This window comes from Lysinibacillus sp. NPDC097195 (assembly GCF_044762075.1).
GTDB lineage: Bacteria > Bacillota > Bacilli > Bacillales_A > Planococcaceae > Lysinibacillus.
Genome location: NZ_JBIWDP010000005.1, coordinates 115344 through 172880, shown reverse-complemented (window position 1 = coordinate 172880; position 57537 = coordinate 115344). Strand labels below are relative to the sequence as shown.

The window sequence follows — 57537 nt, the reverse complement described above, 5'->3', positions numbered from 1 at the left end:
CATCTTGCGTAGAATACTCAAACATTCGATATGTATTTTGTTCAAAAACAGTAATAACCCACATTATAAAAATCTCCTTTAAATAGCAATTTGTATTATAACAGTTGTTGTTTTATTTGTTATTGTTATATATCAGTTATGCATTTTATTGTACACCGATTTTTTAAAAAATAAAGGGCTGAATGAAAGGTTTCACATTTCGTTCAAAAATTGACGCTTCGTTTATCAAAGTTATTTAAGAATAAAAAAGTTAGGGGATAGATTTATCCAAACGAGTTATTAAATATGGTTTTGCTGTTTGATTAATTATTTTTCAACATAATATTTCACATGGCATAAGTAAAATCAGGCAGTCGTTTAGTAGTATAATTCAGTGGCTTTCGTAAATAGTAAGATGAGCTGTAATATGCAATAAAACATGGGAGGTGATACTGTGATACGTAAAAATGTATTGTTTTTGACGGCTTGCATTTTATTCATTTCAATAGGTTTTATAGGAATGACTACCTCTGCAGAAAAAGGGCGAAGTGAATATGAGGAGACCGGTGAAGTAGTGTGGGATATTAATACAAAAGATAAAATTGTTGCGTTAACTTTTGATGATGGCCCACATCCTAAATACACCTCAATGATTCTCGATGTTTTAGCTAAGTATGAAGCAAAGGGTACCTTTTTTATTATTGGTCAAAATGCAGAAAAGTATCCAGATGTTGTTTCGCGGACTTATAATGAGGGACATGAATTAGCCAACCATACTTACACTCACCCGTTTAAAGTTTCAATCCCTAAATTGCAGGAGGAACTACAGCAGACAAACCAAATGATTACAAACATTACTGGTTATTCGCCTGTACTATTTCGACCTGTAGGTGGTAATTACAACGAAAAGATGATTAATACGGTTGTAAAAGATGGTTATAAAGTAGTCATGTGGTCTTGGCATCAAGACACACAAGATTGGAAAGAACCAGGCACAGGTAAAATCGTGCAGAAGGTTCTCGGTGGAACAAAACCAGGGGATGTTATTTTATTTCATGACGGAGGCGGCAACCGCACTCAAACAATTAAAGCCCTAGAAGAAATCATACCAACCTTAAAAAAACAGGGCTATACATTTGTAACGGTATCGGAATTAATTGAACGCAAACAGCAACAAGAGAAAATTCAATAAAAAATAAGCCATTTCAAATAATGAAATGGCTTATTTTTCTCTATAAGAAAAGGATATTCTAGGTATTTATAGATTAGAAAAATAATAAAGGTGCTAATGCAATACCGGCAATTGCCCCAAATGCGAAACCAATGCCAAGTCCAGCGCCAAATCCTGGTCTAAAGCCCCAACCCCAAAATCCTAAGCCATATCCTCTATTTTGTCTATCAGGTAGAATCCATACCTGGTTTCTATCCACTCTAGTTATTTCTCCAACATGAACATTGCCAGATGTATCAGTAATTCTTACACGTTTACCGTGATATTTACAGCAAAGATTATAACAATCAGCTGGATTCACAGAATCTCCTCCTTTCTACGTTCTTACAAGTTAATATATGCCGCTGCATACAATTATCACTAGCCGATTGTCTATTGGAAACATAAGCTATCGCAAGGGGGTGCATGTATGTCGGTGATATCAACTGATGATTGGCTACATGAGTTTAAAACTAGTCAAAAATTAATGCGTAGTAGAGATTTGGAAGATTTACAATGTACGATTCTTTGTAGCCGATTACTAGAACATTTTCTAGGTGGAACGCCACAACTAATACAGTATGAATTGCAGCAACAAGGACTTTTTCGAGCCCATGAAAAAATTAATATGAAGAAATTACAAGAGCACCATACTTGGAACATTGTTCAAGAGGAATTTTTATATTTACAGAAGAAGTGGAGCGGCCCTGATATACCAATTTATATTTTCCCGCTAACACAGGAACAAAATTTAACGAATAAGAATGGCGTAGCATATCCAGATGCCTTGTTTTTATTAATAGGTGAGCTTGAAAAGCAAGAGCTCAAAGCATTATTTGCACATGAGTACAATCATGTTTGTCGATTGCAATACTTAAATAAATCGTTAAAGGAAGTAACACTATTAGATTCAATTATTTTAGAGGGTTTAGCGGAATGTGCTGTAGAGGAGATTTACGGAGCTAAATGGTTGGCTCCTTGGTTGAACAATTATTCTTTTAAAAAAATGTTGACTATATGGCGGTCACATTTTTTGCCTAACATCAATGTTAAAGGTTTAGACAATCATATTGAATTTTTATATGGTGGCAAACTTCCTCCTTGGATCGGATATTGCATTGGCTATGAAATCGTTAAGAGCTATATACAACATCATTCGTCCACTAACGTTCTTATACAAAGTTCGAAAAACATTCTTAAAGGTTCTACATTTTCGCTCTAAAAAACCAGTTGTCGATGCTGCATTGACAACTGGTTATGGACCATTAGATTGAAATTATATCGATGGCTATAGCGATGCCAAGTAAAACAATGCTTAACCCCCACATCCAAAAGAAAGAGTATCTTAAATGTTTCCCCATTTCTAAGCCTGATAAGCCTAAAGCTAACCAGACAGCAGGTGCAAGTGGTGACACAAATGTACCTACGATATTACCAATAATCATAGCGTAAGCGGTTGATAGCGAATCGATATCGAAAGATAAGCCAATCTGTTCAACTACCGGAAATAAAGCGAAATAATAAGCATCCGTACTTAGTAACAAATCAAATGGTACGCCTAAAATACCGATAATAATGTGTAAATAGGATGACAGTGCAGAAGGTAAAATATGTACGGCATTATTGGCAATAGCCGTTAACATCCCTGTACCATTAAGTATGCCCAAAAATAATCCAGCGGCTATAATAATGGACGCCATCGTTAAAGCACTAGGGGCGTGTGTCCGCACACGTTCCATTTGTTCTTTAGGTGTACGATAGTTAATGGGCAGTGCAACAGCAACACCAATTAAAAAGGCTAATGCTGCGGGGACAATACCAGCAACTAAAATCCCGATTACTACAATAGTAATTATCGCATTGACCCATAATAATTTTGGTCGACGTAAATTGGTGTCTACTTCCGATGACACAACACCTTGCGTGACACTATAATCATCATACGTAACAACCAGTGTGCCGTATTGTTTCAAAATGCGTTTCTTTTCTCGAAAACCTAAGTATAACGCCAACACAACCATTAGAATGACGCCGATTATTTGAATAATGATTAACGGATGCCATAGTTCAGTAACGTCCATCTCCAATACTGAGGCGACACGACCTAAAGGACCTCCCCAAGGTACCATATTGATCACGGCTGCAGCTCCTGCGATTAATAAGAGCAATAGGTACGGATTCATGCGTAACCGTAAATATAAAGGTAATAATGCAGGAATCGTAATTAGAAACGTGGAAGCGCCAGAACCATCTAGTTGAGCTACTACCGCAATGAGTACTGTTATCACTGCAACGACAACGACATTGCCTTTTGAAAGCGCAATCATTTTATTGATTAGTGGTTCGAATAAACCAACATCCTGCATAATGCCAAAGAAAATAATAGCAAAGATAAACATCACCGCTACGTGCATCACAGAGTTTAGTCCAGTACTGAAAAATTCGCCCAATTCATTGAAATCAAAACCAGCAATGAAAGCGGCTATTATTGGTGGAATAACCATTGCTACCAGCGGTGAGACACGACCACTTATTAGTAGCGCAACAATAATCATAATTGTAAAAAAGCCAATAATACTTAGACTCAAAAAAGCCCCTCCCTTTTATTGAGTATTTCGACTATTAAAAAGTAGCACGGTGCTTAAGGGAAGGGAATAATATGGTCATATGTTAAATAAGAGTTATACTATTTATTTTGTTCATAAGTTCCATCATAAATATACTTTCTTTCAGGTCTGCCGATTGTGCCGTAAATAGGTTTTATGCACAAAAAGTTTTCGCTAACGAGGTGTTCTAAATAGCGACGAGCGGTCGAACGGCTAGAACCAATTAGCTCACTTAATTGTGAAGCTGTCAGTTCTTGGATCTGTTGGTTTTCAAAAATACGTTTTACAATTTGTAATGTATGCAAATCGATGCCTTTGACGTGGCTGTCTTCAGTCATAGCCGATTCAATATAAAATATTGAATCAAGATCCTGTTGCGTGATGTTTGTGCGGTTATGAAATGATAGTGATTCATTTAAATACTTTTTAAATGCTTGTTGCAGTCGTTGTTGCTCGAAAGGTTTAATTAAGTAATCTACTATCCCTAAATCAACTACGTCTTTTATTAAGTTCCTTTCCGTTGCGGCAGAAACAACAATAATTTTTATGGCAGGATAGTGATAACGTATATGGCGAACTAGTGAGCAGCCTTCAACATCGGGAATATACAAATCCGTTAAAATGATTGCCGGTAAGTTAGAGGATTGTTGTAGTTTTTCGATGGTTTCTTGACCTGTACGGATACTTTCTGTCACGGTAAATCCGCCAATCTTCTGTATATAATCAGCGTGAATGTTTGCTACTCTAAAGTCATCTTCAATAATCCATACGCTCGTTGTCATATAAAATGGCCTCCTTTGGAACAATAATTAAAAAACAAGCCCCACATAAATCACCACAATCTATTAATAACTCACCATTAATCTTGGCGAGGGCTTTTTTGCTTATCGTTAAACCATATCCACGATCTAAGCCCTGTTTAGTTGAAACTCCCGTTGAAAAAATTGCTCCATACATGTTGGGCTCAATACCGGGTCCATTATCTTGGATTTCCAATAAGTAATGATTTTTATAGTCGTTGATGGACAGTTGAATTACTTTATCGGAGGTTGACCAATTTTTCAAAGCTTCAATAGCGTTTTGAAGGACATTCCCAAGTGCTGTTAGGATAGCATCTTCCTGCAGTTTCGATAATTGAATAGTTGAGGAAATTTCCTTTAGCTCAAGTTTTATGCCCAGTTCAGCTGCTTCGGCTATTTTTCCTTGAATTAAAGCTCGTAGTAGAGGAGGTGTTATATCACTGTTTAAAAAAGCTTGATTTTTAAGTTGTATATTGCGCTCTTTTTGAATAAATTCAATGGCTTCATTGTATTGTTTAGAAAATAATAAACCTAAAATAATATGCAGTTTATTGGCAAATTCGTGTGTATAAGCTCGTTGCATATTGGCGTATTGCTTTACTTGTTTTAACTCATCAAATATTTTTTGTATATCTACTTTCTTTCTAAATGTATAGAGCGATCCTATTTTTCTTTTCTTTTCAACTAATGGTGCTTTATTTAAGATAATAAGATGGTCTTCGAGAGCTAGTTCTAAGTTATGAATGTGTTCTTCTTCAACGATTTTAGGGCTAAATATATGCTCGACTGTTTTACCTAACCAAGCTGAAATGGTTTGATTGTGCGTACTATCTAGTATATCGTAGGCACTTTTATTAATTGTCGTTATGTAATTTAAATGATCAACAGCCAATATACCTTCGTCGGTAGTTTCTAAAATGACTTTGTTTTGCTGATATAACTTCGCGATTTGGATAGGTTCCATATTAAATAATAATTTTTTAATATAAAGGGAGATTATAATTGCACCTAGTATCCCTATTAAGAGAATGAACAATGTGTATTGTAGCCATTTATATAGATGACCCTTTATAGTTGTATCAATGTGTGCAGTTAAATAACCGACAGAAACAACGCCGATAATATTATCATCTAAAATAATAGGAGCTTTACCTCGAATAGATTCTCCTAATGAACCTATTGTTTTTGAGATATAGGCTTGTCGATCAAGTAATGCAGCGTCATTGTCACCGCCAACCATTTTATGTCCAATTTTATTTACGCAAGGATGTGAATAACGCACACCTTCCACATTGCCAACAACAATGAATGCTGCGTTAATGTCTTGTCTTAACGGTTCGACAATTTGCTGAATTGTTTCACTAGGCTGTTCATGCGCTAAGGCAGCAATAATTTCATCCATTGATGCGACTGTTTTAGCAATATTTAATGCTTCCTCACCTATTTGTTTTTCTGTTGTATCCCGGATATGTTGTTGCAAAAGATACATAAACAGTCCGCATATGACAAGAATTAGAATAGTCATTAAAAGAATCATTTTAACTGTTAGAGACTGGAATAAACTTTTCATACTTCACCTCTATATAGTTAGCTTTATTTATTCTTCGAATGTTATTAAATTTATGAAATAGTCTATCATAAATTTTCGACATTAAAGAAGGGACAAGCAAGGTTGAATGAAAGGAGAGATGGCAATGTCAGATAAAGTGAAGAACGTGTTGCCACCTGTAGTTGATGCAGCAACAAAGGTGCTTATCGTCGGCTCGATGCCAGGAAAGCTATCTTTAGAGAAGCAACAATATTATGGCAATCCTCGCAATCACTTTTGGTCGATTATAGGGCAAATTTTAAAGCAAGAGATACCAATAAATTATGAGCAGCGTATAGCGTTGTTAAAGGAAAATTGCATCGGTTTGTGGGATACAATTGAATCGTGTGAACGAAAAGGAAGTTTAGATGCCGCCATTCGTAATGAAAAACCGAATGATTTCCAAGCACTGTTTACCAAGTACCCTAATATTGAACTGGTGCTCTTTAATGGCGGTAAAGCTTTGGAAGTATTTAAAAAGCATATTGGCTTAGCGGAGTTAGAGGGGCGTACATATTACAAGATGCCTTCGACTAGCCCGATCCCTGGCAAAAACATTAAATCTTTTGATGAAAAGCTAGCGGATTGGCGTGTGATGCAACGATATTTAGTATAGGGGAATTTTTAGGTCTTTTGCTGAGTAGGCAATGGCTCAACCGGCTTTTGCCCCTTTACATATATTGAATTATGTAAAAGGGGGAGTATGTATTGAATATAAATCCAAATAATGATTTTGGGGATAACTTTAGATTGCCTGGGCCACCTAATTTTTCTCCACCAACGAATGTCGGACCGCCTAATTTTGGTTTTCCACCAAATATGGGGCAACCGCCAGGCTTTGGCCCACCACCAAATATGGGGCAACCGCCAGGCTTTGGCCCACCACCAAATATGGGGCAACCACCAGGCTTTGGCCCACCGCCAAATATGGGGCGACCACCAGGCTTTGGCCCACCACCAAATATGGGGCAACCACCAGGCTTTGGCCCACCGCCGAATATGGGGCAACCACCAGGCTTTGGCCCACCGCCGAATATAGGGCAACCACCTGCTGGACAAATGCCAATGAGTGCACCACCAAGTTTTTCGCCAGCTATGCCTGCTTGGCACGGAGGCTCTAACGGTATTCAAAGATGTTTATTTAGGAATACATTTATCTGGACGACAAGTGGCAGAAGTTTTTGGTTTTTCCCGACGGTTATCGGGAGGGAATTTATTGCAGGATTCCGCTGGAGTAATCGATCTGGCTGGCGTTTCAGTACAATTATGCGAGAAAACATTCTTGCATTCGAATGTTTTAGATAAGAAGTTTTTATTACGAGGGATTCGTCGACTTAACTCGATGAATCCTTTGTTATGTTAAAGGAAATGATTTACAGCGGTTAATTATAAATATTCAGTTTTTAAGCAATTAGTGTTACAATGATGATAACTAAAGATGAAGGGACGATGGGTGGCTAATGATTAACTAATCTTATTTTGTGCACATGAAATGTATATTTCAATGAACTAAAAATAGGATTAGTCTGCCCATTTTCCATAAAGTGCAATGATAGTAGGTGTAAGTGCCTGCTATTGTTAAACGCATACTCAAAATGCCATTTGAATGTCATTTATTGGTCTTTTTTGTGTATGATATTTTCGCGACTAATCCTTCCAAAACTATTGGAGGGATTTTTTTGTCCCTCTATATCGAGAGGAATGGATAACTATGAAAGAACTTATAAAAATGAAAAATGTTCAGTATGAAGTAAATGACATTCAGATTTTTGACAATGTGACGGCTACGGTAAAACAAGGCGAAGTCATTGGAATTATCGGCAAAAATGGAGCAGGAAAGTCAACATTATTACAGCTACTTCAAGGCATACTAACACCAACGGCAGGACAAATACTAGCGATACAGCAGTTACAAATGGCTTATGTGGAACAAGAACAAGCAACGATAGACAATTGGGAAATAAGTGCGGAGGAAGCAGATTTACTTGCTAAATGGCATGTGCCAACTACAGATTTTTCAGCTTTAAGTGGCGGTGAGAAGCTGAAAAGACGACTAGCAAGAGGTTTTTCGCAGCATGCACAGCTATTATTATTGGATGAACCGACCAACCATTTAGATGAAGTAAGTACAGCGCTATTGATTACCCAAGTGAAAAAATATGATGGGACACTTATTGTTGTATCCCATGACCGTTATTTTTTGGACGAAGTTGCCACGAAAATATGGTCATTAGAAGATGGTAAACTGCATGAGCATAATGGACATTATACAAGTTATATGGCGGCAAGAGAGCAACAAAGGATAGCACAGCAACGTGCCTATGATAAACAGCAAAAAAATATTGAGCGTATTGAAGGGCAAATGAAGGAGCTGTCGTCTTGGTCGCAAAAAGCCCATGCGCAATCGACGAAGCAAGAGAGTTTTAAGGAATTTTATCGAGTAAAAGCTAAACGAATGGATGCTCAAGTAAAATCAAAGAAAAAACGTTTGGAAAAGGAGCTAGCAAAAAATAAGGTGGAGCAACTGAAGCAAGAAGAGGAAGTTCGATTTTCTGTAGAGACCAACCAGCGGGTAGGTAAACGTTTTTTAGAGTGTAAACGTGTAACAAAATCTTTTGAGCAACGTCTGCTCTTTAAAGAGCTCACGATGACGATAAAATTCGGTGAAAAGATTGCCATTACAGGCCCAAATGGTAGTGGGAAAACTACTTTATTAAAGGTGCTGATCGGACAAGAACAAGCGGATGGGGAGATTTGGATTTCGCCTGCGGCCAATATAGGCTATTTAACGCAGGATGTCTTTGATTTGCCGCTGGACCTTACACCAGAGCAATATTTTTACAGGGAGACTTTTGAGGAGAGAGGTCAAGTCCGCAATGTTATGAAACATTTAGGGTTTACGGCGAACCATTGGACAGCACCTATTGGCAATATGAGTATGGGAGAACGTGTGAAATGTAAGCTTATGGCTTATATACTAGAAGAAAAAAATGTTCTAATTTTAGATGAGCCAACAAACCATCTTGATTTACCGTCAAGAGAGCAATTGGAGAAAACATTGGAGCTGTATACAGGTACATTGCTCGTCGTATCTCATGATCGCTATTTTTTAGAAAAAACGACGGATATCGTTTGGGAGCTGAAAAATAAAGGCATTGAGAAAAAATGGAGAGAGAGTGCACCGCCACAAGTCAATGATACAAGTGCACTTCGCTTAAAGCTGGAAAATGAAAGACAAGAAATACTCGGCAAACTGAGTTTTTTAACTGCCAAAGATAAGGATTATGCGATGCTTGACCGCAAATTTAACGACTTAACGAAGCAAATTAATGAACTCCGCTAGTTTGACGTTTAAGAGAGAGCAGAGTGGGGAAAATAAACTAGATTCAGCACAAGTACTTGATGCTTCTATTTAAGTTTTGCGAGCAGAGGCAAAAGGCATAATAGCAACTAGAGAGGTGTTTAAATGAAAAAATTAATTTTTACAAGTGTACTAATGGTGAGTATGCTTGCCGCATGTTCTGAAAAAGATACGAATACAGTAGAACCAGACCAACCACAGCAAGAACAGCAATCCAACGAACAGCAAGGTACTGAAAACCAAGACGGTGCATCTGGCACAACACAGGAAGACACAGTATCATCTGTCACACAGGCCGAAGCATTGAACACGATAAAAGAACAGCTTGGAACAGACTTAGCGATTGATTTGCCAAATAATCTTCCTTTATCGAAGGGAGCTTTTTTAACAGCAACGACGACAGCAACAGACAAACAAGCAGAAATTTTATTTTTAGAAAGTAAAGACTATATAGCTGTCAACGATGCAAAGCTGAAAAATGCTTCTGCTGCAACAACGATTGCCAAACTTACTGTAAAGCTATATGACAGTATAGATGAGGCAAGCAAACAGGTAGCCTATGAAGACTACAGTAAAAATGGCGGGCAGCAAGTAGCAATTGGCCACAACCTTACTGGCTATCAGGATGCTGGTGCTGGTTCGTTATGGACTGGATGGAATGAGGGCAGATGGGCATTAGCAACCCGTACCAGAACAGATAATTCAGCCGCTGGAGTAGACTTAGCGAAACAAGCAGTAGAGTATTTAGAATCCCATACGCTGCCGATTCCCCATGAAAACGGCATGGTGCATTTAGACGTTTATCAATCAGGAAACTTAATTGTATGGCAGGACGGAAAACTTGTTTATACACTGGATTCGATAAAAGATCCGATGCAGGCATTAGCCATTGCTGCTGCTTTTAATCAATAATGACAATACCCTGAGCGCAATCGCACTCAGGGTGTTTTATGTCTATAGAAACGCCCTGCCCTTTAACATAGCCGTTAGCCTTTTACTGATCAAAAATTGCTTGGAATAATCGAGTCACGCCTTCTTGAATGTCCTCTTTTTTTAAATGCCCAAACCCTAAAATAATCTGATTGTTATGATTGCCCTTAATAATGGCATGTTCTTCTACCGGATATACCTTTACACCAAATTGCTCAATTTTTTCAAGCATTGCATTTGAAAAGTTGATATTTTGTAGTTCTACTACGAGGTGTAGCCCAGTGGAATAGCCTAAAATCTTTATATTATTTGAAAAGGTTGTCTGTAAGCAATCGATAAGGAAATCTCTATTGTTCTTATAATACTTCTTCATTTTTGCAATATGTCGTTCTAAATATCCGTCTTTAATAAAACGAGCAAGAATTAACTGATCTATTGAAGGCGTATGTAAATCTGAAAACCACTTAAGCTGACGGCATTTTTCAACAAGGTCTATCGGGAGAACCAAATAACCAATTCTTAATGCTGGTGAGAGAATTTTACTAAAAGATCCAACGTAGAGAACATAATTAGGGTCTAATCCTTGTAAGGAACTAATGGGAGGCCCTTCATATCTAAATTCGCTATCATAATCATCTTCCACCAAATAACATTTTTTTTGCCTTACATAATTTATTAACTGGATTCTACGGTGGATTGGCAAAGCCCCCCCTAACGGAAACTGATGGGAAGGGGTTATAAAAATAAATTTAGGCTGTTGATCTTGCGGTAATAAGGAGGTCATCATCCCGGATTGATCGACAGGTATCGAATAAATAGAAGCTCCTGAAGATGTAAATATAGTTTGAATATCCTTTGTAATGGGGTCTTCCATAATAGCCATGTCATTTGCAGATAAAAGTAATCTAGCGACAATTGTTAATGCTTGTGTAGCACCGGATGTTATGACAATTTGATCAGGATGACATTCTACACCCCGTGTTCGTAATAAATAATTGGCTAATACATCCCTTAATTCGAATCGACCTTCGGGTAGGTCGTAACCAAAATGGATAGGTTGCGTATCATTCCAAATATGATGAGATAATTTCGCCCATGTTTTACGCGGAAATAAATCTAACGCGGGTATGCCTGAACGAAAATCAATTTTCGGTTCTTCTATTTTTTCTTCTGTTCTTTTTTTAGAAGGTACTTTGCTAGATTGTGTTAATAATGCACCATCGACAACAAATGTACCAGAACCTCTATAAGATACTAAAAATCCTTCGGCCACCAGTTGCTCATAAGCCTCTAATATTACATTTCTAGAAACATTTAATTCAGAACAGAGTTTACGTGTGGATGCCAATCTTTCACCACCTTGTAAAGTTCCATTTAAAATTTTTTCACGAATCTGTTGATATACCTGTTTATTTAAAGGTATATCCAACGCTCTATTGATTTGTATCCACAGCATGTTTATCTTTCTCCTTCTTATAATTGGTACCTTTAAAAAGTGTTTCAAGTGGTTCTATTTTTACCAATATTACCATGATAAAGTAATTTTAAATAATGAATAGGAGATGGAAAAATGAAAAAGCCAGAGCAATTAGTTATTCAAGCATTGAAGTCGGCCGCTAGAAATCATCAAATGAAAGAGAGGTTTCTGCAATCAAATGAACTTTATCCACTATTATTGAAGGCTGCAAGACGGTATGTGGCAGGGGAAGAAAGAACAGAAGCCATTGCCGTAGCACAGCAAATGGTTACTAAAGAGTATCAGTTTTCATTGGAGTTTATAGGAGAAAATACTGTCGATCTTGAGGAGTGCCAAAATGCTACAAAAGAATTCATGGTGTTAATTGAGGATTTGGGTAACTTATCTCTGAAGCAAACCGTATCATTTGATTTATCTCATATTGGCTTGTCTATAAGCAAAGAAGTCGCCTATAACCACTTACTTCAACTTGTTCAGCAGGCAAATAAGTTTGACATTCTACTAATGATTAGTATGGAAGAATCATTAAAGACAGACGATATTCTTACTATTTATAAAAAGATAGCAGCACAGTACGATAATATCGGCATCACATTACAAGCTCATTTATATCGTACTGAGTTGGATATAGAAGAGCTTGTTCAATACCCTGGAACAATAAGAATTGTAAAAGGTGCATTTCAAGAACCAAGTACCATCGCTTTTGAGAGATCAGAGGAATTGAATAGTCGCTATCTTCAATATGTGGATCAATTAATCAAATCAAATCATGCTATTTCCATAGCTACGCATGATGAATCCATTATACAGGTAATGGAACAACGACAGTATTTTCAGCGAGCGAATGTAGCAATTGAAATGCTGTATGGTGTTCGACCCGATTTACTTCAGCGTTTAAAAGGAAAAGGATACAACTGTAAAGTGTATTTGCCGTATGGTCAGGATTGGTATTTATATTTATGTCATCGCCTTGCTGAAAACTCAGAGAATGTATATTTAGCAGTAACGGACATATTAAATACAGTATTAGTAGATAGTAGTAATGGTTATTGAGGAATCGAATCATTCCTATTTTTAATATATCCTATGCTAACTAGTTGGATATGCTTCAATTTTAGTCGCACGTTATTATCTTTCAAGACAGCCAACATTTAAAAAAAATGTATTGAAATGCAAAGTAGTTAGCTAATATTAAATAATAAGAGGAGGAATGATAATGGACTATCAACATGCTTTAACTCGTTATATCGCAGCAACAAATACGCATGACTTTAACAATGTCAAAGCATTATTACATCCACAGGCGGTTTATTGGTTTACGGATCAAACATGCACAACGATAGAAGAGATAGAGGCTTATTTTAATCATGCTTGGCATGTTATAAAAGATGAGCTGTATCGGGCGACAAATGTTCAGTGGCTTACGGCTGATGCCACCTCCGCTACATGTATTTATACATACCATTACGAAGGTTATCATAATGGCACATTTATATCAGGTAGCGGGAGAGCAACAAATATTTTTACAGTAGTAAATAATGAGTGGAAGCTTATTCATGAGCATTTAAGTAACTAACGTTTCTTTATAAGATTTTTATCATAACTTGAATAAGCAGCAATGACATAATAGCAATTAGCAGTCGTTTGGCAATTTTTAAAGGCACTTTTGGCAAGACGATGAGTCCGAGCTGTGAACCAATTATAGAGCCTACTGCCATCGCAATGGCATAGTGCCATTGGATAAAGCCTGTTTGATAGAATACAAGAAATGCACCTGTACAGCTTCCGAATATGAGCACTCTCGTTAGCTGTACAGCCTTTATGTACGAGGCATGATTGCGGATATAATATAAAATGCTGAACGTGGAAGACCCTGGACCAAAGCCACCATCATAAGCAGCAATAAGAAATGGTTGTAATAGCCCTTTGATAGCAAGGCTCTGTTGGTCTTCGGCTTGAATCGTCCAGTCGGTCTTTTTCAACGTCATCAGCAATGCAAAAAGTAGAAGAATACAGGCAATACCGTTCATTACTGCTTCAGACATAGAGGCTGTTAACAGGGCGCCGCAAATACCGCCTATAATTGCTATGGCAATATTTTTTAACATGGCAGTTAGGTGAAGCTCCCGATGGTGAATAAGATAAAAAACACTGGACAGCGCCGCAATACCGGAGGAAAACTTATTCGTCGCGATACTCGTTTGAATAGGAATCCCGACAAGCATCATAGCTGGCAGTGTAATAAGCCCACCCCCTCCCGCTAGTGTACCGATAAAGGAAGCGACAACACCAATAATAACGAGCGTTAGTGAAATCTTCGTGAAAATCGATGCTAAAAAAATAACAAGCGACAACAGCACAATGAAAGATTTTTTCATAGGTAGCCCTTAGCCATTAACTTCTTAATCTAGCTTTGCCGCATAAATGCGAGAGCTTTCTCCCCAGGGATGATACCCTGTACCGATATGTGAAAAACCATAGCGTTCATACAAACCGATATGATCGGTACAAAGATAAAGCTGTGAAAACCCATGGCGCTTTGCATCCTTTTTAGCTTGCTCTAATAGCATTGCGCTATAAGCATGCCCACGATGGCTTTCCTCAATGTACACCGCACAAACCCAAGGATATAAATCCATTCGACTAATAAAATCATTCGTTACTAAACCAGCACAGCCAATGATGTCATCATTATTCATTAGTAAATACCACTGCGGTAGCGGTGCCTGCGCATCAATACAATGGGCAATGCAATCTTCATAAACCATCATACTGTCCTCACTTGCCCACTTACTTTGAATATAACGGGTTGCCGATTTTGCATAGCTCGGCTCCTCGCGTACAGAAATAATTTTCATACACTCACCCCTTTGAAAAAATAAATACATACGGTTATTATTGTAATAAATGGAAGCGGCGATAAGCAATAGTAAACATAGGGGGATAGAATATGAAACAACAAATTTATCAGTGGGGGCAAACCCAACAGACAACCTTAGTTTTTTTCCATGGTCTTGGTAGTACTGGTTTAGCTTTTGGTGAATTAGCAAACTACTTATCAACGTATCATATTGTATCCTTTGATTTGCCTGGACATGGCTATGCACCGGCATTAACGGAAGAAACAGCATATCTTCCATCAAATGTTATTGTATTGTTAGAGAAGCTAATTTCGCAGCAACTAGGTAACAAAAATTTTTACCTAATTGGGCATTCTTTCGGAGCAGACTTGGCATTACATTACGCAGCTACATTCCCAGAGCAAATAAAAGGGATTATTTTATTGGATGGGGGCTATTTAAGTTCACAAGATTTGGGCATGACATTAGAAACAGAGTTACAAAATATTGCTAATTTCTGCAATGATGTGAGGTTCCCGTCATGGGATGCATTTTTGCAATCAGAAAAAGAGGAGCTTTCTCGCTGGTCACCTCAACTCGAAGCAGCATCTCGGGCACAAGTTAGAGAAATGAATGGCGAAATTAGACTTGCCATTTCAACTTTTACGGCACAATCATTGATTAAAGGTCTTGATGCTGACCCATTTGGTACCAAACTTAATCGTGTAGAGTGTCCAATCTTATTGTTAAGTGCCACCAAACCTGTGGAACTCGAGGATGTAAGAAGTAAAAGTATTAAAGTCTTCCAAACAAAACTAAAACATGTTCACGTTGATCCAGTTCCGAACGCAGGACATGATATTTTCCGCGATGCACCTGAGCAAGTAGCAGAAAAATTAAAAGATTGGCTTGAATATAACAATGGATAAGAGGCTATGGAAGATGAACATTAGAACTGCCAACATACACGATATAAAAGCGTTATCTTTATTAATGGAGCATCTTGGCTATCCAACGACAGAAGAGCAAATGACAGTTAGATTTCAAGCGCTTGCAGCACATCCAAGTTATCATACATTAGTTGCTGAAATGGACGGACATGTAGTGGGGATGGCGGGATTGTGCCACAGCTTATTTTATGAGCATGATGGTTGCTATGTACGAATTCAAGCCTTTGTCGTAGATGATCATTACCGTAGAAAAGGTATTGGACAGAAGCTATTGGAAGCGATAGAATGCTGGGCAGTGGAACAAGGTGCTTCGGCAATTGTTTTAAACAGCGGTAATCGAGAAGAACGAAATGCAGCTCACCAATTCTACAAACAACATGGCTTTGAAGGAAAAAGTACAGGTTTTAGTAAGCAATTAAATAGGGGTTTAATGACATGAAACTACTGACAGAAAGAGATTTAGTCACTTTAATTGAGTCTGATACTTGGATGATGGACATTTTACGCTGTGTCGAGCAACTACAATTACCGGACAGCTGGGTATGTGCTGGCTTTATTCGTGCTAAGGTTTGGGATTATTTGCATGATTATAAAGAGAGAACCCCATTAGGTGATATCGATGTTATTTACTTTGATAAGCACAATACATTAGAACAACTAGAAAAGCACTATGAGCAGCGTTTAGTACAACTCTTACCCAATGAACCGTGGTCTGTAAAAAATCAAGCTAGAATGCATGTTATAAACGATAGTGAGCCTTATCAATCTTCTATCGATGGCATTGCACATTTTCCTGAAATACCGACAGCAATTGGTGTCAGGCTGACACAAGGTGTACTGGAAATTGCAGCGCCTTATGGTATACAACAATTGCTTAACGGCATCGTTGCGCCTACACCTTATTTTGATGAACATACTCCATTGCATAATATGTATCAACAGAGATTGTCTGCTAAACAGTGGCGACATAATTGGCCGAAACTAACATTCATCACTTCGCAATAGCTAAAGGAGCTGGCAGATTTGCATTCAGAAAAGCAGCAAATACTTATGCATTATGAAAAATCCATACGGTGGCTAGAGCGACTCTCGGCTGTAACGGACAAGCAGTGGCGTATGCCGATACAGCAAGGGAAATGGACAGTGGCAGAGGTTATTGGGCATTTAATTCCTTGGGATGACTTTGTTATAAACGAACGCATACCATTGCTATTTACAGACGGGCCTTTACCTAAGGGACCGGATGTACAACAGATGAATGCTGCTGCTGCGATGAGCAGTCGACAACAAAGTAAGGAACAAACATTGCATGCATTACTAACTCGCCGACGTTTATTGTTGCGGGCTATGGAGGGCTTATCCGATGAACTATGGCAGCGGACTTTCCAAATTGGACGCTCCGAGCTTACGCTGTACATGTATTTTTCAGGTTTAATAGAACATGATGAGCATCATTTTTTACAAGTTCAAAATGTTATAGGTGAGATGGAATGGATTCGTTAAAATCCTTAGAAGACGGCAATCTTTAGCAGATTGTCTTTTTTACGTTTTATGAACCGCATTGTCTTTGGAAATACACTTTACTTATGGATAAAAATACAATAAAGTGTATTTATAAACAATTTGGGAGTGAATGATATGGGGACTATTTTAGCCGGTAATCAGCATGCACAAGTCGTGCACAAAGTAATGCTTCAAGCTTTTCAAGAATATGCAACTGCAACACCACCATCTAGCGCATTAAGTGAAACCGTTGAATCTATTGAACAGGCATTCAATACGGGCGAGCAAGCTTTAATAAGTTATATGGAGGATCAACCAGTAGCAATGGTGCGATTTACAGTAAGTGAAAAGGGCATTTATTTTTTCCGTTTGTCTGTCATTCCTGAAATGCAGGGACGAGGTTTGGCGAAAGCATTATTAAATGAGCTTGAAAATTATGCGCGTGCACAAGGCAAAAAGTTTAGTGAATGTAAAGTTCGTATGAATGTGCCACGTAATATTGAGTTATATCGTTCATTAGGTTATGTTATAACGAAAGAAACGATGGCAGAAAATCGTAATGGCTTTTCTCTTCCTATCGTCACAATGGAAAAGGAGCTATAGGGGGACTATAATTGAAGAAGACAATAGGCTGTTTACATGCCCATCATTCCAATATTAACTACATAGAGCAGGCATTTAGCAGCTTTCAGGAAATAGAGCTTGTCCACTTTGTCGATCCAGGACTTATTCAACACGTGGCAAAGACTAATGTAGATTTGTCATTCAAGGTGAAGGAGCAAGTAGAGTGGATTGCAAGCTGTGGTGTCGATGTCATTTTAATTACGTGTACGAATTATATTGCGTTGTTAAACGAAGACGAGCTGTCATTATCCATACCAATTATTAAAATCGATGAACCTTTTTTTCAATCGCTTTGTGAAGTGACGCAACCACAAATAATTCTTTTTACAAACCCAGCTACAGTCGATGGAACGATGGAGAGACTCTACCATTATGCTAAGCTACATCATAAAACAATAAATGTGCAAGCAAAAGTTATAGATAAGACATTTGAGCTTATTATGCAAGGGAACAAGCAAGCATATAACGATGCAATACGGCACTATTTCCGGGAAATAATGGGGGATAGTAGGTCGATTGCGGTTGCCCAGCTGTCGATGGTCGAGGCTGCCGAGCAATTTGCAAAGGAGTCGGAAATGGAGATTACACATCCATTGCAATCGTTAGTTGAGTTTGTGATGAAATAGGGATAACGCCACTAAAATCGCCCAAATCGCCACTAAAACCTGAGCAATCGCCACAAAGAGCATCACAACCGCCACTAAAATTATTAAAATAAAAACCCTTACTGGCAGAGAAATTGATGGTAATCGCTAGGAAACTTCTAAATTGGTAGTATAATGAATTTACAAATAGAAATGGGGGAGCGCTAAATGAACGATTTACGATATCCGATTGGGCAATTTCAATTTCCAGAAGTAGTGACTGCACAGCAAGTACAGAAATGGATTGATGATGTCCGTTTATTGCCAAAGCAATTAGCGGAAGCATTAAATGGGGCAAGTGAACAATCATTAGCGAAATCCTACCGAGCGAATGGCTGGACTGTCACACAGCTCGTCCATCATCTGGCAGATAGTCATATGAATAGTGTTATTCGCTTTAAGCTTGCTTTAACTGAAGATACACCGACGATTAAGCCCTACAATGAAGTGGATTGGGCAATGCTTGCGGATTCGGATATGCCGGTTGCGACTTCTTATAGGTTGCTCGAAAGCTTACATGAACGTTGGGTGTATTTGCTAACGAGTTTAACAAATGAGCAGTTACAAAGGGCTTTCCAACATCCAGACAACGGATTGATGACGCTTGAAAAAGCACTCGCTTTGTATGCATGGCATGGCAAGCATCATCTTGCACATATTCAAAATGCGCTAGCCAAATAAAAAAGGCGACTTTTCCTCAACTGAGAGGGAAGTCGCCTGTTTTATGTTAAATGCATGTTTTTAAATTTATTCGATAGTAATACCAGCGCTTGCTGTACCCGTAAGTACTTGAGCAACGGTTACACCAGTTGTGCTAATAGAGTACACCATTAATAGTTTGTCACCAGCAGCAACCGGGATTGGTGCAAAACTGCCTGAACCAAATGCTGTAGCACCAAGTGCTATTGCCCCAGCAAATGCAGGAGCTAAGTTAACTGTAGCTGTTGTCGCTGTGTAAGTCGTGCTGCCAGCTGGTGCACGATATACAGTAGCAGTAACTGTTGTGGAGCCTAAAAGCGTAACAGCTAACGTAGCAGAGAATGAAGCGGATAGACCTGTAATATTACCTGCACGAGGTACTGTAAATGCTTCAGTAACTAAGCCTGATAAATTAAGTGTTTCTCCAACAAGTGTAACACCAGGAGTTGCAGTACCGAATCCAATAAGGGACGGTGTAGCGATTAGTCCAGTCACTAGAGAAGTTAACGCAACAGGTGTAATTCCTGAAGAGAACGGAATAATGGAACCACCAGTAGCAGCAGCAGGTGGAGTGACACTGATACATGCGGCATCAACTGCTAAAAATGGACCGAAATTTGGGCAATCCATATTACCAGATCTAGATGAGCAACCGCATCCACTGTTAGACATAGGATCATTTAAGAACATGTTTACACCTCCTTTCTTCATTATTCTATTCATAGAAGAAAAGAGTTAAAGGGCTATTATCTGTATAAATAAAGCTATTTTTGAAATAACAGCAACAGAGAACAAAAGCCTGTAAGGACGGCGATTTAGTCTATCGTCTACTGGAAAAAGCAACAGCTAAATCTATGGTGTTTATAATAGTTTAAAAGCAACAGGCAAGCAGATCTAACATTTATAGTAGGACATAAAAAAGGTCCAATATGTATTAATGAATACTTATTGGACAGTTTTATATAGGAATACACTTAGCAACTAGCAGATGGTTAAATTGAATTTCTTCTAAGATTGTCAAACTAGTTCCTTCTGCGAAATAAATTGAAAAACAAAGAATTTTTTTCTTTTTTCGGTTCCTCTTCTATTCCTTCATTTGTAGTTATATCTTCCGTTTGGCTGCTGAATTCCTCAAGTGCTGTAATTTGCATAGAACTTTCTTCTATTACTAGCTCAATGTTTTCATGTACTTCGGCTATTAGAGAGGATTCACTTAGAGTACTCTCAGTTATATGAGCGATAGTTGAGGATTCAATATTGTCCAAGTTAGTGACGAGAGAAGAAGAAGATTCGAGTTTTTCCAATTCCTCCGCTATTGGAGAAGGTGGTTGTGATAGCGTCGTTTCAGTAATATGAGGCGCAGTTAAACTATTAGTTTCCAATACACTAACTGGGATTCCCTGCATATCTACTGCATTTTTAAAGTGAAACGTTGGTTCAGCTGTGTTATTTCTATATAAACCGTTATAAATTTGACTTGGGTGCGTATTAATTGATTGAAAATACTGTTGATTAAAATGGCGTTCTTCTTGTTTTTTTGCGGGTTGATCGGTAGGAGTAAAAGGTGTTCCATTATGCATACTAGATGCTTTACCAGCAAGATTTTGTAGGAATTTATATGTTGGTTCTGTAGTAGGTAATGGTGACTGTGCCGTATTTTGCACTATTTCTTCTAAAAATTTTCTTGGAGGATTGGCAACATGTTTTACTGAGCTTTCCTCAACATCAATATTCGTTGATATCTGGTCTGTTGATTCTTGGCTCTCGAAGGTCGTTAATTTATTTAATATCGCTAAAATTTCATGATTCATTTCTTCAATAGATTGATTGAGCGCTTCGATTTGAATCGATAGCTGCTTTACTTGCCCTTCATATTCTTTAATTTGAGTGCTTTGTTTACCATCTATTGTTTCTGTTAGCCCTTCTAAATGTGCAATTTGTTTTTTTAGCTCCTCAAATTCATTCTTCATAAATAAGTAATCTTCGATGGAAGTACCCATTTTTAATGTCGTTAGTGTTTCTCTATAGGTATCAATTTTCTCTTTTAATTTTTCGATGTCTTGAGTAGAGTATAATTTTGAATCTTCCATTGCATTTCACCCCTTTCATTCCATTAATATTTTATTAAAAAACTTCCCTTTCTGTGACAAAACATTCGAATATACATAGGAGAACAAAAAAGTGTTCCAATAGGTAGATGGTGTATGTGCCTCTTGAATATTTATCATGGCAATTTATTTGTTAGCCCATGCACTTAACGCTAAAAAACATATGCTACAAACGAAAGATAAAAAACTTATGGAGGTGTCAAAAGGATGCAAGATAATATGCCATCCCAGGCGCGCGAATTAATTTGTATAAATGTCGATAAGGTATATGACTGGATTGTAAAGGAAATGTCATTTGATATTTCTCCAACAGGTGCCATTACTTTCCCGGGCATAACGCCGACGACAGTTTTAACAGGTGCAACTGTTACATGTAGAGTAACGCCAGCTGCAACAAACCCAATCGTGATTCTAAGTCGTGAGAATCGCCAATTCTCAATTGATGGATCAACAGTTTGTCTGCAACACTTAAATATTCAAAAGAACTTTGTTCTGACGATTATTGTTACTTTACCAAATGGAACAATGTACACAAGTAGTGAAATTCCTGTATCTCGTTGTGAGCAAGTTACATTATGTGCTCCTAAAGGAACTGATGTAGAAATCCTTTATACAGACTTAGATTGCTTCGTGTGCACAACAGGTACGCTTACAGCTGGTACTGGCGCAATTACGTTTTCTGCGTTAACAATTACTGTAGCAGTTTGCCAAAGTATTCAGTCTACATTCCCTGTTACTGTAGAATTCTTAGCAAATTACTGCGAACCAAGAGCGGATTTACCATTCTCATGTCCATCAACAGTTCGTCCGAAGCAATGTTCCGTTATTTTCCCAACTGTTTAATAATGGTCTAACGTATATGCAAATGTCATAACATTAAGAGAGGATTATCCTCTCTTTTTTTTTATTTACTTAATTATATAGGCAAGGGGGCACTAATTATGAGTTCTCAGAATAATGCTGTCGAAGAAAAAATAAAGGACCTTAAAGAACAGTCAACGTTTTATGTACGTGAAATAAAAAAGCTTGTTGAGGCATTAGATTTTCAAAAAACTGTAAGTGTCGTTAGCTATTTCACCACTTCATTTAATATTTCTTACGATTCCGAACAAGAGAGCTTATGCCTGGGCTCTTATCATATTCGCAATATCGGCAATCAACCGGTAACAAATCCTTACTTGTGCATTAAGCTACCTGAAGATTCCCCATTTTCTTTCTCTGGAAGATATGTGTATGAGCATTTTAGTCAAAGCTTAAAAACAGCTGGGAGCTGGGAGCGAATCCATGATACTTCGGACAATACAGAATTTTGGCTTAAACCGATAGGCAAAACAACAATTGAGCCGAATGAGACGATTTCATTTACGAATTTTCAAATTAAATGGTCCCATAATTTATCCTATGCTGGTACGATAACTGGTTTTACATATTGCGATGAGCTACAGGAAGGTGTCTTGGTACTTAATCCTATTAATCTTAACGGCATCAGCGTTGTACAGGAGGGTCAAGATGAGTGAGATAGAACAACAAAAACTTGAGGTGGATTTAGAGCAGATTGTGCGTCAATTTATGAAAAATCAGCTTATGAATGGCTTAAATATACGAAAGGGGGAAGATAATAGTTTTGCTTTTCTCGAAAAAAATACGTTGCAACTATTGCTTGGCTCCTTGTTATCAGGAGATAACAAGGTAGCGGAACAGAAAGTAGATGTGCAGACTCAATCGACTGTTGTAAAAGAACTTGATGATTTGCTAGAGGAAAATAAAATGCAATTCGAGGATATACTAGATTATTTGAAAAGCTTATCGTGATAGGGGGTACTACCGTGGATAATCAAAGCATTAAAAATACTGATCCTATACAGCTTCAGCAAATGATTATATTTTTAAGAGCGGAATTAGCTAAATATAAAAATGAAATCAATAGACTTAGAGATAGCGATTATTATTCACTCGTACTTAGACTAGAGCGGGAAAATGTACAATTGACGAAGCGCAATAAAGAGCTTTCTATGGATCGGATGAAAATGAACAGAACGGTTGAAAGGAATGCCAAGGCTTATGCTGAGGAATTACAGAGAAAAGAACATCAACGGAAAAAGCATATATCCTCAATAGATGCATTATTAAAGGAAATTGAGCATTTACGTGCGGAAAATAAACGCTTGTTACAAACAAATCAGACTACTAATGATGAATTGTTAACGATGAAAAAAGATTTAGTGACACATGACAAGCGTATTATTGAAAATTTAGAAAATCAGCTAAGTTCATATACAAAGGAAATGAATGAAAAAATAACTGCGATACTTGAAGCCATTCAAAATAATGCTGACAACAATGTCCATGACTACTTAGTGAAAGAATTAGCAGAAAGAAACAATGAAATTAATAGATTATCCAATGAATTAGCTGAAATCAAGAGTGAAAACCTAGCCTTATCGAGTGAAGGAAGTAATTTTAAGGTAAAGGGGCTTTCCCATTTAGACGCTAAGATTCAAAAAATACTCGCGCAATCCATTGATTTTGAGGAGCAACTGGATATAAAAATACGTTTGCTTGATGACTTAGAGCAGCAATTAACCCAACTCGCACTAGAAATCAGTGTGGATAGATCGATGTAACCACTAGGTAGTTTTGTGAAGTGTAAAAAATTTTTCAAAGTTGGTAGTGACTCCTGCTCAGCGCGCGTTAGCTTGTAGAGTTGTTGGCTTTATTTAAGGAAAGGTCATCAATTACAGCGCAAAACATCAGGAGATCTTTCTATTCCATTGGGGTAAAGAAAAGTGGTCATATAATTGCGCCATGTTAAATGATTGAAGAAAAAAATTAGATCTACCACATTACTTTTGTGGTAGATCTTTTTTAAATACATGGTTGTAGTTTGTCGCATCACGTAATGCTTTTTCCTCGATTGGAATGCGTACAGAGAGCATCGTGATGTTTAACAGCGTAAAGCAAAATGCTGTCAAATAAGCTTGAAACATAATCGGCAGTAGCAGAATCTCTAAACTAACAACGGCATAATTTGGATGGCGCATAAACGTATAGGGTCCTTTGCGTACTACTTGTGCATCTGGCAAAATTAATATTTTCGTATTCCAAAATGGTCCTAGAGATCGAATACACCAAATACGTAAAGCTTGCACCATAAGGAACAATAGGAAAAATAACGGGAATAAGGCAGATGGACCGTTTTTATTTGAAACGACTTCGACAATTAAAAAGAGAAAAAAACTAACATGCATAGCTACCATATAAGAATAATGAGAGGCGCCAACTTCATAGGCCCCTTTGGCAAGCATCCATTTTTCATGACGTTTCGCTATTAAAACTTCAGCTAATCTTTGTACAATAACGAGACTTAAAATCGTGTAAAAAAGCATACTACTCCCTCCATTTAAGTAATACAACTTCTGCACAGAAGCCGGGACCAAGGGCGACAAGCAATCCATTATCATCTACCTGGCCTTCATTTAATAAAAATTGCTCAAGTACATACAACACGGTGGGTGAGGACATATTACCGTGAGTGCGCAATATTTCCCGAGAAATGTCGGTTTTTTGTTCAGAAAGATATAACGTATCCTCGTAGGCTTTTAACACTTTTTTACCTCCGGGATGGGCAATGAAGTGATCGAGCTGTTCACTATAAAGGTTTTGCTCAATTAAAAATTGCTCAATGAAAGGACCAAGCCAAGTTGTAATAATGGAAGGAATACTTTTTTGAAAAATGACATGAAGTCCGTTGTTTTTGATATGCCAGCCCATTACGTTTTCCGAATCAGGCATCCACTTAGAGCCAGTTGTTTCAATGGAAGGCATGACCTTTTTTGTGGCTACTGCTACATCGTCTCCACTAACAAGTAGGCATGCTGCTCCATCAGCGAATAAGGAAGCACCGATTAAATTACTTTTTGAAAGATCATTTTGCTGGAAGGTCAAACTGCAAAGTTCTACACATACAACGAGTACCTTTGCGTGCGGATGCGCTTTGCAAAAATCAAAAGCTCGGCTAACACCTGCTGCACCACCTGCACAGCCTAACCCCCAGAGCGGAATGCGTTTCAACCTATCTGAGAATGGAAGTTGATTCATAATACGTGCATCAATACTTGGTGTAGATATGCCTGTACTACTGACGAAAATAATTGCATCAATATCCTGTGGAGAAATTGGTGCTGCTAAAAATAATTCATTTTGTAAACAAGCTTGAATTACTTCAACGCTATATTGCGTTGCTAATTCTATATATAGATTGTTACGCTCTTCAAAAGTATGCTCACTACGATGCCACTCTGCAGGTACACAAAAATGGCGAGTGTCTATACCACCATTATCAAATACTTTTAAGTACCGCTCTAACTTTGGTATTTTTTCATAAAAGAGCTCCTTCGTTAAGGCCTCAGCATTCGTCTGCTGCAATGTATATGGTGGTTGATATGTGCTAACAGAAAGGATTTTTGGCAATTCAACATCTCCTCCGAAAATAGTGGTCTTGTACATTGTATGCTCAGAGGAACGGTAGACATGCTTCAATAATAGTTTGACATATTTGAATAATTTATATATATTGGTAATAACTAAAGTGGGAGTAGGTGATGTGATTATGATGAATAGAGCCGTTTTTAATGAACTGCAATTCGGTTTGTTCAGTTTCACACGCCTAAAATCTGCAATTTAACCATGTCTGTAGAGTCCAGGACTGCTACGAGACAATGATTATTTGTATTCTTTTTAAACGTGCCTGTGAAACCTTGTAACTGCCGAATTGCAGTTACAAGGTTTTTTATATTTTACGCAATCAATGCGAAATCGCTAGACACATTTAGGAGGAATACCAATTGAATTTAACAACATTAGGATTTTCAACATATTTTAAAGAGCAGTTAATTGCATTTAAAGAAGAATCAAAGTTAGTGAACTGTGTACCTGCACGCGTTACATTGGAGCATAAACATTCATATCGGGTGTTAGCTGAAGAAGGAGAATGGCTAGCGACGATTGCTGGACATTATGCTTATACATCACTTGCAAGAGAGGATTATCCAGCAGTTGGAGATTGGGTACTTGTTGAGAAGATGGCAGGAGAAGAAAAGGCGATTATTCATAAATTATTTAAGCGCAAATCCGTTTTTTCTCGAAAAGTTGCAGGTCTAGAAATAAAAGAACAAATTGTCGCATCGAATGTTGATATTGTGCTACTTGTCATGAGTTTAAATGCAGATTTTAATATTCGCCGTTTAGAGCGCTATTTAGTTGCTGCTTGGGATTCCGGTGCGAAGCCAATTATTGTACTGACAAAGGCTGATTTATGTGATGATATCCCGAGCATGTTACGTGAGGTGGAGCAAGTCGCATTTGGTGTAGATATTTTTGTAACGAGTGCCCGTTCTGGTGAAGGCATAGCAGCTATTCAGTTGCTCTTTACAGAAGGGGTTACGGGTGCACTGCTCGGTTCATCGGGGGCGGGGAAATCCACTTTAATGAATGCCTTGAGTGGGGCAGAATTGATGAAAGTTTCAGGTATTCGTGAAGATGATGCTAAGGGGCGACATACGACAACACATCGAGAGTTAATTGTCTTACCAAGTGGCGGTTGTTTAATTGATACACCAGGAATGCGTGAGCTGCAATTATGGGATCAGAGTGATAGCCTCTCTTCTAGTTTCCGTGACATTGAGGAACTTGCGGCGGCCTGTCGCTATCGAGATTGCACACATCATAAGGAACCACATTGTGCTGTACAACAAGCCATCATAGATGGAGACCTTGAACAATCACGCTTGCAAAGCTATTTTAAACTGCAAAAGGAACTTGCGTTTATTGAGCGTAAAACGAATATGCAAGCAAAACTAACTGAGCAACGCAAGTGGAAGCAAATTGCGAAAGGATTAAAGAAAGGCAAAAAATAATACGGATTATAAAAAGCAACTTCGCAGCGTATGGCGAAGTTGCTAACTGTTGAAGGAGCTGTACGATGACAACGATAAATCATATGTTATTTTCTGTTTCTAATTTAGAGCAATCGATTGCATTTTACCAAAATGTTTTGGCTGCGAAGTTATTAGTGAAAGGGAGAAGCACGGCTTATTTTGATTTAAATGGGCTATGGCTAGCTCTCAATGAGGAAGCGGATATTCCACGTAATGAAATACATCAGTCCTATACACATATTGCATTTTCAATGGAAGCTGAGGACTTCGATCAAATTTATGACAAGCTTGTCCATTATCAGGTCAATATTTTAGAAGGTAGACAAAGAGCAGAACAAGATAAACAATCGATTTATTTTACCGATCCTGACGGCCATAAATTTGAATATCATACAGGGACGTTGCATGATCGACTAGCCTATTATAAAAAGGAAAAGCCCCATATGCAGTTTTTTGATTAACAAGCGCTCAAGATTTACAAGACAATACCCCAATGTTTACATTGCAATTCATAAGGGAAAAGAGTAAAATAGTGCCAAACTATAACATAGCGTTGATAAGGAAAAGTAAATTGGACAAGCATTTGATAGAGAGCCTCTGTTGGTGGAAATGAGGTAAATGAACCCTTTTGAAAATGACCTTTGAGCTTCGTACCGAAAGCATTTTTGTGAGTAGATTATGACGAGATGGGCACTCGTTACAACAGCGGCAGTATCTCTTAAATGAAGGCAAGACGTACTGATTGAGGCAAATAGTGTGAGCTATTTGTAAATATAGGTGGTAACACGGGTATACTCGTCCTAATCAGTCATGATTAGGGCGTTTTTTTTATCTTCAAAAAGTGGGAAATAATGTTTAAGTGGAGATAATGCCATTGGTTGCTGGCAAGGTTATTGAAGTGTCAGCGTACAGAAGGAAAATTTACTCGATTGAGGGGAGCAACTAAGGATGACAATTGTAATTGGAGGAGCATGGCCATATGCGAATGGCTCATTGCATTTAGGGCATATTGCCGCATTACTACCAGGTGATATTTTGGCTAGATATTACCGACAAAAAGGTGAGCAAGTATTGTATGTATCAGGTAGTGATTGTAATGGTACGCCGATTTCGATTCGCGCTGCACAGGAAAATACGACGACCAGTGCGATTGCGGATCGCTATCATCAGGAATTTACACAATGTTTTCATGACTTAGGATTTACGTACGATTTGTATACGAGAACGGATGCAGAGCATCATCATGACTCAGTGCAGTCACTTTTTTTACAGCTGCTGGCTAACAATTATTTATATAAAAAGAAAATTGAACAGGCGTACTGCGAAACAGACAAACAATTTTTACCTGATCGATTTGTCGAAGGTACTTGTCCAAACTGTGGGGCGAAGGCACGTGGTGATCAGTGCGACAATTGTTCCCAAATTTTAGATCCACTCGAATTAATCGACAAGCGCTGTAAAATTTGTGGCAATGAGCCTGTGATTCGAGAAACAGAGCATTTTTATTTTACTTTTAGTCAATTTCAAGGAAGACTTGAAACATATTTAGCAGAGGCAAAGGCAGAAAAGCGCTGGCGTGATAATGCAATAGGCTTAACTGAACGTTACTTAGCAGAAGGCGTACCAGACCGTGCTGTTACTCGTGATTTACCAAATGGGGTGGACGTACCAGTTCCAGGCTTTGAAGGGAAAAAAATATATGTGTGGATTGAAGCTGTAGCAGGTTATTTAACAGCAAGCATCGAATGGGCAAAACAGCACAATATCGCGATTGAAGATTTATGGAATGAAGAAACAGTGTCCTATTATGTGCACGGCAAAGATAATATACCGTTCCATACAGTTATTTGGCCTGCAATATTAATGGGGATAGGGGCAAAAGCATTGCCTACACATATTGTTTCTAATGAATATTTAACATTGGAAAAACGAAAATTATCCACGAGCCAAAATTGGGCGGTGTGGGTGCCTTATATTTTAAGTCGCTATGACGCAGATTCGATTCGTTATTTTTTAACAATGAATGCACCGGAAAACCGCGATACTGATTTTTCGTGGCGAGAATTTATTTATAGTCATAATGGGGAATTACTCGGCGCTTATGGCAATTTTGTTAATCGGACATTGAAGTTTTTAGAGAAGTCGTTTGACAGTCAAGTGCCGCAAGTGGATGTCGATGGAGAGGTAAGGAAACAAACGATTCAGTTGTTTAGTGATGTAGGTGTGGCCATTGAAACAGGGCATTTTAAACAAGCGTTAGAGGAGATTTTTGCCTATATTCGCGCAGCTAACCGCTATTTTGACGAACAGCAACCGTGGTTACAAGTAAAGGAAAATATGGAGGGGTGTCAACAAACGCTAGCAACTTGTGTTTATATCATTTCAAATTTAGGTCAAGTGCTACAACCATTTTTACCGTTTTCTACAGAAAAAATTCGAGGCATGTTAGGCATTACAGACTTAATGTGGCATGAGCAAGTGGAGTTACCGACAATCATTGGTGAAGTAACACCGCTATTTGAACGGCTTGATGTTGGCCTTATTGAAGAAGAATATCAGAAATTGGTGGATGATAGTCAATAATTGTTTGAGTGCCTGACACTATAATTAACAAATTTACTAGCTTTCTGCGTGCACACTATAAGCCGCAACCACCGCTAACAAGCGGTTTGTTGCGGCTTACGTGTTGTGCATTAACGCAGCATTATATAATTTAGAAAATTCAGAATTGTTTGAGTGCCTGGCACTTTAGTTCAGACACTTTAGTTCATAACGGGAGTTAAGTTTGCTACAACAATGCTGTTGATTGCATTGATGTAAGCCATTGCACTTGCTTTTAAAATATCCGTATCTGCCGCTTTGGCAATATACTTTTCGCCTTCGTGCTCAATCGTAATTTTTACTTTACCAAGCGCTTCTTTACCACGAGAGACACTGTTAATATTATATTCCACAAGTTTTACATCTATTTTTACAATATCGGCAATAGCAGAATATAAAGCGTCAATCGGACCTGAGCCAACTGCACTCGCTTTTAATACTTCGCCACCTTTGCGAATTTTTACACTAGCGGAAGGGAAGCTTGCATTGCTGACGACTTGTAAATCTTCAATGTCAAAAAATTGCTCACTATAATGAGTAGCATTCGCATGATTGGCATCATGTTTTTCATAATAACTTTCCACAATAACATATAAATCATGATCGTAAACTTCCTTTTTCGCATCGGCTAATTTTAGGAAGCCATCGAAAATGCCTTCAAACTCCTCAGTAGAAAGATTAGTGAAGCCTAACTTTTCAAGCGCATTTTTTACAGCATGGCGACCTGAACGAGCTGTTAAGACAAGTTCCATATCGTCGAGTCCTACATCCTCTGGATGGACAATTTCATAGGCATCACGCGATTTAAGTAGACCATCTTGGTGAATACCTGAAGAGTGGGCAAAGGCATTGTCGCCAGTAATGGCTTTATTTACTTGGACATCTAAGCCCATAAAGCTGGATACAAGGCGTGATGTGTTCATAATTTCCCTTGTGTTAATGCGGGTATCGGCATTGTAAATAGCACTACGTGTTTTCAATGCCATAACAACTTCTTCTAGTGCAGCATTCCCAGCTCGTTCCCCGATGCCATTGATCGTACATTCTACTTTGTCTGCCCCGTTTTTAACAGCGGCAAGTGTATTAGCCGTTGCCATACCTAGGTCATTGTGGCAGTGAACACTTAGTAGAACGCTATCGTTTAGATTTTTCATGCGGTCGTTCAGCTTATAAATCATTGCACCAAATTCTTCTGGTTCAGCAAAACCAACAGTGTCAGGCACGTTAATCATTGTAGCACCAGCCTTCATCACTGCCTCAATCGTTTTCCATAGATATTCGAAATCTGAGCGAGAAGCATCTTCTGTTGAATATTGTACTTGTGGTAGAAGCGTTTTTGCATATTTCACAGCATCTATGCCAATTTGTAATATTTGATCTTTCGATTTACTAAATTTCTTTTCTACATGGATATCAGAAGTGCCAAGCACCATATGAATCATTGGATTTTCAGCATATTTTACCGCATTATAGACAGAATCAATATCCGCCTGTACAGCTCGTGCTAAAGCTGTAATCATAATGTCATTTGTATTACCAACTTTTTGTGCGACAGCTTTGACCGCCTCAAAGTCACCTTGTGAAGAAGCAGGGAAACCAGCTTCGATAATGTCGACGCCTAATTTTTTGAGTTGCTGTGCAATCTCTACTTTTTCGTATAAGTTCAGTTTTGCTCCTGGCACTTGCTCTCCATCACGTAAAGTTGTATCAAACACCCAAATTTTTCTTCCCATTTTCAAACACTCCTTTTGTTGTATTAAATAAAAATAAAAAAACCCGCCTCTATATATAAAAATATAGAGACGAGTTATTTGCTCGCGGTACCACTCTAATTGACCTTTCCTTTACAGAAAAAGTCCCCTTATCGACAGCTATCACTGTCTATCCAAATAACGGTGGAAACCGACATCCCTTACTTTTAAACCGCCATTCAGCTCACTAAAAGGAGTATGCTGAATCGATTAGGTTCAGGGTGTAGCTCATGGATGAGTTCAAAATGTGTGCCTACCGGTTTACACCAACCACCGGCTCTCTACAAGTACACGAGCATTTCTACTATTTCCAATCTTGGCTTACAATGTGTTGTTGAAAGCTATAATACGTTGATATTGTCAGTATGTCAATAATATTCTAAAAATTATTTTTATTCTGTCTTAAAGAAGGGCTTTCTTACTGGTAATGAATCATTTTATTTTGATAGCTGTATTTTTCACAAATAAAGCCATTTTCTTGTGAGATAATGAAATGGGAATTTATATATCGAAAGTAGGTAAAATGGTGAAATTTGTCTTTGATTTAGATGGAACGATTTGTTTTAGGGGGCAGCCATTGAGTGTAGACATAACAGCTGTGTTAGAGGATTGTCTACAAAAAGGCCATGAAGTCATTTTTGCTTCAGCACGTCCAATTCGAGATTTATTACCCGTATTGCCGGAATCATTACGTCGATTGTCGATGGTGGGAGGTAATGGAGCATTTATAGCGGTGAATGGTGAAATACAAGAGAGTGCAGCATTTGAAGAAACGACCGTGGAGGCAATGAAGGAAATTATTGCAGCATATCAATTACCCTATTTAGTGGACGGTCATTGGGATTATGCCTTCACAGGCAGTGAAACACATCCAATTTATCAAAATTTAGATCCCTTAAAGCTGGCAAAGAAAGTGGCATTACAAGACTTAAAAGCTATTGTGAAAATTGTATTATTCCCAGGTACCCAGCATCAACATATTTTGGCACAGCTACAGCAGCTAAATATTTCATTGTTTGAACATACTGCTGAAAATATCGTGGATATCAGTCCTAATGGAATTGATAAATGGACAGGTTTGAAGAAATTAGGTGTTGAACAAAATCAATTTATCGCCTTTGGAAATGACGCTAATGATGCATCGATGTTTAAACATGCTCTCAAAAGTGTTTGTGTTGGTGAGCATGAAGTAAGCAAGCTTGCTACTTTACAAGTGCCAAGTAAAGAAGCAGCAGTAATCAATATTATAAAGCAACTAATAGAGTGCCAGGCACCCGAACAATTTTGAATTTTCTGAACAAAAAAGCAAGTAAGAACCCCCTAAGCTTGCTGCTTAATAGCATCAAAGCTTAGGGGGTTAAAAGTGCCAGGCACTCAAACAATTTCTGAACTATTGCACCTTAAAGCGAGAAACTTGTGATTGTAGTTCTTCCGCCATTGTCGATAAAGTAGCAGCAGAAGCGGCAACTTCTTCAATTGTCGCCAGTTGCTCTTCAGAAGCGGAAGCTACATTTTGAAGGTTAGCAGAGGACGTTTGGGCAATCGTCGCAATGTCATCAAAGGATGCATAAATTTGTTCAGCGCTTGAGGACATTTCCTCTGACACCGTTGTTGCTTCCTGAATCTGCTTAGATACTTGCTCAATAAGGTCAACGATTTTTGAAAAGCCTTCCTCAGCTACTTTTACAACCGTCATACCAATTTGAACCTCTTGTGTTCCCGTATCCATTACTGTCACTGCGCGGTTTGTCTCTTGTTGGATTTCTGAGATTAACCCAGCAATCTGTTCAGCCGATTTCTTCGATTGCTCGGCTAATTTTTTTACTTCATCGGCAACAACTGCAAAGCCACGGCCGTGATCACCTGCTCGAGCGGCCTCGATAGCAGCGTTTAATGCTAATAGATTGGTTTGCTCAGCAATATCCGTAATGATGCTAATAATGTTACCAATCTCTACAGAATGGTTACCTAAATTTTTAACAACATTTGCAGATTCCAAAACAGCTGTATTAATTGTATCCATCTGCGTAATTACGCGCTGTAATGACTCATTTCCTTTGTTTGCTTCCGTATTTGTATCAATAGCAAGTTCTGAAACAGCAGCAGTTGTGGCTGCTAATTGTTGAATGCCATTGGTCATATTTTTCATCGCTTGTGAGCTTTCTGTAGCATTTTTTCCTTGTGCTTCAGAGCCACTTGCTACTTCTTGCATAGCGGATGTAATTTGTTCAGTCGCTTGAATAGTTTGCTCAGCACTAGCCGTTAATTCAGCCGCCGAAGCACTTACTTGTACAGTATTATGACCAACATTGGTAATTAAATCTTTTAAATTTTGTGCCATATGATTAAAGGCAAGGGCTAAATCCCCAACTTCATCGCGATTTCGAATGCGAATTTGCTCAGCAGTTAAATCACCTTCCGCAATTTTTTGCGCTGCTTTTGCCATGCCTTTAATAGGACGGGAAATAATAGTTCCCATAATCATAGCAATTATCAGACTAATGATGACCGCGAATACCCCTAGCAAAATCATATTAAATTTAATTGCCTCTATATCTTTTGAGGTAGCAGCGATTTTAGCTTCGACAGCTTCACTTTGATAGTTGGCAAGGTTTTCAACACGTTCATCAAATTGTTTAAGAATAAGACGTCCTTGTGTACTGTCCAATTTTTCATATTGTTCTGTCTCGCCAGCATCCTTTAAAGAAAACATACGGTCAGCAAATTGCTGAACATTTTGTTCACTTTTATTGACAGCCTCTAATAACTCAATTGATTTTTCTGATTCTAATGTCGCCATTAAACTCTCAGATTTTAATTTAAATTCTTCCCGAGCGGATTTATTTCCTTCGCGATTTTGTTTATCGCCAAGTAAGAGATACCCGCGCATACTAACAATTTCCTGTTTTGCAATTACTCTAAGTTCTTGAATACTAATAGATTTCTTTGTTTGCTCTTCTAGTAACTCTTGATAAGTGCCATTTACTGAATTAAGTTGTTTAAAGTTTAAAGCGATAGTGCCTATTAAAACTAAAATAACAATAAAAAAACCGAGAATTAATTTTTTATAAATCGTAAATCGCATGTATTGTAAGTCCCTTCCTAGTAATTTAGTAGAAATGTTACAAAAAAGTGAAATATGTATATATACTTATTTATAGCAGATTATATGTATTTTAAAAAGCATTATGAGTTTATTCATAGTGAAAATTATGAAATTTGCGGGAATTTAGTTATAGATTGGTCATATAGAGGTGAAATTTTATATCTTAGGTGACTGTTGAAGAAGCTTCAAACTGAAACTAAATGACTGTTGGTACGTAAATACAAATAATGATTAAAAAGGATGTGGGCAAATGTATAGACCGATTTTAAAATTACCAAAAACAAGGTATGAAAAATTTTTGGATGTTATTGGCGGCGGATTATTTATTGTTTCCATCGTATTTATTATTTCTCAGTTTGGTAACTTGCCCGAAGAAATTCCAGCTCACTTTAATGGTGCCGGCGAGGTCGATCGATGGGGTTCGAAAATAGAAGTATTCATTTTACCGGGTATCGGGCTAATTATGTGGATATTTTTAGGGCTTCTTGAAAAAGCGCCACATCTACATAACTATCCAACCCGCTTAAATGAGGGCAATGTCGAAGCTTTTTATTTAAATAGTCGTAAATTATGTAATGAATTAAAAAACTTTTCTGTCATATTATTTGCCATTCTATCTTGTGAAATGATTCTTGTTGCATTAGGAAAGCTAGATGATTTAGGTTGGTGGTTCCTACCATTCGTCATCATCGGTACAGGGATTCCAATTGTTAAAGGCTTAATGGCTTCATCGAAAATCAAATGAAAAACAATAGCAGGACAGTGGGGAATTATGTATAATATAAGTAAATAAAGAAATTTATGGGGGTATTGTTTTGCTACTGTTCTTTTGATTTCTAACATCTATCTAATTGTTAAACTATATTAGGAGTTGATAGATGATGATTTTTACGAATTCACTTGAAGGTATTTCTGCGAACATGTTACATGGTTTTTTTGTTGACTGGCCAAGTCCACCAAATCCACAAACGCATTTACGTTTGTTAGAAAATAGCAGTAAAATTGTTGTGGCAATTGATGATCAAACAAATGAGGTAATTGGTTTTATTACGGCTATTAGTGATGGTGTACTGTCAGCGTATATTCCGTTATTAGAGGTATTACCGCAATACAAAAATAAAGGTATAGGCAAGGAATTAGTAAATCGAATGTTACAAGAACTCGATGATATCTACATGATAGATCTATGCTGTGATGATGACCTTATACCTTATTATGAACAATTTGGCATGACGAAAACAAACGGTATGGTATATAGAAACTATAAAATGCAATCGGGAAAGTAATACTATTAAAAGCGCTTGAGCAGTAATTCAAGCGTTTTTTTTTGTATATATTTTAACCATTGTGCGGTACATTTAGGATGAATGGATGTAGAAAGGTGTTAACAATGTGCAGAAGAAATTTAAATTAAAGGATGGATTGTCGATTGTAATTCATCATTTACCAGACAATATGCGATTAGAGGGGATTTCGGAAGCAGGAAATGCACCTTACGACCGTATAATAAGCTTCGTGTTTTCAATTGACGAGATGATAACAGATTTAAAAAGCACGCACCAATCGAACGCACTGGCAGAACAGGGCTATTTATTTTTTGTTTATCCGAAAAAGAATAATAAAAAATACAACCAGTATATTCATCGAGATGAAATTTTCCCAGCAATTCAAGTCGATAATGGGAAATATATCGCAAATAGCGATTATAAGTTTGCGAGTCTTCAGTCATTGGATGATACATTTTCGATTTTGTGCATTAAACACGATGCACAGGCAAGAGGAAAGAAAAAGACAGCAAATAGTCAATGTGTAAGTGACTATGAAAGTATGGTTCCATTATTGAGAGCTGAGCTCAAAGAAAATTCGAGTGATGTGGCGTTTTATGATGCTTTAACACCAGGTTATCAAAAAGATTGGGCACGCTATATTTATAGTGCCAAGAAGCAAGAAACACAGCTAGCCCGGTTAGCTGAGATGCGTGAATTGACAAGGGCTGGCTTTAAGACGAAGGAGCACTTCCGGAAAGCGAAGGCAGAAGGGCAAGTATAGCAAGCTTTTCGTACTAGTAGCTCTAAACATAAAAACTTTTGTCGATTGTTGTAGCAATGGCACTACCGCTATTGCTAATAAAGCAGCTTCATACTACTATTAAGTAATATTTTTAAATCAACCAATGACACATTATGAAAAAGTGGGGGAAAGCAATGAAAGCGTATATTGAACAGGTAGATGAAAAATGGCGTGATAGTTTTGCTCAGCTTGCGGATGTTATTGCAACGAATATTCCGGCTGGCTTTGAACAAACCATGAATTACGACATGATAAGCTATGTAGTTCCGCTCTCAACGTATCCAAATGGCTATCATGTCACACCGAATACACCGTTACCCTTTATTAGCTTGGCGGCGCAAAAGCGACATATAGCTGTATATCATATGGGTATTTACGCTGATACTGCTTTATTGTCTTGGTTTCAAGAGGAGTATGCTAAGCGAGTTCCGACAAAGTTAAATATGGGGAAAAGTTGTATTCGTTTTTCTAGTACAAAAAATATTCCTTACGATTTAATTGGTGAGCTTGTTTCAAAAATGACTCCTGGGGAATGGATTACTAGATATGAAGGAGCGTTGAATAAATGAAAAGTGCAACTACATTTTTAATGTTTCAAGGACAGGCGCATGAAGCGATACAGCAATACAAACAATGGTTTCCACAATTATCGATTGAAAGTTTAACGTATATGGAGAACAGCCAGCAAGTTGCAATGGCAGAAATCGATTTAAAAGGTTTAAAACTAAAGGTCAATGACAGTCCAATCAAGCATGACTTTTCATTTACCCCAGCGATATCTATCTTTGTAGAGTGTGAAACGATAGAAGAAATCGAAAGTCTAGTAACGCAAATCTTAGACGGTGGTCAAGCGTTAATGCCATTGAATAATTATGGTTTTTCTCAGCAGTTTGCTTGGATTCAAGACCGTTTCGGGGTATCGTGGCAACTTACGTATAATTAATTACTAGGGGGAGTATAGATGAATCAATGGATGGAGCGTGCAGTAGAGCTAGCTCTTCAAAATATAGCGCAAGGTGGTCAGCCATTTGGTGCTGTTTTAGTAAAGGATAATGAAATCATTGGTGAAGGTGTCAATGAACTGCATCTGCGTCCAGATAGTACAGGACATGCTGAGCTACTTGCATTACGACGTGCACAGGAAAAACTAGGTTCTACTGATTTGCGCGGTACAGTGATGTATGCAAGTGGAGCACCATGTCCGATGTGCTTTGGTGCAATGGCGATGGCGGGGGTAGACAAAGCTTATTTTGCCAATTCACTAGCGGATGCGATGGCGGTGGGATTGAGTCGCTCAAGTGAAGTCTATGCAGATTTGCAAAAAATTGACGAAGAACGTGCGTTTCGAATGATTCATATGCCAATAGAGGATGAAAATAAAAGTCCGATGCATGTTTGGTATAGTAAATCGTAATTACGTAAAAAGGGGAAAAGTGTATGGCAGTAACTTTAGTGAAGCATGACTTAAAATACGCAGAAGCAATGCATGCATTGTCTTCAATGCCGGAGGTTCGGGATGCGCTTGGGTTACCTGCTGGAAAAGTAGAAGATACCATAAACTTTATAAAACGTGAATGTGTTGACGAGGAAGCTGGAAAGACTGTTCCTCGTGTTGTGCTAAATGAGGAAGGCCAACTTATAGGTGTAACAGCATTGATGTATATAGATCATGAAAATAAAAACTGCCATATCGGGTCTTGGCTTGGCTATGAGTTTTGGGGACAAGGCTATAATGAGGAAGCGAAAAGAGCTATTTTAGAAATCGCTTTTTTTGATTTAGGGCTTGAACGCGTTTTTGCCGGAGCTAGAAAAATTAATATTCGCTCACAAAAGGCGCAAGAAAAGTTGCCTTTTATCCGATTAGGTGTAGAAAAGGATTTTCCGCAGGAGCATTCTTGGTTAGAAATGAAAGAAAAGCAACCTTGTGTATTAAATGTTTTTGAACGTGAAGATTTTGTTCGATATCATACATCTGTAGAAAAAGTGGAAGGTTCGCGTGAAAGCTATTTGTCCTATCTTTTACTAGGGGATGAAAGTGAAGTTGCCGTTCGACAATATATGAATGACGGTGATTTATATGCGATAAAATGCGGCGAGACTTTAGCTGGTGTCGCATTGCTAATCCCACAGTCTGAAGAGATAATGGAATTAAAAAATATAGCCGTTGTGCAAGCTTTCCAAGGAAAAGGGATCGGGAAGGAAGCGTTGAACAAAATGTTCGTGCTTTGTAAATCACAAGGTTTTAATAATCTTTTAGTTGGCACAGCCAATTCAAGTATTGATAACATTGCTTTTTATCAAAAATCAGGTTTTCGTATGGAAGCGATAGAAAAAGATTTTTTCAGTAACTATCCGCAACCAATTTACGAAAATGGTATACGTGCATTAGATATGATTGTATTTTCAAAAGCATTATAAGAAATACCCGTTCAACTATTGTTGAGCGGGTATTTTTATTTGCCGAATAATAAGGCCATTAATTTCTCCTTTGAATGTAAAAAATCATCAAGGGAATAGCGGTCAAGTACAGCCATGTATGCCTGCAAGGCTTCATATAGTACACCTTTTAACTGGCATTCAGGGGCAATTTTACATAAGTTATTTTCCTTGTCGAAGCATTCAACAAGATGAAAATCCTCTTCTGTATGGCGCACGATTTCACCAATGGTAATTGATTTTGGATCAATTGCTAAACGGATACCGCCACCCCTGCCTCGGATAGTTTCGATGTAACCAAGTAGCCCTAGTTGGTGTGTCACCTTCATTAAATGGTTTTTTGATATATTATAGGCATCTGAAATTTCTTGAATGGTTGAGAGTTGCCCCTCTTCTTTCGCTCCTAGATAAATGAGTGTCCGAAGGGAGTAATCTGTGTATAAAGTTAATCGCATTGGAACACCCTACTTTCTATAGATCACTACAATAATTATAGCATTTCTACAATAAATTATTGTAATTCATTACTTTTTTTAAAAGATGTATTTCAAATACATCAAATATGTCCATTTTGTTAAAGATGTATTTTAAATATTGCTTTAATAAAATGAAAGCGTTATAGTGGAGTCACGAAAGGATGGTATGCGATATGTTAAAACAAGAAACAGTACAAATTATTAAAGCAACAGTACCCGTATTAGAAGTTCATGGGGTAGAAATTACGAAGACGTTCTATAAAAATTTGTTTGAAGCTCATCCAGAATTATTAAATATTTTTAACCATACAAACCAAGAAAAAGGTCGTCAACAAACTGCGTTAGCGAATACAGTGTATGCAGCGGCCGTTCATATTGAAAATTTAGAAGCCATTTTACCGGCAGTGATGTTAATTTCCCATAAACACCGTAGTTTAGGAATCTTACCAGAGCATTACCCAATCGTTGGTGAGTTTTTATTAAAAGCAATTAAAGAAGTTTTAGGCGATGCAGCGACAGATGATATTATTAATGCTTGGGCTGAGGCATATGGCGTCATTGCCGATGTATTCATTCAAGTAGAAGAAGAGCTTTATCAAAAAGCTGAAAATAATGGTGGATGGCGCATGTTTAAACCATTAAAAGTAGCGAAAAAAGAAGTAGAGAGTGAACTTGTCACTTCAATTTATTTTGTAAATGAAGATGGGTCACCGCTACCAGCATACGAACCAGGTCAATATATTAGCATTCGTGTGAAAGTACCTGGTGAAGAATATTTAATGAACCGCCAATATACGCTTTCACAAGCAAGCGCAGAGGACGGTTACCGTATTTCCGTCAAACGCGAGAGCGAACATACACCGAATGGAAAAGTATCTACCTTCATCCATGATGTATTACAAGTTGGCGATTTAGTAGATGTAAGTGTACCAGCAGGACTATTTGTTCTACATGAGACAACAGCTCCAATCACATTTGTCAGCGGAGGTATTGGGGTAACACCATTAAACAGTATGCTACAATCTTTAAAAGATAATGCAGCAAATGAAGTTCATTTCATTCAATGTGCTCGTAATGAGAAAGTAGTAGCATTTAGTGATGACATTCAAGCAAAAGTAAATGTTCTGCCAAATGCATCGTATACTGCCCTTTATTCTGATGATAATCAGTTACTGACAAAAGAAATATTGGCTGAACAAGTGTCTAACGATACGGATGTTTATATTTGTGGACCAATTGGCTTTATGGAAGCGGTTATTAACCATCTCCATGATCTTGGTGTGAAGGATGACAAAATTCACTATGAATTCTTCGGTCCATTTACGCAATTAGCAAACTAAATATTTATATTAACTCTGTTACAAGTAGCTTTTTGGGCACTTGTAACAGAGTTTTTTTATGGAAAGGAATCATCGAATCTTTAATGTTGACATTATACCTAAGGGGGTATAATATAAAACACGTAAGCGAGATAATGACTAAATTCGAAAGGGGGCGTGCACAAATGGCGTACGATGTTAAAACTGCCAATCGCATCAAAAGAATGGAAGGCCAGTTGCGTGGAGTTTTGCGCATGATGGAACAAGGACAAAGCTGTAAAGATGTGATTACACAGCTATCCGCCGTACGTTCTGCGGTTGATCGGACGATAGGGGTTATCGTCAGTGAGAACTTGTTAGATTGTGTAACGACTGCTGATGGTGATTCGGAGAAAATGAATAGTGCCATCAAAGAAGCGATGGATTTAGTGGTGAAAAGCAGATAGTTTAATATACCCTTTATAGTATATAGGAGGTGGAAATATTCTTTGGAAACATGGATTTTGATAGCATTGATTGTCGGCTTTTTAGCTTGGCGACTGAAGCCAACAAAAGGGGTGCAGTCTATAACGACAGCGCAATTAAAACATGTGCTGAACGATAAAGATAAAGTATTTATTGATGTGCGAACTCCGGCTGAATACAAAGGTCGCAATATTCCACAATTTAAAAATATCCCGCTTGGCTCTGGATTTCACCAATTACCGAAGGACAAAGAGATTGTTGTCATTTGTCAAAGTGGTATGCGTAGTAGCCAGGCGTGCAAGCAATTGAAAAAACTAGGTTATGAGCGTGTCACAAATGTTCGTGGTGGTATGAGCGCTTATTAGGAGGAAAGAAACGTGAAAGAAATAGCAGCAACAGAAGTACAAGAAGCTTTAGCACAAGGTCAAACTTTATCGTTAATTGACGTACGTGAAGTAGAAGAAGTGCAGGAAGGCCATATTCCTGGCGTTATTCATATTCCACTAGGTTTGCTCGAATTTCGTCTGCATGAGTTAAATAAAAATGAACCGTATATTATCGTTTGCCGTTCAGGTGCGCGCAGTGGGCGTGCTACTCAGTTTTTAGAAAGCCAAGGCTTCGATGTGACTAATATGATTGGTGGTATGCTTGCGTGGGAAGGTGAAGTGCAGTAGTGAGGGTTTTACAAAGCCCTACTATATTTTTTTACCTAAAATAATACCCCTGTACGTATAAAGGAGGAAGTTATGGCTATTAAAGTAGATTTTCAGTTAGATGCAAAAGGGCTATCTTGTCCAATGCCAATCGTTAAAACGAAAAAGGCAATGGCGGATTTAGTAAATGGTCAAATTTTAGAAGTGTCGGCTACAGATAAAGGCTCGAAGGCGGATATCGCTGCTTGGGCTGAGTCGGTAGGGCATCAATATATCGGGACAGTGGAAGAAGATACTGTGCTTAAGCATTACATTCGTAAATGCGCGCAGGAGTCAGCTGATGAAAAAACGTTTGAGTCCACAATTGAGTTGGAACAAATCGTAGGAAGAGATGGGCTTATCCTCGATGTGCGTGAAGAAGCGGAGTTCGCATTCGGTCACATTGAAGGGGCGAAATCCATTCCGATGGGTGAGCTTGAAGAGCGCCTTTCTGAACTCGATAAAGATCGTGAAATTTATGTGATTTGTCGTACAGGTGCTCGCAGTGATTTAGCTGCACAAAAGCTAGTAGCAAATGGCTTTACAAAAGTATTTAACGTCTTACCAGGTATGACATCTTGGACGGGCGAATTAATGAAAACTATTTAAATTGGAGGAATTTATTATGTCAAACAAAGTAGCAATTATTGCAAGTAACGGTGGTCTTTTTGATGCATATAAGGTGTTCAATATCGCAACAGCAGCGGCAGCTTCTGACAAGGAAGTAGCAATCTTTTTCACATTCGAAGGCTTAAATTTAATTCATAAGCAAGGCATGAATGCTTTACCAATGCCTGCTGGTACAGAACATTTTGCAGAAGGTTTTGCGAAAGCAAATGTACCTGCAATTCCGCAATTAGTAGAAATGGCACAAGAATTAGGTGTTAAATTTATTGCGTGTCAAATGACAATGGATGTAATGGGCTTAACAGTAGAAGATTTTGTAGACGGTATTGAGGTTGGGGGAGCTGTAACATTCTTAGAATTCGCTAAAGATGCAGCGCCATCATTAACGTTTTAATTTCTAGGAAGCAATTGATAAGCGGAGAGGGATGTCCTTTCCGCTAAAAAAATAACGAAATTAATACCTTGGGGGGTAAGAAAGTGACAGTGTTAAAATGGAGCGCTGCAGAAGTAGCGAAAAAAGTAATCGAAAACAAAGAATTATTTATTTTAGATGTACGTAATACAGATGCATTTGAAGATTGGAAAATCGATGGACACAAATTTGAATACCTTAATATTCCGTATTTTGAGCTATTAGATGGTGTCGAAGAAATTTTACCTAAAATCCCTACGGACAAAGATGTATTAGTCGTTTGTGCAAAGGAAGGATCTTCAATGATGGTGGCAGAGATGCTATCTGATGCTGGACGTACTGTTGCCTATTTAGAGGGCGGAATGAAAACGTGGAGTGAATATTTAGAACCGATTAAAGTAGGCGATTTAACAGGTGGTGGTGAGCTTTACCAATTCGTTCGTTTAGGTAAAGGCTGTCTATCTTATATGGTTATTTCTGAAGGCGAAGCAGCAATTATTGACGCTGTACGCTTCACGGATGTATTTACAAACTTTGCAAAAGAGAAAAACGTAAAGATTAAGCATGTCTTTGATACGCATTTGCACGCTGATCATATTTCAGGTGGACGCCATATCGCAGCGGCAACAGGAGCAAACTATTACTTACCGCCGAAAGATGCAGAAGAGGTTGTCTTTGATTATATGCCTTTGGAAGATGGTACAGCTGTGCAAATCGGAGCATCGAAAATTGAGGTAGGTGCACTTTATTCACCCGGTCATACAATTGGCTCGACGTCCTTTGTGGTAGATAACCAATACTTATTAACAGGTGACATTTTATTTATTGATTCGATTGGTCGCCCTGATTTAGCAGGACTTGCAGAGGACTGGGTAGGGGATTTACGCGAAACGCTATATAAACGTTACCGTGAATTATCGGATGATTTAATTGTACTGCCTGCTCATTTTATGATTATCGATGAGCTAAATGAAGATGGCTCAGTGGCCAAACGTCTAGGGGAGTTATTTGCGGAAAATCATGGCTTGAATATCGAGGATGATGGAACATTCCGCAGCATTGTCACAGATAATTTACCACCACAGCCAAATGCCTATCAAGAAATTCGTCAGATCAATATGGGGAAAATCACACCTGCTTTAGAGGAACAAACTGAAATGGAAATCGGACCAAACCGCTGCGCAGTAAGATAGGCGGTGCCAGGCACCCACACAATTCTCACACAATTTAAAAGGAGATTAACATGAACGCAAACTTACAATTAGATGCAAAAGGTTTATCTTGCCCAATGCCAATCGTGAAAACGAAAAAGGCGATGGATACATTAGCTTCGGGAGAAGTTTTAGAAGTGCAAGTAACAGATAAAGGGGCTCTAGCGGACATTCCTGCATGGACAAATGTAGGGGGTCACACGATTTTACATCAATCGGAAGAAGCGGGCGTCATTACATTTTTTATTGAAAAAGCGTAATGTGAAGGGTGGGCGTTCAAGTAAGGGCGCTCACCTTTTCACATCATTTTAAGAATTATATTAGAATAAGCGTTGTACGGTTGGTTAACTACTATTAAATGATAGAGCGCTAAAGTGTAAAAGACTCGAAAGAAGGAAAATTAGATGGACATAACGTGGATTATAACAATATTTTTAATCGGCTTTGTCGGTTCTTTTGTGTCAGGAATGATTGGTATTGGAGGAGCCATTATTAAATACCCTATGCTCTTGTATATTCCTCCCTTACTAGGATTTACTGCCTTTACAGCCCATGAGGTATCAGGTATTAGTGCTGTAGAAGTATTGTTTGCATCGATTGCAGGTGTATGGGCTTATCGTAAAGACGGCTATTTAAATAAAGCGCTTATTCTCTATATGGGTGGTGCTATTTTAGCTGGTAGCTTTGTCGGCAGTTTTAGTTCGCAATATTTATCAGAGGCTGGCGTTAACATAGTTTATGGGATATTAGCGCTAATTGCTGCCGTTATGATGTTTATCCCTAAAAAGCAAGTTGATGATAAGCCGATGGATGAAGTAACGTTCAATAAGCTACTCGCTGCAGTTTTAGCGTTTATCGTCGGTATTGGTTCTGGTATTGTAGGTGCAGCTGGTGGATTCCTGCTAGTACCGATAATGCTTGTAGTATTAAAAATACCAACACGAATGACGATTGCTACAAGTTTAGCCATTACGTTAATCTCTTCTGTTGGCGGGACAACAGGAAAACTAATAACAGGCCAAGTAGAATATTACCCAGCAGTCATCATGATTGTTGCTAGTTTAATTGCTGCGCCATTAGGGGCAAAAGCAGGGAAAAGTTTGAATACGAAAGTACTGCAAGGGATACTAGCCATGCTAATTTTAGTAACGGCGGTGAAAATTTGGATTAATATTTTATAGGGGGGATACAATGAAAATTGAAGTGTTTTCGGATTTCTCCTGTCCATTTTGTTATATAGGGAAAAAAGAATTAGAGCGTGCGATAACAGAGGCTGGCTATACCGATCAAGTAGAAATCGAATTTAAAGCGTTCCAAATTGATCCGGACGCATCCAAAGAGGTTGGCCAAAGTTATTACGAATATGTCATGGCTCATCGCAATGTAACAATTGAACAGGCCGAACATATGACGGCAGGCATTATGGAACGGGCTAAAGAAGTTGGACTAGCCTATGATTTTACTAAAATGAAAAAGGTGCATACTGAAAAAGCCCATCGCCTAGCAAAATGGACGAAACAATTTGGCAAAGAAGCGGCCTATACCGAAGCTTTAATGGCTGCTTATTTTAAAGAAGGTAAAGACTTAAATGATGAGGCTGTTTTATTAGCCGTTATTAAAAAATTAAACTTGGATGTAGTGAAAGCAAAAGAAGTGTTGGGCGATTCTAAAGCTTTTATCGAAGAATTGGAAAAGGATCGCTATGATGCCCAACAGCTAGGCGTACAAAGCGTACCATTCTTCGTCTTTAACAATCGCTACGGTATTAAAGGTGCTGAGCCGAATGAAGTATTCGTACGCACATTACACGAGTGCCAGGCACTGAAACAATTCTGAATTCTGACAGTAAGACAACCCACATCGGTTCCCGCGGGACAGCATAGATGTAAGACGATACAGCCCTCACTTAGCAAGGGCTGTGCCTTGCATGGTGCTCGCTGGAAATCGATGTGGGTTTTTATGTTCTAAGCAGCTGACTTATTTGCGCTTTGTAGAACGTACAGTGGATTTACTATATAGCCGGTGTTCGATTAACAGAAAATAAAGAGTACTTCAACGGGTATTAAGGATTGTTTCTACTGTTGTAGAACAAAAATATTTGTAAAATAATTACATATTTATCGTCTTTATGGTTCTAAAACTGTGAAGTGTGAGAAAAGTCACATCGCACCATATATTATCTTGCTAGAATAAAATTAACATTCAAAGGGGGTATTGGTAATGAAGAAAATTGCTACTGGTATAGCGGGAACAGTCTTATTAGCCGCTACACTTTTTGTTGGAGCAGTTATCAGTGACAAAATATTAGGTGATGCTAATGGTGAGACGCAAGAAGCGGTGGTACAGACACAAATACCAACAACAGCAGCTTCACAACAAGTGGTCTACGCTCCACCAAGTATCGAAGAAGTACCTGATGGACCGATGAAAGATGCTATTTTATATGGTTATGAGCTTGTAAATAATACGCACGTTGCGGCGGATGAATATGTAGGAAACCAATTATCGTGCACAAGCTGTCATGCAGGTGCGGGCTATGACGAACAAGCCTCTTCTTTAGTTGGCGTAATGGCTAACTACCCGCAGTATATCGCACGTTCAGGCGGTATTGTAACGATTGAAGAACGAATTAATGGCTGTATGGTACGAAGTATGAACGGTAAAAAATTTGAAATGAACAGTGATGAGCTAGAAGCGATGGTGGCCTATTTTGCTTACATATCGCAAGGAGTGCCGATAGGAGCAGAGCGTGAATGGGCAGGCACAAGCAATATGAAAAACATACCTGTGCCAGATGTAGCGAACGGTGAAAAACTATACGCGCAATCTTGTATCGCTTGTCATGCTGCAGATGGTTCCGGTACGGGTGCTAACACAGGTCCAGCATTATGGGGCGATAATTCCTTTAATGATGGAGCAGGTATGGCACGTATGTCCAAAATGGCTGGTTACATTCAAAACAATATGCCCGTTGGAGCGGGTGGAACACTAACAGATCAAGATGCTGCGGATCTAGCAGCATTTATATTGTCGCAAGATCGACCTGAATGGGCCAAACATGATAAAGATTGGCCAAAAGGTGGTCGCCCTAACGATTTAATGGACAAAGAGAAGCGTGATCAAGTGAAAAATGGCACGATTAATTGGGAACAAGTGCTATCTACGAATTAAAAATAAGTGACAGGCACTGAAACAATTCTGAATATTGATAGTGTGAAAATCCATGGAGAATCCTTCCGTGGATTTTTGCGTTGTTAGTAGTGTATAGCGTATCTTAGCTTGCGGTCTTTCGTAGCTAGTTTAAGAAAGTTTGTACGTGAATTTGTTATACTAACTATATTAGAGAAAACAACGGGAGGTGGCGCTTGTTGGTTTACTTGAAGTTATTTATTCAAATCATTTTTGTTGCAGGAATTATTTATTTTGTTAGCGGTCGTTTAATAGGTTCAAATATTAATTTTGTACGAAGAGTACTATCTGTTGTTATTAGTGTGACGCTTACGTCTTTTGTTTATTGGTATTCCTATTTGCGTCATCGGGATTTTTTATCGGAGACGATGGTGCAAACTGTTACGGAGGTAAGCACGCTGATTTGGATAGGGAGTATGCTTCTAATCTCCATGCTACTCTATCTTGTATTCGAACTGTTTGATCCAATCGGGATTAAAAGTGGAGAGCGACGGAATGGGCAAAAAACGGTTTTAATCAGATTACGTAGCTATTGGCGACAGCAAAAGAGATTGCGTCAGGTACTAAAAATAGCCGTAACAAATGGTATTGTGCAAACGATTAAATATGCGAGACAACGAGAAAATGAGAAGGAGCTTGCTATTGCTTTACGCACAACATTAGAGCAGTGTGGAGGCATTTTCATCAAATTCGGACAAGTACTGTCAACGCGTAAAGAATTATTTTCTCCAACTATTATTGATGAGTTAAAGCATTTACAGCAAAGTGTAAAGCCTTTGCCACATGACCAAGTAACAAAGATTTTAGAGCACTCACTACCAATGCCTGTAGAGGATGTCTTCACAAACTTTCATATGGAGCCATTGGCAGCTGCCTCAATTGGGCAAGTTCATAAGGCCCGACTAAAAAATTATGAAGAGGTCGTCGTTAAACTACTGCGTCCTGAAGTAAAAGGGATAATGCGTGATGATCTTGATATATTAGAGGAGTTTGCAAATTGGTTTTCAAGCAAATCTACGTGGGCAGAATCATTAGGTTTCCGTGAACTAGCAGGAGCTTTTGCAGACGGGTTACGAGAAGAAATTCATTTAGATATTGAAGTACGCAATACATTACAAGTTACAAATGCTCTTGCAAAGAGTGATTATAAAGTGCGCATTCCGAAAATATATACAGAGTTTTGTGATGAAGACATTATTGTCATGGAATACATTCGTGGTAAAAGTGTGTCAGAAGGATCTTCAGAATTTAGACGATTAAATATTGATTGTAGGCAATTTGCTAGAACAATTTTGTATTCATTTTTTGAACAGATGTTATTTTCGGGAATATTCCATGCAGATCCGCATCCGGGAAATATTTATATCGATGAGACAGATGGGGTGCCAATCCTCCTCGATTTTGGAGCAGTTGGACGCTTAGGTACTACTCAGCAAGAAGGGTTAAAGCTATTTTTATTAGGTATTCAGCAGAATGATGCCGGTATTTTATACGATGGTTTAATGCTATTAGTAGAAAATAGGGATCAGGCGGAACGTGCACGGGTAGAGCAGGCGATGGATCAAATTCTGCTGAAAATCTCTTATGTTGATCGTATTCCAACAGAAGAGTTAATCCATTCGTTGTTTACCGTTGTAAGAGATTTTGGCCTAGCATTCTATCCTTCTGTGGCATTAGCGCTACGCTCATTAGTAACATTGGATGGGACTTTACGTGTAATTGATCCACAATTCGATATTTTTACAGAAGCGAAAGATTTTTCTGCATCTTACATGAGAGCTGCATTTTTAAAGCCATTTAAAGAACCGCTGGCAACAAAAGAACGAGTACAAGAAGAACTATCGATGTTGATTCCAACGTTACGAAAAATGCCGAGACGTATCGATCAGCTCATTCAACGTGTAGAAAGTGGAAAAATTATATTACATCATGATATTTTTTCAGATGAACATAATGCACGTTTCATTACTCAGCTTTTTGCACGCTTCGTATTATTACTTGTCGGCATTACATTTGGTATTATCTCTGTTGCATTATTAGCTATATCTCAATTCATACATGAACCGTATGCTGTGTATTTGAATACAGCCGCATATTTAGGATTGTTCTTATGTGCAATTTTGTTAGTACGACTATCCATCCAAGCTTTACGCTCTATGAGGTAATAGTGGACTCCTCTATCTCAATTGTGAGGTTTTCCACGTGTAAGCGACCGACGATAGGCCAGGGGAAAATAGCTGCTGTAGCATACATCAACTAAGGTCGTTTAGTTCTCTCAGTTTGTCTATAATCAGTAGGTAGGGGATAAATCTCCTACCTTTTTATATTACAAATAGATTACAAATCACAAACGTGAAATGTGTTATTTAGAGATATATGTAGTATTATGTAGCGGTATATAAGCTTTTTGTAGAATTATGTCGTATTTTAGCTAATGTTACAATTATGTTTCGAGTTTTACTAAACTATTAAAACGGCGGGAAATAGTATAAAAGTTACGGCAATAATGCTAAACTTTAAAAGGCTAATAAAAACATAAAAATTTAATTTGATCGTTCAAGTATTTACATAAGGAAATAAAGAGCGAAATTGATAGATGAAGGGAAATGAAAGTCTCATGGGTAAGCGTAATAAATGGCGTAAGTCGATGGTGCTAGCTTTAGCACTTGCAGGCGGCCTATTATTTAATACAGTACAACCAATCGAAGCACACGCTGAAGAAACGTCTCAGCAAATGATAGATAAAAAAGCAAAAATTGATGCAGAAGTTAAAAAATTGAATCAAGAATTAGATCAACTGCAACAAGATATCGATGCAAAAGTAAAAGTATTTAACCAAGTACAAGCTGATATAAAAGAAGTAGATGCAGGTATTGTTGAAACAGAAAAACGCATCGAGCAACGTTCGACAATTTTAAGTGAGCGTATGGCTGCATATCAAGCACAAGACAACACAGTAGGCGTATACTTAAGCGTTGTTTTAGAATCAAAGAGTTTTGCAGATTTAATGGATCGTGTCGTAGCGGTAAAAACATTAATGGATGCTGACCAAGAGCTAGTTAATCAACAAGAAGCTGATAAAGCGAAATTAGAACAACAAAAAGCAACATTAGATGAAAAACAAAAAGAACTTCAAAAGCAATTCCAAGAGCTTCAACAAAAGGAAAGCGAAATGGAAGTGAAAAAGGCTGAAAACCAAGCGAAATCACTTGCATTAAAAGCACAAATTGCAACGAAACAAGAAGAAGAACGTTTAGAGGCTGAGCGTAAAGCTGCAGAAGAAGAAGCTGCTCGTCTACGTGCACTTCAATCAGCTCGACCTGTAGTAAATGTTAACAATAACAATAACAGCAACAATAACAGCAACAAAAACAATAACAGCGCAAGCAAACCACAACCAATCATAGTTGGATCTGGTGCAGGTACTGCATCTTCAGGTGATGCAATTTCTACTGCGAAACAATTCCTAGGTCGCGCATATGTTTGGGGCGGAAGCAATCCGACTACAGGCTTTGACTGTTCAGGTCTTGTACAATGGTCTTACAAACAAGCAGGTGTATCATTACCACGTACAGCATCACAACAATATTTAGCAACAAAACGTATTTCAGCAAGTGAAGCACGTGTTGGTGACTTAGTATTCTTCAGCTATGGCTCAGGCGTAGCACACGTTGGTATTTACCTTGGTAATAACACAATGATCGATGCTCAAAATAAAGGTGTTGTCATTGAATCACTTGATTGGTGGAACCAATATTTAGTAGGCTTTGGACGCATTCAATAAGCCTTTAAAAAATAGACGTTGTAACTTACAAAAAAGTTAAATAAAAATGTTAAATAGCACCCATTATCAAGCTGTAATGATAATGGGTGCTATTTTAGCATTAAATTTTAAAATTAAATTTGATAACCCCAGTTTCTTTTAAGGCAAAAAGGAAGATGACAACAAAGGGCCCTGCAAACAAGCCGATGACGCCGAACAATTGAAGCCCGATAAACATGGCTATTAATGTCGGCAAAGGGGATAAACCAATATGTGCACCCATTACTTTAGGCTCGACAGTTCTGCGAATTATTAATAAAATAGCTGCAAGCACAAAGAGTTTAATAGCCATAGGTGTATTACCCATCAGAAGGTGATATGTGCCCCAAGGTGCTAAAACAATAATAGAGCCGAGAAACGGGATCACATCAATAATCCAAATTACAAAGGTCATTGCTAACGCATACTTCGTCTGAATCAGCATCAAACCGACCAGGGTAACACCAGCTATAATAAAGCTTACAAGGACTTGTGCCTTCATGAAACCAAAAAATGCATCTTTTAAACGATTCGTAATAATTTTCATTTTCTTTTCAGTTGAAGGCTTTAAATATGCGTATGTTATATGTTTTAATTTAGGTAAATCTAGCATAAATAGAAATAGAGCGATCATATAAACGAGAAGACTTATAAAGAGGCTTGGAATTTGTGAAAAGAAGGTCGTAACTTTGTTATAATTAAAGAAGTTTAAAAAAGACTCTTCAACCTTTTTTACGAAGTCGGTTGTCGTTTTCTCAAGTGAAGCACTCACTTCAGCTGGAAAGTCTTCTGTATATTTTGAAATATTCTCTTGCATATGATCCCACATCTCAGATAGCTTAGACATATAGTAAGGTGCTTGCTTAGAAATGGAAATGATTTGCGACATTAGTTGGGTAATAGTAAAGTAACAAATAATAGAAATAAAAATAACACTTACTATGTAAATAAAAGCAACAGCAATTTTTCGAGACATTTTCCATTTTCTCTTAAAATACATGACAATGGGTTCTAACAGTAGAGCAGAAACACCCGCCAATATAATTGGTACAGAAACTGGTATGATAAAGTATGCGGCTATTAGTAGGCATATAATCGCTAGCGTTCGTATAATCAACTTTCGAGTTATAAATCTATTCATAGGCTCTCCTTTTTATCATTAATTTAAGTACAGTGTAACATATTAAATTTTAAATTTAAAAACGTTGTGAAAGAATGAAGGTAGGGATAAATATGGAAAAAGAGATTTTGCAACTTTTTAGTAATTTAACAGAGCGTGACCGTGAGATTGAAAACGAGTCGTACAGAAAATTAATAAAAATTATGCAAGAACCAGTAGATTGGACATATGCAGTTTGGGAACAGCTTATTAAAGCCCTTACATATAACAATGGGCATGCTCGCGCACGGGCAGCACAGTTTTTATGCGCTTTAGCAGCAAAAAGCGATCCGGAAGAGCGTGTTCTAGATGATTTCTTAAAAATATGGGCAGTAACGTATGATGAAAAAAAAATAACAGCAAGGCAAGCATTGCAAGCAATCTGGCAAATAGGGCTTGCAGGCCAAGTTCAAAGAGACTTAATCGTTTCTTATTTGGCGAAAAGGTTTCAAACTTGTATCGACGAAAAACAATATACATTAATTCGTTATGATATTATTATTTCTTTCAAGAAGTTGTTTGATGCTACGAATGATCAGAATCTACTAGATATTGCAAAGCGATTAATCGAAGAAGAGCAGGATAGTAAATACAAAAAGAAATATAAGACAGCCATCCGTTAAAGTAGCGAGATGGCTATTTTTATGCTCAAGTGTGTTATTTTGAAGAAGGAAGCATTATTGATTATAATAAAAAACAGGAGTATGGATGCACTTAATTTTAGGTCTAATATACTGATGTGATGGATTGTTTACAAAATTACTAGTCTGCTTACTTTTGGAAAAGGTGCGAGCAATAGAGCCAGTAATAGAATTCAATGGTTCTAGTTGGTGCTTTAATATATTTACAGATAATTTTAGAAAGGGTTGAGGAAATGGGTATTTATAATTATTTAGTGGAAAAGCCAAACGGTGAAATTTTATCGATGGAGACGTATCGCGGAAAGACAATGTTAATCGTCAATACCGCCAATCAATGTGATTTTACATACCAATTTGAGGATTTGCAAAAAATGTACGATAAATATGGCAAAAATAATTTTGTTGTTTTAGGCTTCCCCTGCAATCAGTTTGGGCAACAAAATCCAGAAGATGGCGAAAAAACAACTCAACTTTGTCAAATTAACTATGGCGTAACTTTCCCGATTTTTGAATTAGTGCAGGTGAATGGCGAAGGGACACATCCTTTATTCAACTACTTAAAGCATGAGGTAGATTTTCGTGAATTCGGTAAAGCGAATATGCAAGAAAAGATGCTAGCTGAGGCCATCATTCAAATAGCGCCTAGCTTTTTAGATGGACGTAATATTCGCTGGAACTTTACAAAATTTTTAGTAGACAATCAAGGAAATACCGTTGAGCGCTTTGAACCAACTGATTCCCAATTGGATATTGAGCAAGCGATTGAAAAAATTTTATAGTAGTTTTTGAGTCAGAATTTTTGAGCTATAGTAACAAATAGCTGGTCACTATGTAGAAATAGTGCTAAGTTTTGTATAAATATTTTCGAATATTCCACAATCTCACAACTACTTTTTCAATTCAATCTATGATAAACTGCTAATCAAGTGAATAATTCTTGCAGAATAATGGTGCTAACTTTAGCATAATCGGGAATTCGGTGTAAGACCGAAGCTGTTTCCGCAACTGTAAGTACAGAAGTCATAATAAATTGCCACTGTCGAAAGGGGAAGCTCTAAGATGGGAAGGTTTTATGATATCGCTACTGCATAGACGTAGTGAACTGTACGAGCCAGGAGACCGACCTTTATTTAATGTATAAAAACTCTTCGGAAGCTAGGAGGATATACGGCAAATACATTGGCTGTCGCGTCAGGCGACACTATATATGCTATTTTCGTCGTTCCCTAGGGAGCGGCGTTTTTTTTATGCACCTTAAGCAAAGTATGTTCATGATAGAAAGTAGGGATTACAAATGAAAAAAGATGCTCGTTACTCTTGCTACCCGTTCATGCGTGAAAAAATATCTACGGTTGATTTTGAAATTCGTACAGATAGTTTAACAACACATGTCGGTGTAGCGTTAGCTGCTGTAAAAGAAGAAGATGTTGAAGTAGTGGCTGCAGATTTATTGACTATCTTGCCAATGGCCTATCATGTCAATGGTTCAGTACGAGGCAAATTAGCGGTAACGGAAGAAGATTTATCATGGCTTAGCGAGCGCTATGATTTTTATGTAGGTCATGTAAAGGATGAAATACAAAATTTTGTGTTACCACAAGGTACGGGGGCTGCCACTGCGCTGCATTTATGTCGCAGTGAGGCAAAAAAATCATACCGCGCGCTACATAAAGTTTCGGAGGAAAGGGAAGTTCCAGCCATCCTTTTCGATTACTTAGGATTGTTAGCGAATGTATTTTTTGTTATGGCGGTTTACACAAATCAGCAGGCTGGCATCGCTGAAATCCCGTTTATTAGCAAATCTTATCCAATAAAGAAAAAGAAGGAGAATGAATAAAGTGAAGAAACTATTAAATTTAAAATGGCTTACTGTATTAATGCTAGCACTTGTATTGACAGGATGCGGCACAGCAGATAAAGCGAACAATGACGATACATCTAAAGAGGATCAACAAGTAGAACAAACTGGCTATAAAGTGAAGGATGACCGCGATATAGAAGTAGCGTTCGATGCAGTACCACAAACAGTTGTGTCATTAATCCCGAGTAACACAGAAATTCTATTTGCGCTAGGTGTTGGCGATAAAGTCATTGGGGCTACGGAATATGATACGTACCCAGAAGAAGCAAAAAAAATTGAACGTGTGTCAGACTCAGTGACATTCAATAGCGAAAAAATTGTAGCGTTAAAACCGGATGTTGTACTTGCGTATTACACAGGTAATGATGAGACATTAGACGCATTAAAAGGTCTTGAAGATGCAGGCGTAAAAGTATTTGTTATTAAATCTGCAGCATCTTTTGAAGATGTTTATGGAGATATTCAACAAATCGCTGAAGTAATGGGTGTTCAAGATAAGGGCGAGCAATTAAACAAAGATATTAAAGCACAAATTGCAGATGTTCAAGCAAAAGTAAAAACTGTAACGACACCAAAAAATGTTTACTTAGAAATTAGCCCGAAACCAGATATTTATACAACTGCAGCTGGTACTTTCCAACAAGAAATTTTAGATGCAGCTAATGTCAATAATGTATTTGGTGATCAGAATGGTTGGGTAAAAGTATCTGAGGAAGATGTCATTGCCAAAAATCCGCAAGTGATTTTAACAACAGTAAACTATACAGAAGATCCGGTAGGAGAAATTCTTGGTCGTGATGGTTGGAATACAATTACAGCTATTCAAGACAAAGCGGTAACTTTTATTGATACGGATATTTCAAATCGTCCAGGACCTCGTATTGGTGAAGCTGTTGAGATGGTAGCGAAAGCTGTATATCCTGAGCTATTTAAATAAAGAAAGCCAAGATAGTGGCAAAATAAAAGTGTTAGATTGATGTCGATTCAATCTAACACTTTTTTGCTGTTTCTCTTGGCAATGCATGCAGGCTAACCGGCGTTTAGTGGACTTCTATCAGCGATTCACATACCAGGCACTCCTTATAGTAGAGAAGCCTTTGTAGATAATTGGTAATATCTTCATTTGTTCTATAAAATAGAAGTATAAGTGAGTGCTAAAATTAGGGAGGCGTAGTGGATGACACAGTTTGATATGCAGGTTATTCCGTTTGAAGCAGTCTTGAATTTTCGCGATATGGGTGGCTATAAGACGAGAGATGGAAGAGTCGTTAAAAATGGACAGCTATACCGCTCATCTGCATTAGGTAAGATGACAGCAGCGGATAAGGAACGTTTTGAAGCATTAGGGGTAAAAACTATTTTTGATTACCGCGATCAACATGAAGCGTTAAATAATCCGAATCCAATATTCAAAGGGGCCAAATACATTCAAATTCCCGCAAAAGGCAACCACACTTTTGAAATGCCAACGAACACTGGTGGTCACAACTTTTATAAGGTTGTCAGCCCGGAGATGTTCCGTGATTTTTATGCACAAATGCCATTTAACAATGCGGCATTTAAAAAATTAATATCCACAATTCAAAATCCAGCTAATTTGGGTCTTGTCCACCATTGTGCGGTAGGTAAAGATCGAACGGGTATTGGTGGTGCGCTTATTTTGTTAGCGTTAGATGTGCCAGAGGAAACAATCATGCAAGACTATTTAGATACGAATATTTATTTGCGTCCGATGGTAGAGCGCATGGCACAAGCTATACAGCACACATTTAATGACAAGGAATTGCAGCAATTCCACGCCTTAATGTCGGCTCGTGAAGATTATCTACAAGCGGCTTTCGATGCTATAGATCATCGGTATGGTTCGAAAACTATATTTTTAGAGCAAGAATTTGGTTTAACAACAGAAAAACGCCTGCAATTACAAGAAAATTGCTTATGCTAATCAGACACCCTTTCACAGCAAGACCGTGGGAGGGGTTTTTTTGTCAGTAATTCAAAATATTTTTCTATTTGCTATCCTTTACAACCGTCAATCTGTGATAAGATACAATAGATTTTTATGTAAAGTATAGAGAGAAGTGAAGTTGTTGGGACGTGCGGTTAAAGAGAAACATTCGACTGGCCAGTTTAGTTTATTTCATTTAACATGGCCAATCTTTTTAGAAGTTTTCTTATTTATGTTAATGGGCTTAGCCGATACATTTATGTTAAGTGCTTTGTCGGATAATGCAGTATCAGGTGTTGGCGCTGCCAATCAATATATTCATATTGCGATTCTAATACTTGAAGTAGTGGGTAATGGTGCTGCGATTGTAGTTTCGCAATATTTAGGTTCGAAGCGTTTTTTAGAGGCAACAAAAATTTCAGCATTGGCCATTACGATGAACTTAATGCTGGGGCTTATTATGAGTACACTGTTTTTCTTTGGCTCCAGCCATTTAATGACGATGATGAATTTAAA

65 protein-coding genes, 1 riboswitch and 2 other annotated features (2 of these 68 running past the window's edge) are annotated in these 57537 nt (G+C 38.0%); of the genes, 49 read left to right on the top strand and 16 right to left on the bottom strand.

Annotation, left to right across the window (positions count from 1 at the left end; genetic code table 11):
- A protein-coding gene (locus ACIQXI_RS19100; protein WP_402927795.1) for a hypothetical protein crosses the window boundary here: on the bottom strand, nt 1–64 show its 5' portion. Its footprint begins 59 nt before the window's first position; 64 of the gene's 123 nt are visible here — the first part of the coding sequence; the start codon lies at nt 62–64; the stop codon falls past the left edge of the window.
- A gap of 435 nt (nt 65–499) precedes the next feature.
- On the opposite strand from ACIQXI_RS19100, the gene ACIQXI_RS19095 reads away from it, so the two are divergent.
- The gene (locus ACIQXI_RS19095) at nt 500–1171 is read left to right on the top strand and encodes a polysaccharide deacetylase family protein (RefSeq protein WP_402927858.1); all 672 of its coding nucleotides are present in this window, start codon (nt 500–502) and stop codon (nt 1169–1171) included.
- 73 nt (nt 1172–1244) lie between these two features.
- Here the strand turns inward: ACIQXI_RS19095 and ACIQXI_RS19090 are convergent, their stop codons facing one another.
- Nucleotides 1245–1511 (bottom strand): hypothetical protein, encoded by a 267-nt coding sequence (locus tag ACIQXI_RS19090; protein WP_402927794.1) that lies wholly within the window; start codon nt 1509–1511, stop codon nt 1245–1247.
- 108 nt (nt 1512–1619) lie between these two features.
- On the opposite strand from ACIQXI_RS19090, the gene ACIQXI_RS19085 reads away from it, so the two are divergent.
- Entirely contained in the window at nt 1620–2411 is a 792-nt protein-coding gene (locus ACIQXI_RS19085; RefSeq protein ID WP_402927792.1) for a DUF2268 domain-containing putative Zn-dependent protease, read from the top strand.
- A gap of 43 nt (nt 2412–2454) precedes the next feature.
- On the opposite strand, the gene ACIQXI_RS19080 is transcribed toward ACIQXI_RS19085, so the two are convergent.
- The 3 genes from ACIQXI_RS19080 to ACIQXI_RS19070 all read right to left on the bottom strand — a co-directional run bounded on the left by ACIQXI_RS19080 (nt 2455) and on the right by ACIQXI_RS19070 (nt 6165).
- Nucleotides 2455–3777 (bottom strand): CitMHS family transporter, encoded by a 1323-nt coding sequence (locus tag ACIQXI_RS19080; RefSeq protein ID WP_402927791.1) that lies wholly within the window; start codon nt 3775–3777, stop codon nt 2455–2457.
- Nucleotides 3778–3875: 98 nt separating this feature from the next.
- Nucleotides 3876–4577 (bottom strand): response regulator, encoded by a 702-nt coding sequence (locus ACIQXI_RS19075; protein ID WP_402927789.1) that lies wholly within the window; start codon nt 4575–4577, stop codon nt 3876–3878.
- Nucleotides 4552–6165, bottom strand: a complete 1614-nt coding sequence (locus ACIQXI_RS19070; RefSeq protein ID WP_402927787.1) for an ATP-binding protein — start codon at nt 6163–6165, stop codon at nt 4552–4554. The genes ACIQXI_RS19075 and ACIQXI_RS19070 overlap by 26 nt, the downstream gene beginning before the upstream one ends.
- 124 nt (nt 6166–6289) lie before the next feature.
- Here ACIQXI_RS19070 and ACIQXI_RS19065 point away from each other — a divergent pair, with 124 nt between their 5' ends.
- The 4 genes from ACIQXI_RS19065 to ACIQXI_RS19050 all read left to right on the top strand — a co-directional run bounded on the left by ACIQXI_RS19065 (nt 6290) and on the right by ACIQXI_RS19050 (nt 10456).
- Nucleotides 6290–6799, top strand: a complete 510-nt coding sequence (locus ACIQXI_RS19065) for a DNA-deoxyinosine glycosylase (protein WP_402927786.1) — start codon at nt 6290–6292, stop codon at nt 6797–6799.
- Nucleotides 6800–6891: 92 nt separating this feature from the next.
- The gene (locus ACIQXI_RS19060) at nt 6892–7488 is read left to right on the top strand and encodes a transporter (protein WP_402927784.1); all 597 of its coding nucleotides are present in this window, start codon (nt 6892–6894) and stop codon (nt 7486–7488) included.
- A 406-nt stretch (nt 7489–7894) separates the two neighbouring features.
- A complete protein-coding gene (gene abc-f, locus ACIQXI_RS19055) occupies nt 7895–9526 on the top strand; it encodes a ribosomal protection-like ABC-F family protein (RefSeq protein ID WP_402927783.1) in 1632 nt (543 codons plus the stop codon).
- A 123-nt stretch (nt 9527–9649) separates the two neighbouring features.
- Nucleotides 9650–10456: a hypothetical protein gene (locus ACIQXI_RS19050; RefSeq protein ID WP_402927782.1), complete on the top strand. Its 807-nt coding sequence runs from the start codon at nt 9650–9652 to the stop codon at nt 10454–10456.
- 82 nt (nt 10457–10538) lie between these two features.
- Here the strand turns inward: ACIQXI_RS19050 and pdxR are convergent, their stop codons facing one another.
- The gene (gene pdxR, locus ACIQXI_RS19045) at nt 10539–11930 is read right to left on the bottom strand and encodes a MocR-like pyridoxine biosynthesis transcription factor PdxR (protein ID WP_402927781.1); all 1392 of its coding nucleotides are present in this window, start codon (nt 11928–11930) and stop codon (nt 10539–10541) included.
- A gap of 114 nt (nt 11931–12044) precedes the next feature.
- Between pdxR and ACIQXI_RS19040 the strand changes: the two genes are divergently transcribed.
- A complete protein-coding gene (locus tag ACIQXI_RS19040; RefSeq protein WP_402927780.1) occupies nt 12045–13004 on the top strand; it encodes a proline dehydrogenase family protein in 960 nt (319 codons plus the stop codon).
- Nucleotides 13005–13167: 163 nt separating this feature from the next.
- Nucleotides 13168–13527: a YybH family protein gene (locus tag ACIQXI_RS19035; protein WP_402927779.1), complete on the top strand. Its 360-nt coding sequence runs from the start codon at nt 13168–13170 to the stop codon at nt 13525–13527.
- 7 nt (nt 13528–13534) lie between these two features.
- On the opposite strand, the gene ACIQXI_RS19030 is transcribed toward ACIQXI_RS19035, so the two are convergent.
- On the bottom strand, nt 13535–14329 hold the full coding sequence (locus tag ACIQXI_RS19030; protein ID WP_402927777.1) for a sulfite exporter TauE/SafE family protein: 795 nt from the start codon (nt 14327–14329) through the stop codon (nt 13535–13537).
- A 24-nt stretch (nt 14330–14353) separates the two neighbouring features.
- The gene (locus ACIQXI_RS19025) at nt 14354–14809 is read right to left on the bottom strand and encodes a GNAT family N-acetyltransferase (RefSeq protein ID WP_402927775.1); all 456 of its coding nucleotides are present in this window, start codon (nt 14807–14809) and stop codon (nt 14354–14356) included.
- A gap of 92 nt (nt 14810–14901) precedes the next feature.
- Here ACIQXI_RS19025 and ACIQXI_RS19020 point away from each other — a divergent pair, with 92 nt between their 5' ends.
- From ACIQXI_RS19020 to ACIQXI_RS18990, 7 genes are all read left to right on the top strand, one after another.
- A complete protein-coding gene (locus tag ACIQXI_RS19020; RefSeq protein WP_402927773.1) occupies nt 14902–15720 on the top strand; it encodes an alpha/beta fold hydrolase in 819 nt (272 codons plus the stop codon).
- Nucleotides 15721–15733: 13 nt separating this feature from the next.
- Nucleotides 15734–16180: a GNAT family N-acetyltransferase gene (locus tag ACIQXI_RS19015; protein WP_402927772.1), complete on the top strand. Its 447-nt coding sequence runs from the start codon at nt 15734–15736 to the stop codon at nt 16178–16180.
- Entirely contained in the window at nt 16177–16746 is a 570-nt protein-coding gene (locus ACIQXI_RS19010; RefSeq protein WP_402927771.1) for a nucleotidyltransferase family protein, read from the top strand. The genes ACIQXI_RS19015 and ACIQXI_RS19010 overlap by 4 nt, the downstream gene beginning before the upstream one ends.
- An 18-nt stretch (nt 16747–16764) precedes the next feature.
- Complete coding sequence (locus ACIQXI_RS19005) at nt 16765–17244, top strand: DinB family protein (protein ID WP_402927769.1); 480 nt, start codon at nt 16765–16767, stop codon at nt 17242–17244.
- Between the two features lie 135 nt (nt 17245–17379).
- The gene (locus ACIQXI_RS19000; protein ID WP_402927768.1) at nt 17380–17847 is read left to right on the top strand and encodes a GNAT family N-acetyltransferase; all 468 of its coding nucleotides are present in this window, start codon (nt 17380–17382) and stop codon (nt 17845–17847) included.
- Nucleotides 17848–17858: 11 nt separating this feature from the next.
- Nucleotides 17859–18494: a hypothetical protein gene (locus tag ACIQXI_RS18995; protein ID WP_402927766.1), complete on the top strand. Its 636-nt coding sequence runs from the start codon at nt 17859–17861 to the stop codon at nt 18492–18494.
- A gap of 186 nt (nt 18495–18680) precedes the next feature.
- The gene (locus tag ACIQXI_RS18990) at nt 18681–19193 is read left to right on the top strand and encodes a YfiT family bacillithiol transferase (RefSeq protein ID WP_402927764.1); all 513 of its coding nucleotides are present in this window, start codon (nt 18681–18683) and stop codon (nt 19191–19193) included.
- A 66-nt stretch (nt 19194–19259) separates the two neighbouring features.
- Here the strand turns inward: ACIQXI_RS18990 and ACIQXI_RS18985 are convergent, their stop codons facing one another.
- Together ACIQXI_RS18985 and ACIQXI_RS18980 are read right to left on the bottom strand one after the other, a co-directional pair.
- The gene (locus ACIQXI_RS18985; protein WP_402927763.1) at nt 19260–19901 is read right to left on the bottom strand and encodes an exosporium glycoprotein BclB-related protein; all 642 of its coding nucleotides are present in this window, start codon (nt 19899–19901) and stop codon (nt 19260–19262) included.
- 332 nt (nt 19902–20233) lie between these two features.
- The gene (locus ACIQXI_RS18980) at nt 20234–21301 is read right to left on the bottom strand and encodes a hypothetical protein (protein ID WP_402927762.1); all 1068 of its coding nucleotides are present in this window, start codon (nt 21299–21301) and stop codon (nt 20234–20236) included.
- Between the two features lie 225 nt (nt 21302–21526).
- On the opposite strand from ACIQXI_RS18980, the gene ACIQXI_RS18975 reads away from it, so the two are divergent.
- The 4 genes from ACIQXI_RS18975 to ACIQXI_RS18960 all read left to right on the top strand — a co-directional run bounded on the left by ACIQXI_RS18975 (nt 21527) and on the right by ACIQXI_RS18960 (nt 23943).
- Complete coding sequence (locus ACIQXI_RS18975; RefSeq protein WP_402927760.1) at nt 21527–22162, top strand: BMQ_0737 family morphogenetic spore coat protein; 636 nt, start codon at nt 21527–21529, stop codon at nt 22160–22162.
- Between the two features lie 98 nt (nt 22163–22260).
- A complete protein-coding gene (locus ACIQXI_RS18970; protein WP_402927759.1) occupies nt 22261–22836 on the top strand; it encodes a hypothetical protein in 576 nt (191 codons plus the stop codon).
- Nucleotides 22829–23131, top strand: a complete 303-nt coding sequence (locus ACIQXI_RS18965) for a hypothetical protein (protein WP_402927758.1) — start codon at nt 22829–22831, stop codon at nt 23129–23131. The genes ACIQXI_RS18970 and ACIQXI_RS18965 overlap by 8 nt, the downstream gene beginning before the upstream one ends.
- 14 nt (nt 23132–23145) lie before the next feature.
- Nucleotides 23146–23943, top strand: a complete 798-nt coding sequence (locus tag ACIQXI_RS18960; protein WP_402927757.1) for a coiled-coil domain-containing protein — start codon at nt 23146–23148, stop codon at nt 23941–23943.
- Nucleotides 23944–24162: 219 nt separating this feature from the next.
- On the opposite strand, the gene ACIQXI_RS18955 is transcribed toward ACIQXI_RS18960, so the two are convergent.
- Both ACIQXI_RS18955 and ACIQXI_RS18950 read right to left on the bottom strand, forming a co-directional pair.
- Nucleotides 24163–24705, bottom strand: a complete 543-nt coding sequence (locus ACIQXI_RS18955; protein WP_402927756.1) for an isoprenylcysteine carboxyl methyltransferase family protein — start codon at nt 24703–24705, stop codon at nt 24163–24165.
- Nucleotide 24706: 1 nt separating this feature from the next.
- Nucleotides 24707–25789, bottom strand: a complete 1083-nt coding sequence (locus tag ACIQXI_RS18950) for a type III polyketide synthase (protein ID WP_402927755.1) — start codon at nt 25787–25789, stop codon at nt 24707–24709.
- A 374-nt stretch (nt 25790–26163) separates the two neighbouring features.
- Between ACIQXI_RS18950 and rsgA the strand changes: the two genes are divergently transcribed.
- The 3 genes from rsgA (at nt 26164) to metG (ending at nt 29838) form a co-directional block, all read left to right on the top strand.
- A complete protein-coding gene (rsgA, locus tag ACIQXI_RS18945) occupies nt 26164–27234 on the top strand; it encodes a ribosome small subunit-dependent GTPase A (RefSeq protein WP_402927753.1) in 1071 nt (356 codons plus the stop codon).
- 65 nt (nt 27235–27299) lie between these two features.
- The gene (fosB, locus tag ACIQXI_RS18940; RefSeq protein ID WP_402927752.1) at nt 27300–27716 is read left to right on the top strand and encodes a metallothiol transferase FosB; all 417 of its coding nucleotides are present in this window, start codon (nt 27300–27302) and stop codon (nt 27714–27716) included.
- 83 nt (nt 27717–27799) lie between these two features.
- Nucleotides 27800–28061: a binding site (T-box leader), on the top strand.
- Between the two features lie 142 nt (nt 28062–28203).
- On the top strand, nt 28204–29838 hold the full coding sequence (gene metG / locus ACIQXI_RS18935; RefSeq protein WP_402927751.1) for a methionine--tRNA ligase: 1635 nt from the start codon (nt 28204–28206) through the stop codon (nt 29836–29838).
- 179 nt (nt 29839–30017) lie between these two features.
- Here metG and ACIQXI_RS18930 read toward each other — a convergent pair whose 3' ends face one another.
- Nucleotides 30018–31589, bottom strand: coding sequence for a 2-isopropylmalate synthase (locus tag ACIQXI_RS18930; RefSeq protein WP_402927750.1), 1572 nt, complete (start codon nt 31587–31589; stop codon nt 30018–30020).
- Nucleotides 31590–31651: 62 nt separating this feature from the next.
- Nucleotides 31652–31934: a binding site (T-box leader), on the bottom strand.
- A 166-nt stretch (nt 31935–32100) separates the two neighbouring features.
- Between ACIQXI_RS18930 and ACIQXI_RS18925 the strand changes: the two genes are divergently transcribed.
- Nucleotides 32101–32895, top strand: a complete 795-nt coding sequence (locus ACIQXI_RS18925) for an HAD-IIB family hydrolase (RefSeq protein WP_402927748.1) — start codon at nt 32101–32103, stop codon at nt 32893–32895.
- A 102-nt stretch (nt 32896–32997) separates the two neighbouring features.
- On the opposite strand, the gene ACIQXI_RS18920 is transcribed toward ACIQXI_RS18925, so the two are convergent.
- Nucleotides 32998–34692, bottom strand: coding sequence for a methyl-accepting chemotaxis protein (locus ACIQXI_RS18920; protein WP_402927747.1), 1695 nt, complete (start codon nt 34690–34692; stop codon nt 32998–33000).
- A 271-nt stretch (nt 34693–34963) separates the two neighbouring features.
- On the opposite strand from ACIQXI_RS18920, the gene ACIQXI_RS18915 reads away from it, so the two are divergent.
- The 7 genes from ACIQXI_RS18915 (at nt 34964) to ACIQXI_RS18885 (ending at nt 39201) form a co-directional block, all read left to right on the top strand.
- Nucleotides 34964–35458, top strand: coding sequence for a DUF1648 domain-containing protein (locus tag ACIQXI_RS18915; RefSeq protein WP_402927745.1), 495 nt, complete (start codon nt 34964–34966; stop codon nt 35456–35458).
- A 136-nt stretch (nt 35459–35594) separates the two neighbouring features.
- Nucleotides 35595–35999, top strand: coding sequence for a GNAT family N-acetyltransferase (locus ACIQXI_RS18910; protein ID WP_402927857.1), 405 nt, complete (start codon nt 35595–35597; stop codon nt 35997–35999).
- A 106-nt stretch (nt 36000–36105) separates the two neighbouring features.
- Nucleotides 36106–36762: a YdeI/OmpD-associated family protein gene (locus tag ACIQXI_RS18905; protein ID WP_402927743.1), complete on the top strand. Its 657-nt coding sequence runs from the start codon at nt 36106–36108 to the stop codon at nt 36760–36762.
- Between the two features lie 155 nt (nt 36763–36917).
- Entirely contained in the window at nt 36918–37352 is a 435-nt protein-coding gene (locus ACIQXI_RS18900) for a DUF1801 domain-containing protein (RefSeq protein ID WP_402927741.1), read from the top strand.
- Nucleotides 37349–37726 (top strand): VOC family protein, encoded by a 378-nt coding sequence (locus tag ACIQXI_RS18895; protein WP_402927739.1) that lies wholly within the window; start codon nt 37349–37351, stop codon nt 37724–37726. Before ACIQXI_RS18900 ends, ACIQXI_RS18895 begins: the two co-directional genes overlap by 4 nt.
- Before the next feature lie 18 nt (nt 37727–37744).
- The gene (locus ACIQXI_RS18890) at nt 37745–38197 is read left to right on the top strand and encodes a nucleoside deaminase (RefSeq protein WP_402927738.1); all 453 of its coding nucleotides are present in this window, start codon (nt 37745–37747) and stop codon (nt 38195–38197) included.
- Nucleotides 38198–38220: 23 nt separating this feature from the next.
- Nucleotides 38221–39201, top strand: a complete 981-nt coding sequence (locus ACIQXI_RS18885; RefSeq protein ID WP_402927736.1) for a GNAT family N-acetyltransferase — start codon at nt 38221–38223, stop codon at nt 39199–39201.
- Nucleotides 39202–39236: 35 nt separating this feature from the next.
- Here ACIQXI_RS18885 and ACIQXI_RS18880 read toward each other — a convergent pair whose 3' ends face one another.
- A complete protein-coding gene (locus tag ACIQXI_RS18880) occupies nt 39237–39674 on the bottom strand; it encodes an RrF2 family transcriptional regulator (protein ID WP_069508058.1) in 438 nt (145 codons plus the stop codon).
- Nucleotides 39675–39868: 194 nt separating this feature from the next.
- On the opposite strand from ACIQXI_RS18880, the gene hmpA reads away from it, so the two are divergent.
- The 13 genes from hmpA to ACIQXI_RS18815 all read left to right on the top strand — a co-directional run bounded on the left by hmpA (nt 39869) and on the right by ACIQXI_RS18815 (nt 51394).
- Complete coding sequence (gene hmpA / locus ACIQXI_RS18875; RefSeq protein WP_402927735.1) at nt 39869–41035, top strand: NO-inducible flavohemoprotein; 1167 nt, start codon at nt 39869–39871, stop codon at nt 41033–41035.
- Between the two features lie 164 nt (nt 41036–41199).
- Nucleotides 41200–41460 (top strand): metal-sensitive transcriptional regulator, encoded by a 261-nt coding sequence (locus tag ACIQXI_RS18870; RefSeq protein WP_402927734.1) that lies wholly within the window; start codon nt 41200–41202, stop codon nt 41458–41460.
- A gap of 42 nt (nt 41461–41502) precedes the next feature.
- Nucleotides 41503–41844 carry a rhodanese-like domain-containing protein gene (locus ACIQXI_RS18865; RefSeq protein WP_402927732.1) on the top strand — a complete coding sequence of 114 codons (342 nt, stop codon included), beginning with the start codon at nt 41503–41505 and terminating at the stop codon, nt 41842–41844.
- Nucleotides 41845–41856: 12 nt separating this feature from the next.
- The gene (locus ACIQXI_RS18860) at nt 41857–42153 is read left to right on the top strand and encodes a rhodanese-like domain-containing protein (RefSeq protein WP_402927731.1); all 297 of its coding nucleotides are present in this window, start codon (nt 41857–41859) and stop codon (nt 42151–42153) included.
- A 72-nt stretch (nt 42154–42225) separates the two neighbouring features.
- On the top strand, nt 42226–42780 hold the full coding sequence (locus tag ACIQXI_RS18855) for a sulfurtransferase TusA family protein (RefSeq protein ID WP_402927729.1): 555 nt from the start codon (nt 42226–42228) through the stop codon (nt 42778–42780).
- Nucleotides 42781–42796: 16 nt separating this feature from the next.
- Nucleotides 42797–43192 carry a DsrE/DsrF/DrsH-like family protein gene (locus tag ACIQXI_RS18850; RefSeq protein WP_069508050.1) on the top strand — a complete coding sequence of 132 codons (396 nt, stop codon included), beginning with the start codon at nt 42797–42799 and terminating at the stop codon, nt 43190–43192.
- A gap of 83 nt (nt 43193–43275) precedes the next feature.
- Nucleotides 43276–44403 carry an MBL fold metallo-hydrolase gene (locus tag ACIQXI_RS18845; RefSeq protein ID WP_402927728.1) on the top strand — a complete coding sequence of 376 codons (1128 nt, stop codon included), beginning with the start codon at nt 43276–43278 and terminating at the stop codon, nt 44401–44403.
- 50 nt (nt 44404–44453) lie between these two features.
- The gene (locus ACIQXI_RS18840; protein ID WP_402927726.1) at nt 44454–44681 is read left to right on the top strand and encodes a sulfurtransferase TusA family protein; all 228 of its coding nucleotides are present in this window, start codon (nt 44454–44456) and stop codon (nt 44679–44681) included.
- Between the two features lie 144 nt (nt 44682–44825).
- Nucleotides 44826–45602: a sulfite exporter TauE/SafE family protein gene (locus ACIQXI_RS18835; RefSeq protein WP_402927725.1), complete on the top strand. Its 777-nt coding sequence runs from the start codon at nt 44826–44828 to the stop codon at nt 45600–45602.
- 10 nt (nt 45603–45612) lie between these two features.
- A complete protein-coding gene (locus ACIQXI_RS18830) occupies nt 45613–46257 on the top strand; it encodes a DsbA family oxidoreductase (RefSeq protein WP_402927723.1) in 645 nt (214 codons plus the stop codon).
- Nucleotides 46258–46641: 384 nt separating this feature from the next.
- Complete coding sequence (locus ACIQXI_RS18825) at nt 46642–47592, top strand: c-type cytochrome (RefSeq protein WP_402927722.1); 951 nt, start codon at nt 46642–46644, stop codon at nt 47590–47592.
- Nucleotides 47593–47789: 197 nt separating this feature from the next.
- On the top strand, nt 47790–49775 hold the full coding sequence (locus ACIQXI_RS18820; protein ID WP_402927720.1) for an ABC1 kinase family protein: 1986 nt from the start codon (nt 47790–47792) through the stop codon (nt 49773–49775).
- A 452-nt stretch (nt 49776–50227) separates the two neighbouring features.
- Nucleotides 50228–51394 (top strand): C40 family peptidase, encoded by a 1167-nt coding sequence (locus tag ACIQXI_RS18815; protein ID WP_483869719.1) that lies wholly within the window; start codon nt 50228–50230, stop codon nt 51392–51394.
- A gap of 100 nt (nt 51395–51494) precedes the next feature.
- Here the strand turns inward: ACIQXI_RS18815 and ytvI are convergent, their stop codons facing one another.
- Nucleotides 51495–52553, bottom strand: coding sequence for a sporulation integral membrane protein YtvI (ytvI, locus tag ACIQXI_RS18810; RefSeq protein ID WP_402927718.1), 1059 nt, complete (start codon nt 52551–52553; stop codon nt 51495–51497).
- A gap of 92 nt (nt 52554–52645) precedes the next feature.
- Here ytvI and ACIQXI_RS18805 point away from each other — a divergent pair, with 92 nt between their 5' ends.
- From ACIQXI_RS18805 to ACIQXI_RS18780, 6 genes are all read left to right on the top strand, one after another.
- Nucleotides 52646–53194 (top strand): hypothetical protein, encoded by a 549-nt coding sequence (locus tag ACIQXI_RS18805; RefSeq protein ID WP_402927716.1) that lies wholly within the window; start codon nt 52646–52648, stop codon nt 53192–53194.
- A 251-nt stretch (nt 53195–53445) separates the two neighbouring features.
- Nucleotides 53446–53991, top strand: coding sequence for a glutathione peroxidase (locus ACIQXI_RS18800; RefSeq protein WP_402927715.1), 546 nt, complete (start codon nt 53446–53448; stop codon nt 53989–53991).
- A gap of 152 nt (nt 53992–54143) precedes the next feature.
- Nucleotides 54144–54354: riboswitch (cobalamin riboswitch) on the top strand.
- Between the two features lie 152 nt (nt 54355–54506).
- Complete coding sequence (locus tag ACIQXI_RS18795) at nt 54507–55049, top strand: hypothetical protein (protein WP_402927713.1); 543 nt, start codon at nt 54507–54509, stop codon at nt 55047–55049.
- A 1-nt stretch (nt 55050) separates the two neighbouring features.
- Nucleotides 55051–56010, top strand: a complete 960-nt coding sequence (locus ACIQXI_RS18790) for an ABC transporter substrate-binding protein (protein ID WP_402927712.1) — start codon at nt 55051–55053, stop codon at nt 56008–56010.
- A gap of 240 nt (nt 56011–56250) precedes the next feature.
- Nucleotides 56251–57018, top strand: coding sequence for a tyrosine-protein phosphatase (locus tag ACIQXI_RS18785; protein ID WP_402927711.1), 768 nt, complete (start codon nt 56251–56253; stop codon nt 57016–57018).
- 145 nt (nt 57019–57163) lie between these two features.
- Nucleotides 57164–57537: the start of an MATE family efflux transporter gene (locus ACIQXI_RS18780; RefSeq protein WP_402927855.1), read on the top strand. 1006 nt of this gene lie beyond the right edge of the window; only the first 374 of its 1380 coding nucleotides appear in the window; the start codon lies at nt 57164–57166; its stop codon lies off the right edge, out of view.

Coding starts and splice junctions, on each gene's coding strand:
- hmpA (WP_402927735.1), top strand. CDS start 39,869: ATGTTAAAACAAGAAACAGTACAAATTATTAAAGCAACAGTACCCGTA.
- ytvI (WP_402927718.1), bottom strand. CDS start 52,553: ATGAATAGATTTATAACTCGAAAGTTGATTATACGAACGCTAGCGATT.
- ACIQXI_RS18840 (WP_402927726.1), top strand. CDS start 44,454: ATGAACGCAAACTTACAATTAGATGCAAAAGGTTTATCTTGCCCAATG.
- ACIQXI_RS18925 (WP_402927748.1), top strand. CDS start 32,101: ATGGGAATTTATATATCGAAAGTAGGTAAAATGGTGAAATTTGTCTTT.
- ACIQXI_RS18980 (WP_402927762.1), bottom strand. CDS start 21,301: ATGGAAGATTCAAAATTATACTCTACTCAAGACATCGAAAAATTAAAA.
- ACIQXI_RS18870 (WP_402927734.1), top strand. CDS start 41,200: ATGGCGTACGATGTTAAAACTGCCAATCGCATCAAAAGAATGGAAGGC.
- ACIQXI_RS19070 (WP_402927787.1), bottom strand. CDS start 6,165: ATGAAAAGTTTATTCCAGTCTCTAACAGTTAAAATGATTCTTTTAATG.
- ACIQXI_RS19065 (WP_402927786.1), top strand. CDS start 6,290: ATGTCAGATAAAGTGAAGAACGTGTTGCCACCTGTAGTTGATGCAGCA.
- ACIQXI_RS18835 (WP_402927725.1), top strand. CDS start 44,826: ATGGACATAACGTGGATTATAACAATATTTTTAATCGGCTTTGTCGGT.
- ACIQXI_RS19075 (WP_402927789.1), bottom strand. CDS start 4,577: ATGACAACGAGCGTATGGATTATTGAAGATGACTTTAGAGTAGCAAAC.
- ACIQXI_RS18805 (WP_402927716.1), top strand. CDS start 52,646: ATGGAAAAAGAGATTTTGCAACTTTTTAGTAATTTAACAGAGCGTGAC.
- fosB (WP_402927752.1), top strand. CDS start 27,300: ATGACAACGATAAATCATATGTTATTTTCTGTTTCTAATTTAGAGCAA.
- ACIQXI_RS18850 (WP_069508050.1), top strand. CDS start 42,797: ATGTCAAACAAAGTAGCAATTATTGCAAGTAACGGTGGTCTTTTTGAT.
- ACIQXI_RS19010 (WP_402927771.1), top strand. CDS start 16,177: ATGAAACTACTGACAGAAAGAGATTTAGTCACTTTAATTGAGTCTGAT.
- ACIQXI_RS19085 (WP_402927792.1), top strand. CDS start 1,620: ATGTCGGTGATATCAACTGATGATTGGCTACATGAGTTTAAAACTAGT.
- ACIQXI_RS18785 (WP_402927711.1), top strand. CDS start 56,251: ATGACACAGTTTGATATGCAGGTTATTCCGTTTGAAGCAGTCTTGAAT.
- ACIQXI_RS18800 (WP_402927715.1), top strand. CDS start 53,446: ATGGGTATTTATAATTATTTAGTGGAAAAGCCAAACGGTGAAATTTTA.
- ACIQXI_RS19030 (WP_402927777.1), bottom strand. CDS start 14,329: ATGAAAAAATCTTTCATTGTGCTGTTGTCGCTTGTTATTTTTTTAGCA.
- ACIQXI_RS18990 (WP_402927764.1), top strand. CDS start 18,681: ATGAACGATTTACGATATCCGATTGGGCAATTTCAATTTCCAGAAGTA.
- ACIQXI_RS18815 (WP_483869719.1), top strand. CDS start 50,228: ATGGGTAAGCGTAATAAATGGCGTAAGTCGATGGTGCTAGCTTTAGCA.
- ACIQXI_RS19025 (WP_402927775.1), bottom strand. CDS start 14,809: ATGAAAATTATTTCTGTACGCGAGGAGCCGAGCTATGCAAAATCGGCA.
- ACIQXI_RS18910 (WP_402927857.1), top strand. CDS start 35,595: ATGATTTTTACGAATTCACTTGAAGGTATTTCTGCGAACATGTTACAT.
- ACIQXI_RS18885 (WP_402927736.1), top strand. CDS start 38,221: ATGGCAGTAACTTTAGTGAAGCATGACTTAAAATACGCAGAAGCAATG.
- ACIQXI_RS19095 (WP_402927858.1), top strand. CDS start 500: ATGACTACCTCTGCAGAAAAAGGGCGAAGTGAATATGAGGAGACCGGT.
- ACIQXI_RS18955 (WP_402927756.1), bottom strand. CDS start 24,705: ATGCTTTTTTACACGATTTTAAGTCTCGTTATTGTACAAAGATTAGCT.
- ACIQXI_RS18985 (WP_402927763.1), bottom strand. CDS start 19,901: ATGTTCTTAAATGATCCTATGTCTAACAGTGGATGCGGTTGCTCATCT.
- ACIQXI_RS19015 (WP_402927772.1), top strand. CDS start 15,734: ATGAACATTAGAACTGCCAACATACACGATATAAAAGCGTTATCTTTA.
- pdxR (WP_402927781.1), bottom strand. CDS start 11,930: ATGCTGTGGATACAAATCAATAGAGCGTTGGATATACCTTTAAATAAA.
- ACIQXI_RS18920 (WP_402927747.1), bottom strand. CDS start 34,692: ATGCGATTTACGATTTATAAAAAATTAATTCTCGGTTTTTTTATTGTT.
- ACIQXI_RS19050 (WP_402927782.1), top strand. CDS start 9,650: ATGAAAAAATTAATTTTTACAAGTGTACTAATGGTGAGTATGCTTGCC.
- ACIQXI_RS19040 (WP_402927780.1), top strand. CDS start 12,045: ATGAAAAAGCCAGAGCAATTAGTTATTCAAGCATTGAAGTCGGCCGCT.
- ACIQXI_RS18880 (WP_069508058.1), bottom strand. CDS start 39,674: ATGCGATTAACTTTATACACAGATTACTCCCTTCGGACACTCATTTAT.
- ACIQXI_RS19035 (WP_402927779.1), top strand. CDS start 13,168: ATGGACTATCAACATGCTTTAACTCGTTATATCGCAGCAACAAATACG.
- ACIQXI_RS18915 (WP_402927745.1), top strand. CDS start 34,964: ATGTATAGACCGATTTTAAAATTACCAAAAACAAGGTATGAAAAATTT.
- abc-f (WP_402927783.1), top strand. CDS start 7,895: ATGAAAGAACTTATAAAAATGAAAAATGTTCAGTATGAAGTAAATGAC.
- ACIQXI_RS18970 (WP_402927759.1), top strand. CDS start 22,261: ATGAGTTCTCAGAATAATGCTGTCGAAGAAAAAATAAAGGACCTTAAA.
- metG (WP_402927751.1), top strand. CDS start 28,204: ATGACAATTGTAATTGGAGGAGCATGGCCATATGCGAATGGCTCATTG.
- ACIQXI_RS18825 (WP_402927722.1), top strand. CDS start 46,642: ATGAAGAAAATTGCTACTGGTATAGCGGGAACAGTCTTATTAGCCGCT.
- ACIQXI_RS18930 (WP_402927750.1), bottom strand. CDS start 31,589: ATGGGAAGAAAAATTTGGGTGTTTGATACAACTTTACGTGATGGAGAG.
- ACIQXI_RS18975 (WP_402927760.1), top strand. CDS start 21,527: ATGCAAGATAATATGCCATCCCAGGCGCGCGAATTAATTTGTATAAAT.
- ACIQXI_RS18900 (WP_402927741.1), top strand. CDS start 36,918: ATGAAAGCGTATATTGAACAGGTAGATGAAAAATGGCGTGATAGTTTT.
- ACIQXI_RS18830 (WP_402927723.1), top strand. CDS start 45,613: ATGAAAATTGAAGTGTTTTCGGATTTCTCCTGTCCATTTTGTTATATA.
- ACIQXI_RS18895 (WP_402927739.1), top strand. CDS start 37,349: ATGAAAAGTGCAACTACATTTTTAATGTTTCAAGGACAGGCGCATGAA.
- ACIQXI_RS18855 (WP_402927729.1), top strand. CDS start 42,226: ATGGCTATTAAAGTAGATTTTCAGTTAGATGCAAAAGGGCTATCTTGT.
- ACIQXI_RS18965 (WP_402927758.1), top strand. CDS start 22,829: ATGAGTGAGATAGAACAACAAAAACTTGAGGTGGATTTAGAGCAGATT.
- ACIQXI_RS19000 (WP_402927768.1), top strand. CDS start 17,380: ATGGGGACTATTTTAGCCGGTAATCAGCATGCACAAGTCGTGCACAAA.
- ACIQXI_RS18795 (WP_402927713.1), top strand. CDS start 54,507: ATGAAAAAAGATGCTCGTTACTCTTGCTACCCGTTCATGCGTGAAAAA.
- ACIQXI_RS19020 (WP_402927773.1), top strand. CDS start 14,902: ATGAAACAACAAATTTATCAGTGGGGGCAAACCCAACAGACAACCTTA.
- ACIQXI_RS18890 (WP_402927738.1), top strand. CDS start 37,745: ATGAATCAATGGATGGAGCGTGCAGTAGAGCTAGCTCTTCAAAATATA.